The 57,671-nt window shown below is 44.8% G+C and carries 48 protein-coding genes, 9 tRNA genes, 1 rRNA gene, 1 pseudogene and 1 riboswitch (1 of these 60 running past the window's edge); of the genes and pseudogenes, 48 read left to right on the forward strand and 11 right to left on the reverse strand.

The features are described 5' to 3' along the window. A 23S ribosomal RNA gene (locus ACTQWB_RS13705) occupies positions 1–111 on the forward strand; the annotation flags it as partial. Between the two features lie 382 nt (positions 112–493). Next, positions 494–1,906, forward strand: coding sequence for an MATE family efflux transporter (locus ACTQWB_RS13710; RefSeq protein WP_441502867.1), 1,413 nt, complete (start codon positions 494–496; stop codon positions 1,904–1,906). Between the two features lie 282 nt (positions 1,907–2,188). Here ACTQWB_RS13710 and ACTQWB_RS13715 read toward each other — a convergent pair whose 3' ends face one another. Together ACTQWB_RS13715 and ACTQWB_RS13720 are read right to left on the reverse strand one after the other, a co-directional pair. Then, a complete protein-coding gene (locus tag ACTQWB_RS13715) occupies positions 2,189–3,151 on the reverse strand; it encodes a substrate-binding domain-containing protein (protein ID WP_441502868.1) in 963 nt (320 codons plus the stop codon). Next, positions 3,144–3,356, reverse strand: a complete 213-nt coding sequence (locus tag ACTQWB_RS13720; protein WP_118579240.1) for a TOBE domain-containing protein — start codon at positions 3,354–3,356, stop codon at positions 3,144–3,146. Before ACTQWB_RS13720 ends, ACTQWB_RS13715 begins: the two co-directional genes overlap by 8 nt. A 159-nt stretch (positions 3,357–3,515) precedes the next feature. Here ACTQWB_RS13720 and ACTQWB_RS13725 point away from each other — a divergent pair, with 159 nt between their 5' ends. The 4 genes from ACTQWB_RS13725 (at position 3,516) to ACTQWB_RS13740 (ending at position 6,505) form a co-directional block, all read left to right on the forward strand. Continuing rightward, positions 3,516–3,635: a DUF6783 domain-containing protein gene (locus ACTQWB_RS13725; RefSeq protein WP_441502869.1), complete on the forward strand. Its 120-nt coding sequence runs from the start codon at positions 3,516–3,518 to the stop codon at positions 3,633–3,635. A 93-nt stretch (positions 3,636–3,728) separates the two neighbouring features. Beyond that, positions 3,729–4,619 carry a molybdate ABC transporter substrate-binding protein gene (modA, locus tag ACTQWB_RS13730; protein WP_441502870.1) on the forward strand — a complete coding sequence of 297 codons (891 nt, stop codon included), beginning with the start codon at positions 3,729–3,731 and terminating at the stop codon, positions 4,617–4,619. A gap of 138 nt (positions 4,620–4,757) precedes the next feature. Further along, the gene (modB, locus tag ACTQWB_RS13735) at positions 4,758–5,453 is read left to right on the forward strand and encodes a molybdate ABC transporter permease subunit (RefSeq protein ID WP_441502871.1); all 696 of its coding nucleotides are present in this window, start codon (positions 4,758–4,760) and stop codon (positions 5,451–5,453) included. Beyond that, complete coding sequence (locus ACTQWB_RS13740) at positions 5,453–6,505, forward strand: sulfate/molybdate ABC transporter ATP-binding protein (protein ID WP_441502872.1); 1,053 nt, start codon at positions 5,453–5,455, stop codon at positions 6,503–6,505. The genes modB and ACTQWB_RS13740 overlap by 1 nt, the downstream gene beginning before the upstream one ends. Before the next feature lie 154 nt (positions 6,506–6,659). On the opposite strand, the gene ACTQWB_RS13745 is transcribed toward ACTQWB_RS13740, so the two are convergent. Together ACTQWB_RS13745 and ACTQWB_RS13750 are read right to left on the reverse strand one after the other, a co-directional pair. Then, a tRNA-Trp gene (locus ACTQWB_RS13745) sits at positions 6,660–6,730 on the reverse strand. A 90-nt stretch (positions 6,731–6,820) separates the two neighbouring features. Then, positions 6,821–6,908 (reverse strand) — tRNA-Ser (locus tag ACTQWB_RS13750). Positions 6,909–7,048: 140 nt separating this feature from the next. Here ACTQWB_RS13750 and epsC point away from each other — a divergent pair. After that, positions 7,049–7,975, forward strand: a complete 927-nt coding sequence (gene epsC / locus ACTQWB_RS13755; protein ID WP_441502873.1) for a serine O-acetyltransferase EpsC — start codon at positions 7,049–7,051, stop codon at positions 7,973–7,975. On the opposite strand, the gene ACTQWB_RS13760 is transcribed toward epsC, so the two are convergent. Continuing rightward, entirely contained in the window at positions 7,950–8,207 is a 258-nt protein-coding gene (locus tag ACTQWB_RS13760; protein ID WP_441502874.1) for a DUF6783 domain-containing protein, read from the reverse strand. The genes epsC and ACTQWB_RS13760 overlap by 26 nt on opposite strands. A 127-nt stretch (positions 8,208–8,334) precedes the next feature. Here ACTQWB_RS13760 and ACTQWB_RS13765 point away from each other — a divergent pair. From ACTQWB_RS13765 to ACTQWB_RS13790, 6 genes are all read left to right on the forward strand, one after another. After that, positions 8,335–8,405: transfer RNA gene (locus ACTQWB_RS13765), tRNA-Gly, on the forward strand. Positions 8,406–8,408: 3 nt separating this feature from the next. Beyond that, positions 8,409–8,481 (forward strand) — tRNA-Gly (locus ACTQWB_RS13770). Between the two features lie 41 nt (positions 8,482–8,522). Next, a tRNA-Gly gene (locus tag ACTQWB_RS13775) sits at positions 8,523–8,593 on the forward strand. A 3-nt stretch (positions 8,594–8,596) separates the two neighbouring features. After that, positions 8,597–8,669 (forward strand) — tRNA-Gly (locus ACTQWB_RS13780). Between the two features lie 42 nt (positions 8,670–8,711). Further along, positions 8,712–8,782, forward strand: a tRNA-Gly gene (locus ACTQWB_RS13785). 3 nt (positions 8,783–8,785) lie between these two features. After that, a tRNA-Gly gene (locus tag ACTQWB_RS13790) sits at positions 8,786–8,858 on the forward strand. A gap of 204 nt (positions 8,859–9,062) precedes the next feature. Here ACTQWB_RS13790 and ACTQWB_RS13795 read toward each other — a convergent pair. Together ACTQWB_RS13795 and ACTQWB_RS13800 are read right to left on the reverse strand one after the other, a co-directional pair. Then, positions 9,063–9,278: a DUF378 domain-containing protein gene (locus ACTQWB_RS13795; protein ID WP_441502739.1), complete on the reverse strand. Its 216-nt coding sequence runs from the start codon at positions 9,276–9,278 to the stop codon at positions 9,063–9,065. Positions 9,279–9,451: 173 nt separating this feature from the next. After that, positions 9,452–10,549, reverse strand: coding sequence for a DUF5067 domain-containing protein (locus ACTQWB_RS13800; RefSeq protein ID WP_441502740.1), 1,098 nt, complete (start codon positions 10,547–10,549; stop codon positions 9,452–9,454). A gap of 125 nt (positions 10,550–10,674) precedes the next feature. Here ACTQWB_RS13800 and ACTQWB_RS13805 point away from each other — a divergent pair, with 125 nt between their 5' ends. The 11 genes and pseudogenes from ACTQWB_RS13805 (at position 10,675) to ACTQWB_RS13855 (ending at position 24,093) form a co-directional block, all read left to right on the forward strand. Beyond that, complete coding sequence (locus tag ACTQWB_RS13805; protein WP_441502741.1) at positions 10,675–11,604, forward strand: alpha/beta fold hydrolase; 930 nt, start codon at positions 10,675–10,677, stop codon at positions 11,602–11,604. Positions 11,605–11,741: 137 nt separating this feature from the next. Further along, a complete protein-coding gene (locus ACTQWB_RS13810; RefSeq protein ID WP_441502742.1) occupies positions 11,742–11,897 on the forward strand; it encodes a hypothetical protein in 156 nt (51 codons plus the stop codon). A gap of 369 nt (positions 11,898–12,266) precedes the next feature. Further along, positions 12,267–13,211 (forward strand): ABC transporter permease, encoded by a 945-nt coding sequence (locus tag ACTQWB_RS13815; RefSeq protein WP_441502743.1) that lies wholly within the window; start codon positions 12,267–12,269, stop codon positions 13,209–13,211. Continuing rightward, complete coding sequence (locus ACTQWB_RS13820; RefSeq protein WP_441502744.1) at positions 13,208–14,572, forward strand: ABC transporter permease; 1,365 nt, start codon at positions 13,208–13,210, stop codon at positions 14,570–14,572. The genes ACTQWB_RS13815 and ACTQWB_RS13820 overlap by 4 nt, the downstream gene beginning before the upstream one ends. Positions 14,573–14,587: 15 nt before the next feature. Continuing rightward, positions 14,588–15,595, forward strand: a complete 1,008-nt coding sequence (locus ACTQWB_RS13825; RefSeq protein ID WP_441502745.1) for an ABC transporter ATP-binding protein — start codon at positions 14,588–14,590, stop codon at positions 15,593–15,595. Further along, positions 15,596–16,606 carry an ABC transporter ATP-binding protein gene (locus ACTQWB_RS13830; RefSeq protein ID WP_441502746.1) on the forward strand — a complete coding sequence of 337 codons (1,011 nt, stop codon included), beginning with the start codon at positions 15,596–15,598 and terminating at the stop codon, positions 16,604–16,606. 158 nt (positions 16,607–16,764) lie between these two features. Beyond that, a complete protein-coding gene (locus ACTQWB_RS13835; RefSeq protein ID WP_441502747.1) occupies positions 16,765–18,429 on the forward strand; it encodes a peptide ABC transporter substrate-binding protein in 1,665 nt (554 codons plus the stop codon). 174 nt (positions 18,430–18,603) lie between these two features. Then, positions 18,604–20,148, forward strand: a pseudogene (gene malQ / locus ACTQWB_RS13840) (4-alpha-glucanotransferase); the annotation flags it as partial. Next, positions 20,145–21,878 carry an ABC transporter ATP-binding protein gene (locus ACTQWB_RS13845; protein WP_441502748.1) on the forward strand — a complete coding sequence of 578 codons (1,734 nt, stop codon included), beginning with the start codon at positions 20,145–20,147 and terminating at the stop codon, positions 21,876–21,878. The pseudogene malQ and the gene ACTQWB_RS13845, both read left to right, overlap by 4 nt. Then, the gene (locus tag ACTQWB_RS13850; protein WP_441502749.1) at positions 21,878–23,620 is read left to right on the forward strand and encodes an ABC transporter ATP-binding protein; all 1,743 of its coding nucleotides are present in this window, start codon (positions 21,878–21,880) and stop codon (positions 23,618–23,620) included. The genes ACTQWB_RS13845 and ACTQWB_RS13850 overlap by 1 nt, the downstream gene beginning before the upstream one ends. 29 nt (positions 23,621–23,649) lie before the next feature. Further along, on the forward strand, positions 23,650–24,093 hold the full coding sequence (locus tag ACTQWB_RS13855; protein ID WP_441502750.1) for a hypothetical protein: 444 nt from the start codon (positions 23,650–23,652) through the stop codon (positions 24,091–24,093). Positions 24,094–24,255: 162 nt separating this feature from the next. Here ACTQWB_RS13855 and ACTQWB_RS13860 read toward each other — a convergent pair whose 3' ends face one another. Continuing rightward, positions 24,256–24,771: a VanZ family protein gene (locus tag ACTQWB_RS13860; protein ID WP_441502751.1), complete on the reverse strand. Its 516-nt coding sequence runs from the start codon at positions 24,769–24,771 to the stop codon at positions 24,256–24,258. A 15-nt stretch (positions 24,772–24,786) separates the two neighbouring features. Here ACTQWB_RS13860 and ACTQWB_RS13865 point away from each other — a divergent pair, with 15 nt between their 5' ends. The 3 genes from ACTQWB_RS13865 to ACTQWB_RS13875 all read left to right on the forward strand — a co-directional run bounded on the left by ACTQWB_RS13865 (position 24,787) and on the right by ACTQWB_RS13875 (position 26,335). Further along, complete coding sequence (locus ACTQWB_RS13865) at positions 24,787–24,918, forward strand: hypothetical protein (RefSeq protein ID WP_441502752.1); 132 nt, start codon at positions 24,787–24,789, stop codon at positions 24,916–24,918. Next, a complete protein-coding gene (thyA, locus tag ACTQWB_RS13870; protein WP_441502753.1) occupies positions 24,902–25,750 on the forward strand; it encodes a thymidylate synthase in 849 nt (282 codons plus the stop codon). Before ACTQWB_RS13865 ends, thyA begins: the two co-directional genes overlap by 17 nt. A 93-nt stretch (positions 25,751–25,843) precedes the next feature. Continuing rightward, positions 25,844–26,335 (forward strand): dihydrofolate reductase, encoded by a 492-nt coding sequence (locus ACTQWB_RS13875; protein ID WP_441502754.1) that lies wholly within the window; start codon positions 25,844–25,846, stop codon positions 26,333–26,335. A gap of 173 nt (positions 26,336–26,508) precedes the next feature. On the opposite strand, the gene ACTQWB_RS13880 is transcribed toward ACTQWB_RS13875, so the two are convergent. Further along, positions 26,509–27,534, reverse strand: a complete 1,026-nt coding sequence (locus ACTQWB_RS13880) for a branched-chain amino acid aminotransferase (RefSeq protein WP_441502755.1) — start codon at positions 27,532–27,534, stop codon at positions 26,509–26,511. 254 nt (positions 27,535–27,788) lie between these two features. Between ACTQWB_RS13880 and ACTQWB_RS13885 the strand changes: the two genes are divergently transcribed. The 7 genes from ACTQWB_RS13885 (at position 27,789) to ACTQWB_RS13915 (ending at position 40,705) form a co-directional block, all read left to right on the forward strand. Then, on the forward strand, positions 27,789–29,156 hold the full coding sequence (locus ACTQWB_RS13885) for a 5-bromo-4-chloroindolyl phosphate hydrolysis family protein (RefSeq protein WP_441502756.1): 1,368 nt from the start codon (positions 27,789–27,791) through the stop codon (positions 29,154–29,156). A 45-nt stretch (positions 29,157–29,201) separates the two neighbouring features. Next, the gene (locus tag ACTQWB_RS13890; RefSeq protein ID WP_441502757.1) at positions 29,202–30,353 is read left to right on the forward strand and encodes a toxic anion resistance protein; all 1,152 of its coding nucleotides are present in this window, start codon (positions 29,202–29,204) and stop codon (positions 30,351–30,353) included. 190 nt (positions 30,354–30,543) lie between these two features. Next, positions 30,544–31,614, forward strand: a complete 1,071-nt coding sequence (gene ispG / locus ACTQWB_RS13895; RefSeq protein ID WP_441502758.1) for a flavodoxin-dependent (E)-4-hydroxy-3-methylbut-2-enyl-diphosphate synthase — start codon at positions 30,544–30,546, stop codon at positions 31,612–31,614. A 53-nt stretch (positions 31,615–31,667) separates the two neighbouring features. Continuing rightward, complete coding sequence (locus ACTQWB_RS13900; RefSeq protein ID WP_441502759.1) at positions 31,668–36,200, forward strand: PolC-type DNA polymerase III; 4,533 nt, start codon at positions 31,668–31,670, stop codon at positions 36,198–36,200. 103 nt (positions 36,201–36,303) lie between these two features. After that, a complete protein-coding gene (locus ACTQWB_RS13905; protein ID WP_441502760.1) occupies positions 36,304–38,262 on the forward strand; it encodes a fructose-1,6-bisphosphatase in 1,959 nt (652 codons plus the stop codon). Between the two features lie 15 nt (positions 38,263–38,277). Beyond that, positions 38,278–39,693, forward strand: a complete 1,416-nt coding sequence (locus tag ACTQWB_RS13910; protein WP_441502761.1) for an amidophosphoribosyltransferase — start codon at positions 38,278–38,280, stop codon at positions 39,691–39,693. 73 nt (positions 39,694–39,766) lie between these two features. Then, positions 39,767–40,705: a YARHG domain-containing protein gene (locus ACTQWB_RS13915; RefSeq protein WP_441514611.1), complete on the forward strand. Its 939-nt coding sequence runs from the start codon at positions 39,767–39,769 to the stop codon at positions 40,703–40,705. Between the two features lie 52 nt (positions 40,706–40,757). Here the strand turns inward: ACTQWB_RS13915 and ACTQWB_RS13920 are convergent, their stop codons facing one another. Then, a complete protein-coding gene (locus ACTQWB_RS13920) occupies positions 40,758–40,973 on the reverse strand; it encodes a helix-turn-helix domain-containing protein (RefSeq protein ID WP_441502648.1) in 216 nt (71 codons plus the stop codon). Between the two features lie 253 nt (positions 40,974–41,226). On the opposite strand from ACTQWB_RS13920, the gene ACTQWB_RS13925 reads away from it, so the two are divergent. The 10 genes from ACTQWB_RS13925 to ACTQWB_RS13970 all read left to right on the forward strand — a co-directional run bounded on the left by ACTQWB_RS13925 (position 41,227) and on the right by ACTQWB_RS13970 (position 53,773). Then, a complete protein-coding gene (locus ACTQWB_RS13925) occupies positions 41,227–42,822 on the forward strand; it encodes a YifB family Mg chelatase-like AAA ATPase (RefSeq protein ID WP_441502649.1) in 1,596 nt (531 codons plus the stop codon). A gap of 75 nt (positions 42,823–42,897) precedes the next feature. Then, a complete protein-coding gene (gene dprA / locus ACTQWB_RS13930) occupies positions 42,898–43,782 on the forward strand; it encodes a DNA-processing protein DprA (RefSeq protein WP_441502650.1) in 885 nt (294 codons plus the stop codon). A 72-nt stretch (positions 43,783–43,854) separates the two neighbouring features. Continuing rightward, positions 43,855–45,933 (forward strand): type I DNA topoisomerase, encoded by a 2,079-nt coding sequence (gene topA, locus ACTQWB_RS13935; RefSeq protein ID WP_441502651.1) that lies wholly within the window; start codon positions 43,855–43,857, stop codon positions 45,931–45,933. A 252-nt stretch (positions 45,934–46,185) separates the two neighbouring features. Continuing rightward, a complete protein-coding gene (gene codY, locus ACTQWB_RS13940; RefSeq protein ID WP_118579172.1) occupies positions 46,186–46,971 on the forward strand; it encodes a GTP-sensing pleiotropic transcriptional regulator CodY in 786 nt (261 codons plus the stop codon). Between the two features lie 436 nt (positions 46,972–47,407). Then, positions 47,408–47,692: a co-chaperone GroES gene (groES, locus tag ACTQWB_RS13945; protein WP_441502652.1), complete on the forward strand. Its 285-nt coding sequence runs from the start codon at positions 47,408–47,410 to the stop codon at positions 47,690–47,692. A 40-nt stretch (positions 47,693–47,732) separates the two neighbouring features. Then, entirely contained in the window at positions 47,733–49,358 is a 1,626-nt protein-coding gene (gene groL, locus ACTQWB_RS13950) for a chaperonin GroEL (protein WP_441502653.1), read from the forward strand. A 116-nt stretch (positions 49,359–49,474) separates the two neighbouring features. Beyond that, positions 49,475–49,981: a DUF6106 family protein gene (locus ACTQWB_RS13955; RefSeq protein WP_441502654.1), complete on the forward strand. Its 507-nt coding sequence runs from the start codon at positions 49,475–49,477 to the stop codon at positions 49,979–49,981. Between the two features lie 82 nt (positions 49,982–50,063). Then, positions 50,064–51,521, forward strand: coding sequence for an IMP dehydrogenase (guaB, locus tag ACTQWB_RS13960; protein ID WP_441502655.1), 1,458 nt, complete (start codon positions 50,064–50,066; stop codon positions 51,519–51,521). A 109-nt stretch (positions 51,522–51,630) separates the two neighbouring features. Next, positions 51,631–51,713: riboswitch (ZMP/ZTP riboswitch) on the forward strand. A gap of 102 nt (positions 51,714–51,815) precedes the next feature. Further along, positions 51,816–52,529, forward strand: coding sequence for an IMP cyclohydrolase (locus ACTQWB_RS13965; RefSeq protein ID WP_441502656.1), 714 nt, complete (start codon positions 51,816–51,818; stop codon positions 52,527–52,529). Positions 52,530–52,588: 59 nt separating this feature from the next. Next, on the forward strand, positions 52,589–53,773 hold the full coding sequence (locus ACTQWB_RS13970; protein ID WP_441502657.1) for a phosphoribosylaminoimidazolecarboxamide formyltransferase: 1,185 nt from the start codon (positions 52,589–52,591) through the stop codon (positions 53,771–53,773). Between the two features lie 199 nt (positions 53,774–53,972). Here ACTQWB_RS13970 and ACTQWB_RS13975 read toward each other — a convergent pair. After that, positions 53,973–54,045, reverse strand: a tRNA-Gly gene (locus ACTQWB_RS13975). A gap of 229 nt (positions 54,046–54,274) precedes the next feature. Here ACTQWB_RS13975 and ACTQWB_RS13980 point away from each other — a divergent pair. The 4 genes from ACTQWB_RS13980 to ACTQWB_RS13995 form a co-directional block, all read left to right on the forward strand. Beyond that, positions 54,275–55,189 carry a 3D domain-containing protein gene (locus ACTQWB_RS13980; RefSeq protein ID WP_441502658.1) on the forward strand — a complete coding sequence of 305 codons (915 nt, stop codon included), beginning with the start codon at positions 54,275–54,277 and terminating at the stop codon, positions 55,187–55,189. Positions 55,190–55,386: 197 nt separating this feature from the next. Then, positions 55,387–56,085, forward strand: coding sequence for a polysaccharide biosynthesis tyrosine autokinase (locus tag ACTQWB_RS13985; protein ID WP_441502659.1), 699 nt, complete (start codon positions 55,387–55,389; stop codon positions 56,083–56,085). A gap of 91 nt (positions 56,086–56,176) precedes the next feature. Next, complete coding sequence (locus ACTQWB_RS13990; RefSeq protein WP_441502660.1) at positions 56,177–56,908, forward strand: CpsB/CapC family capsule biosynthesis tyrosine phosphatase; 732 nt, start codon at positions 56,177–56,179, stop codon at positions 56,906–56,908. Positions 56,909–56,980: 72 nt separating this feature from the next. Continuing rightward, positions 56,981–57,671, forward strand: partial view of a YveK family protein gene (locus ACTQWB_RS13995; protein ID WP_441502661.1) — the 5' portion only. The gene runs 41 nt beyond the window's last position; 691 of the gene's 732 nt are visible here — the first part of the coding sequence; it begins with the start codon at positions 56,981–56,983; its stop codon lies beyond the right edge, outside the window.

Below are 57,671 nucleotides of genomic sequence, written 5' to 3' on the forward strand. Positions count from 1 at the left end.
CCCATTCGAAAGAAGTAAACCCCCTTGAAGACGACGAGGTAGATAGGGCAGGGGTGGAAGTGCAGTAATGCACGGAGCTGACTGTTACTAATAGGGTGAGGGCTTGACCAAAAAGCGAGGAAGCGGTCAAGACAGGAAAGAAGCGGACGGAAGCAAGCTTGCTTGTGGACGGAAGCGGATTGACTGGCTTGAATATTTGCGAAGCAAAAGGCACTGAGCGACGAAGTCGCGAAGTGACCGCTGGACTTCCAAGCGGACGCATGGTAAAATGATTCCATTAGGATGTAAGCATGTATGTAGTTTTGAAGGTACAGAGATTAAGACGGTAGCCGGTTGGTTATCGTTTTTTTTATAATTTTTTATAAAAAGTTCCACCTGTTTCCATTTTGCTATTGCATTATTTTAAAATATGTAGTAACTTAATATCTACCACGCTGCGATAACAGAACAAACATTCTGTTTTGGGGCATGGAAATGAAGGGGGAAATCGTTAATGGAAAAGACAGTGAGTAAGAGAGGCTTCCGGGAGAAATTCCTTGGTGATAAAGCCTTTTATAAGATGGTTCTTGCAATCGCGATACCGATTATGATACAGAATGGTATCACTAATTTTGTCAGTCTTCTGGATAATATTATGATCGGAAGAATTGGCACGGAACAGATGTCAGGTGCTGCCATTGTGAATCAGCTCTTATTTGTATACAATTTGTGCCTGTTTGGAGGTGTATCCGGAGCAGGTATCTTTACAGCGCAATATGCTGGGCAGAAGGATCATGAAGGAGTCCGTCAGACTTTTCGTTACAAATTATGGCTTGTGATCGTTCTCACTATCCTTACAGTGGCAATTCTGGTCTCATCAGGAGAAACATTGATCGGAATGTATCTGAAAGGGGAAGGAAGTGCCACAGCTCTGGAGGCAACAAGCAGATATGGAATGCAGTATCTTTGGATCATGCTGGCCGGTCTGCCGCCATTTATGATCAGTCAGGCATATTCCAGTACACTCCGGGAATGTGGAGAAACGGTTCAGCCTATGAAGGCAGGGGTAATTGCCGTACTTGTGAACCTTGTGTTTAATTATCTCCTTATTTATGGTAAATTTGGTTTCCCAGAACTGGGAGTGAGAGGAGCAGCAATTGCAACGGTTATTTCAAGGTATGTAGAAGTTGCAATAATAATCCTATGGACACATACACATACGGATAAGATGCCTTTTGCCAAGGGACTTTACCGTACCTTGAAGGTACCAGCGAATCTGACCAGGAAAATATTGATCAAAGGAACACCACTTTTGCTTAATGAGACACTTTGGGCCGCTGGTATGGCGATTCTCACACAGTGTTACTCTGTACGGGGGCTGAATGTGGTTGCTGCCCAGAATATTGCAAATACCATTAATAACGTATTTAATGTGGTATTTATTGCCCTCGGTGATTCAGTCGCAATCGTAGTGGGGCAGCTCCTTGGTGCTGGAGATATGGAAAAAGCAAGAGATACAGATAATAAGATGATCGTGTTTTCTGTAATGTGTTGTACTGGTGTTGCTATGGTCATGCTTATAGTTGCTCCGTTTTTTCCAAGATTATACAAGACAAATCAGGACGCAAAGGAGCTTGCGAAATATTTTATTATGATCATGGCTGTTTTTATGCCTCAGAATGCGTTTTTGCATGCAGCATATTTTACCCTGCGCTCAGGGGGAAAGACCATCATTACATTTCTGTTTGACAGCGTGTTCGTCTGGTGCGTCAGTGTACCGATCGCATATTGTCTCAGCCGATTTACCGGACTTCATGTACTGCTTGTATTTGCCATGGTGCAGGTAGGGGATATTCTGAAATGTATTGTAGGATTTATTCTGGTAAAGAAGGGCGTGTGGATGCAGAATATTGTTTCCAGCCGCTAAAGAGTGTTAAAAAATAGCAGATGCTTTCAATTTCCTTATAGCGTAATTATGAATTATGTTATGTAGAAATTGAAAGCATTTTTTACTATGAAAGTCCTGTGCGGCAGCTATGAATAAGTCATGCTTGCATGACTTATTTATAGATATCGCACAGGCTAGACCATATGAGTAAGTAGGGCGATAGCCCGGATTATGAATATGGTCGGCAGTTACGGGAGTGCCGCAGGCACGGAGTAACTGACTTTCATATATAAAAATGTCTGCGTAAGCAGACATGTCCGTTTAAATAGAAAGCAACTCTCCTGTTCTGGTGACATTATAACCAGTTTGCCCCTGAAGAATGGTACGGAAATCTTCTGAGCGTACGATCTCAAGAAGCGCAGAGAATCCTGGCTGGGAAAGGGCGGCAGTCTCCATGACCAGATACATGGGAAGAGACTGCAGCGGAATAAAATCCAACAAACCGGACTGGTGTGCTGCATATTCTTCGCCTAGAGCTACATCTGCTTTGCAGGTTGTAATAGCTGCGGCCGCAGAAAGATCAGATACAAGTTCTGTGGAATAGCCGTCTAATTGGGATGGGGCAATTTTGTTTGAAAAAAGAAACTGATCCAGATAAATTCTGGGAGTGCTTCCCTTCTCACGGTTAATAAATTTTATGCCTTTTCGGCTCAGGTCCCTTAGTTCCGTAATATTTCTGGGATTCCCTGAGCGGACATAGAATCCCAGATCATATTCATAAAGGCACAGAAGAGACAAAGGGGTTCCTGGAACCAGACTGCAGATCTGTTCCCGCTCCAGGCTGGCACAGGCAATATGGGCCTTTTGAAAATAAAGAGAATAAAGGCTGTTATAACTGTTCATAAAAGACTGGAGCACAGGAATTCCTGCAGGATGTATAGATATCTGGCTGATCAGAAGCTCTAGTGCGGGGGAAAATTGTCCGCAGAGAATCAATCCGCTGGAGTGAAGCAGGTAATCTCTTTTTAAAAGAGAGCTTTCCGGAGGCAGCTCTGGAATCTGTAAATTCCCACCTGGCGAGCCAAGAGTGGCAGATTGGGAACCGGTCAAAGTACTTCCGGAATCCGAACGCTCCAGGTATTGGTTTAGCTGCTGCTCGCTGATCCTAAGCTGTTTTCCCACTTTGGAGGAATAAAGCTCTCCACGTTTGATCAATTCGTAAACGGTATTCTTTTTTATCTGAAGCTTGTCCGCAACTTCCTGTGCGGTATAAAGCTTATTCATCAATTCCCACCATAACGTTTGTTGCTTTGATCACAGCATAAGCGTCAGAGCCTACTTCAAGTCCAAGCTCTTCCACTGCTGCGCAGGAAATGGTAGCTGTGATAATATTTCCCCCACCGATATCAATGGTGACGATGGAATTTACAGCTCCTTTATTAATGTTGATGACTTTTCCCTTTAACTGGTTACGTGCACTTAATTTCATGTTAAAATCCTCTCTTCGTTTTGAATAGTGTTGTAGAAGATTGCAGAAATAGTTTTTACAAACTTTAAAATATCATAGCATGCGGAAAATAAAATAACAAGCTGTAATCTGTGTAATCCTGAAGCTTGTTAAAAATGGTTACTGCATGATTTTTCAATTTTGACAGCTCTAGCTCTAGAGCGTACCCCCAAAAATCATTCCTGTAATCTGCACGCCCCACTTTGCGGTATATTTTGCAGAAAGCCTTTTGGGGGCACGCTCCAGGATGAATTGACATAAGAAAGTGAATCAAGTATAATGAACAAAACAAAAAGAAACATGATGAAACATAACAAAACAGGATAATACAAAACAGAAATGGAGGAATACGAAATGAAAAAAAGAGTATTTGCAGTGTTAATGGCAGGAATCATGGGAACGATGATGTTTGGAACAACCCTGGTATCTGCGGAAACAGAGGAAAAGCCAGAGTTGAAAGGTGAGGTTTACGCATTTATCGCGGCTAGTCTGAATAATGCCATGGAGGAGCTCCAGAAAGATTTTAATGAGACATATCCAGATGTTGAGATCTTTTATAATGCAGACAGCTCTGGCACATTACAGACCCAGATCGAGGAAGGAGCACGTTGTGACATTTTCTTCTCAGCAGCTACCAAGCAGATGGATGCACTTGTGGATGAAGGACTTGCAGATAAAGATTCTGTAGTGAATCTCCTTGAAAATAAGGTGGTCCTGATCAAACCTAAGGATGGAGAGACCAAGGTTACTGGTTTTGAGAATATTACAGATGCTGCAAACCTTGCACTTGCAGGGGAGGATGTACCTGTTGGACAGTATTCCCGTGAAATTTTTGAGAACCTTGGAAGTACAGATGAAGTAAACAAGATGGAGATCAACGAAGGCAAGAATGTTACAGAGGTACTTGCTTCTGTAAGTGAGGGAAGTAATGAAGTTGGTATCGTTTATGCAACAGACGCTGCATCGGTAGCGGATTCTGTTGATATTATTGCTGAGGCACCGGCGGGAAGTCTTCAGACACCTGTACTTTACCCGGTTGGAATGGTAGAGGATAAAGAAGCAAGCGAGGAGGATAAGGCAGCTGCAGCGGCGTTTCTTGAGTATCTTCAGTCTGATGAAGCACTTGAAGTATTTGAGAAATACGGATTCGCAGCTTATGTAACAGATGAAAAATCTGATGATACACAGGCTGGGGAAGAGAATGCAGAGCCCACTGAGGAAGCTGCTGAAGATACAGCAGAGTAATTTTTATCTAGAGCATGTTTGAAAAAGGAGTTCTGTAAGCTATGCGCCACATTTTGCAGGATGTTTTTTAATAAGCTTTAGGTTCTGCAGGACGATATGTGTGTGAGTAAAAATGTTAGATAAAAAAAGGATAATAATATGGGAGAATTTCTCAGTGAAATAAACTGGAGTCCTTTATGGATTTCCCTGAAAACTGGCGTGGTGGCCACGATTATCGCCTTTTTCCTTGGCGTGTTTTGTGCAAGAAAGATCATGAAGTTAAAACCAGGAGCCAGGGCAGTAATGGACGGTATTCTGACAATGCCCCTTGTTCTTCCTCCTACAGTAGCCGGATTCTGCCTGCTTCTGCTTTTCAGTCTGAAAAGACCTTTTGGAAGCTTTCTGTTGGATAATTTCGATATTAAGGTGGTCCAGACCTGGATAGGATGTGTGATCGCCGCTTCTGTGATTGCCTTTCCACTAATGTATCGGAATGCCAGGGCGGCTTTCGAGCAGGTGGATGTGAATCTGATCTATGCGGGGAGAACTCTGGGAATGAGTGAAGGCCGGATTTTCTGGAAAGTGATCATGCCGGCAGCGGGACCTGGAATTGCTTCGGGTACGGTACTTGCTTTTGCCCGTGCAATCGGAGAATACGGCGCTACATCTATGCTTGCCGGCAATATTCTTGGAAAGACAAGAACAGTTTCCGTAGCCATCGCTTCGGAGACTGCGGCGGGAAACTTTGATATGGCTGGTTTCTGGGTTGCGGTAATTATATTGATTTCGTTCCTGGTGGTTGCGGCAATTAATATTGTTTCAGGCAGGGGAATGCAGACCAGGAGGTGGATATAATGGTGATTGAGCTTGATATTCAGAAAAATTTTAAAGGCTTTTCCCTGAATGTGAAGCTAAAAGGACATGACGGGACTATGGGAATCCTGGGGGCTTCCGGAAGTGGGAAGAGTATGACACTTCGTTGTATCGCCGGAATTGAGACCCCGGATTCCGGGAAAATCATCATTAATGGGAAAACGGTTTTTGATTCCGAAGCAAAAATAAATCTGAGACCACAGGAGAGACGGGTAGGGTACCTGTTTCAGAATTATGCCCTTTTTCCAACTATGACTGTGGAGAAAAATATTGCCTGCGGCTATCGCGGGGATAAAGGCGGACTTTCACAGAAGGTGGCGGATTACATAAAGAGATACCATCTGGAAGGGTTGGAAAGGCATTTACCTTCACAGCTTTCCGGTGGACAGCAGCAGCGTGTGGCTCTTGCTCGTATGATGATCGGAGAGCCGGAGGTGATTCTTCTGGATGAGCCTTTTTCTGCGCTGGATGGTTACCTGAAGGATGTCCTGCAGAGAGATATGCAGAATTTTCTTAAAGATTACAAGGGCGATATGATTCTTGTTACACATAGCAGGGATGAAGCATATAAATTCTGCGACTGGCTGACGCTGCTAAATAACGGCAGAGAGATTCTTACCGGTGAGACCAAAACGGTTTTTGAAACTCCGGAATTTCTGGAAGCAGCAAAGCTTACAGGGTGTAAAAATTTTTCTGCAATGCAGAAGATGGGAGAGCGGGAAGTGTATGCACTGGACTGGGGAATCATGCTGCATACCAGTCAGCCGGTTACAGATGACATTACCCATGTGGGAATCCGGGGACACTGGATACGGCCTGCAGAGCATGATGGAGATAACTGTATGGCAGTTCAGGTGGTAGAATACATAGAAAGCACGTTTGAACACCAATATTTAATGAAAAATAAAAGAGAAGAGGACAGTATGCCGTTATGGTGGATGTGCCCCAAAAGAGATTTTGAGGAGAACGCGAAGAGCTGCCAGCCAGATTACCTGTATTTTCCACCGGAGCATTTGATGCTTTTAAGAAAATGAAGATATAAAAAAAGACCGGAAACGGTCTTTTTTTATAGTAACATCATTTCTATTCGATAAGATACCTGACCAGGTGGTTGACTAGGTTTCAAAATTCCCAAAAAACAAAACGCCGAAAGCCTAGTAAAATTAAGGCTTTCAGCGCTTCAAAGAGCAGGGGATGAGAGAATCGAACTCCCACCAAAGGTTTTGGAGACCCCTATCATACCATTTGACCAATCCCCTATATTTTGTTTCTGTTGCAATTATACATACAAAAGATACAGTTGTCAAGGCAAAAATAAGAAAAATCACGAAAACAAATAAAATAGAAAGCGGAGATGGAGGGATTTGAACCCTCGCACCGGTTGCCCGGCCTACCGCATTTCGAGTGCGGACCCTTCAGCCACTTGGGTACATCTCCACGACATGTTCCATTATATCTGCGCCTGGGAGAAAGGTCAATCCTTTTTTGCTGTTGGTGGAAAAATTATTGACGGAAAATCAATAGTGTAATATTATGAATAGAAAGTGTCTGTACAGAATGAAGTGAGGAGAATCATTATGAGCGATAAGAAAACATCCATAGAGAATGCAGTAGCCCGTCTGACTGCGAACTATCGGAATGAGGAGCTGTTTCTGACAAAAAGCGGGAGACATCTGCCTGTCCGTGCAGCTATTATTGATATTGTGAAAGAGATGAGATCTGTTATTTTCCCTGGATATTTTGATATTGACTCAGGGGCAGCGGTTTTTCCAGAACATTATACCGGATATCTGTTGAATGATCTGTTTGACCGTATGCAGAAGCAGATTGAAACTGCTTTTCTTTATGTGGGAGAGGAAACGACCAGCGCCTGTGGAAAGGCTGCACAGGTGACAGCTAAGTTCTTTGAGCAGCTTCCCAATGTACAGGAGATGCTTTTGAAGGACGTTCAGGCTGGCTTTGATGGTGACCCGGCTGCTAAGAGCAAGGAAGAGATTATTTTCTCTTATCCGGGTTTTCTGGCTATATATGTATATCGTTTGGCACATATTCTCTATTTGGAGAAGGTTCCGTTTATTCCCCGCATTATGACAGAATATGCCCATGATCATACCGGGATCGATATTAACCCGGGAGCAACCATTGGGGAGTATTTCTTCATTGACCATGGAACCGGAGTAGTAATCGGAGAAACAACGACGATTGGAAACAACGTGAAGCTTTATCAGGGCGTTACACTTGGTGCGCTTTCTACCAGGAAGGGACAGCAGTTATCTGGTGTGAAGCGTCATCCTACTATTGAAGACAATGTGACGATCTATTCCAATTCTTCCGTCCTTGGTGGAGAAACAGTGATCGGAGAAAATACCATTATTGGTGGTAATACTTTTATTACGGAATCTATTCCTGCCAATTCCAAGGTAAGCGCCAAGAGTCCGGAGCTTGTGATCAAGAAGCCGCGTACTCATGTGGAAGCTTCTAATGTGTGGGATTGGGAGAATTAAGGAAAAAATAATAGCAGAAGGAAGTGCTTTTCCTAAAATGTTCTGATGAAAAACAGAACATTACAGGAAATGGAGGAACTATTCCGGTGGTTGTACAACAGGAGGGATGTGTACAGTCACTGGAGCGTGCCAGCCAAATCATTTCTGCAGTCTGCACGCCCCACTTTGCGGTATATTTTGCAGAAAGCCTTTTGGGGGCACGTTCTAGGGATTCTGGAAAATACAGGCGCATTTGGACACGTATATTGCACCAATCTTATAAACAAAAGAAAAAACTTTAAAAAATTTCAAAAAGGTTGTTGACAAAATTGCAAACATCGGATATACTAAGCTTCGTTGTGACGGACAAGCACAAATGTGCGGGTGTAGTTCAATGGTAGAACACCAGCCTTCCAAGCTGGATACGTGGGTTCGATTCCCATCACCCGCTTATGCGATAGTGGCGTAGTTGGTAACGCGCGACCTTGCCAAGGTCGAGACCGCGGGTTCGAGCCCCGTCTATCGCTCTTCTGACGGAAGTCAGGTACTCACATTTGGATACAGATGTGCGGGTGTAGTTCAATGGTAGAACACCAGCCTTCCAAGCTGGATACGTGGGTTCGATTCCCATCACCCGCTTGTGCGATAGTGGCGTAGTTGGTAACGCGCGACCTTGCCAAGGTCGAGACCGCGGGTTCGAGCCCCGTCTATCGCTCTTTTAACAGAATATCAGATATGCACATTTGTTCACAAATGTGCAGGCGTAGGTTAATGGTAGACCCTCAGCTTCCCAAGCTGAATACGTGGGTTCGATTCCCATCGCCTGCTTATGCGATAGTGGCGTAGTTGGTAACGCGCGACCTTGCCAAGGTCGAGACCGCGGGTTCGAGCCCCGTCTATCGCTCTTCTAAACCAGGAAGTAAGCTTCCTGGTTTTTTTGTGTCAATAATGCGCATTGTGGTGAAGAAACAGATGGTACCGGAGGCGGCCAGCCACAGGTAGAGGATCCTGCAGAGCAGGATTCGCTTCTTGCATAAAAAACCGGCAAATGTAGTTATAGCAGTTACATTTGCCGGGCAAAAAAGAGTATGGGCAATCCAGAAAGTTCTTATGCGTTATCTTTGCTGGAGCATATAGTTCCATAGAAGCTGAGCAGATACAGACCGCTAAGGCCGACCAGAGCATAGATGATCCTGGAAATCCAGCTCATGCTTCCAAAGATAAGAGCAACCAGATTGAAATTGAAGAAGCCGATCAGTCCCCAGTTGATCGCGCCGATTATGGTAAGAGTAAGACAGAAACAATTTAAAAATTTATTTCCCATAAGTCACCATCCTTTCGTACCTATATTGTTCCTGTTCAGCAGAAATTTATACAAAAAAAATACGCGAAATTCGGAATGCTGAATTTTCGCGTATTTTTGAATCTGGTTATAAAATATTTTTATCTGCCATGACTGTGCTTTTGGGCAAAGTTTAGAGTATGCCTGAAAAATCCCTACTGGAGATTTAAGGTCTGGGAGGCTGTACTTCCGGTATCAAGGCCAAACGCGTCGGTTGCCTGTAAAGTTACAGGGCTCATATCCTGAAGGGAAAATGCCTGACATACATTCACGGTTTCTCCTGGCTGGATTTCCTTCATGAAAGCATCAATGGCGTCATCGCTGCTGGCTGGAATGGCTGCCTCAAGAGAAATGCCATTCTGGTAAGCGGTAAGGTTTACATCTACCATAGCACTGGAAGCACTTTCGCCATTATTGGTGTAATCATAATAAACCAGAAGACAAGGTTCCCCGCCAAAGTCGGTGGAAACGACGTTACGTGTATAATGGATGGAAAAGCGCTCATTGGAAAGATCGATGGTGCCGGTTGCAGCGGAGGAATCTGGTGAAGAAGAATCCGCTGCATCAGAAGCCGGGGCGGCAGAAGAATCAGAGGCTGCCAGTGTCTGGCTAATCTCATCTTCTACACTTTTGAAATTGGCGGACATGATCTTTACTGTTTCCTCGTCAAGAGAGGTAACTTTCCACTGTCCATTTACCTTGATCATTGGATAAAGGATATCTGTTTCACTGAATTTATCTTCCAGGTTTGCGGCTTTTTCATTTAAAATAGAAGCAAGTTTGTTCTGGGTTTCCTGCTCTGTAAGGCTTTCACCGGAAAATGCACTGGAAACGATCTGACGGAGAAATTCCGTTACGGTTTCGCGGTAGATATCAGAGCCGTCCACATAGCGGATGCGTGCTGTGACTTCTGCTGTGCCATCTTGAAAACTGAAACGGGTTCTGGTAATTTTCCAGGTCATCTTGGCATTGATGGATTTGAAGAAACTTTCATAGGTGGCGTTTCTGACATCGGCATTATCAAGGGCTGAGAGATCAGCACTTTGTAACATGTTCTCCATGGTGCCAAAGTCCAGGTTCTGGATACCGGTAAGATATTTTTCCAGTTCTTTAGCTGGCTGGCTGCGCTCATAGAAATAGTAGCCCACACCTGCAGCGATGGCAAGAATGAGAATAAGCAGGAGCAGGATGCGCCCGGCTTTTCCCTTCTTTTTCTTTGGAACTGGTGGTGTATTTAATTGTTTTTCTTCCATGTTTCCTCCTTTGGTTTAGACTGATGTGTATGATATTATAATATACTCCATAGAGTGTGTCAAAGTATTTACGGATGATCGCAATTTATGGTAAAATAGGAAAAAAGAAGAAAGGCGGAAAAACTATGAGTGCAAAATACGAAGCTTATATAGAATCAGAGGCAGATGGCCTTGATATTTCCGTTCTGGCAGTGGTTCCGGATGAGAAACCATATAGGGGAATCCTGCAGCTTGTTCATGGAATGAGTGAATATAAGGAACGCTATCTTCCGTTTATGGAGTACATGGCCCAAAAAGGATATGTATGTGTGATCCATGACCACAGAGGTCATGGAAAAAGCGTCCGGGCCATGGATGATCTTGGATATATGTATGGCGGCGGGGCAGATGCGATTTTGAAGGACATTGGAGCTGTAAACCGGGAAATGCACCAGCAGCTTCCTGATCTGCCGCTGATTTTGTTCGGGCACAGCATGGGTTCTCTGGCAGTACGTGCTTTTGCAAGAGACCATGATGACTGTATGGACATGCTGATCATTTGCGGTTCCCCCAGTAAAAATACGGCAAGACCTCTTGGCGAGGCAATTGCCCACGCAGAAAGTGCCATTTTTGGTCCCACGCACAGAAGTAAGGTGATAGAAACCTTGTCTTTCGGCGGCAATGTAATGCGTTTCAGGAAAGATAAAAACTGTACATCCTGGATCTGTGCCAACAAGGCAGCTGCACAGGAGTATTCAGATTCCGAATTGTGTGGATTTACTTTTACCGATGATGGTTATCTGGCACTTTTTGAACTGATGAAGCGTGCTTACGATGTAAAACACTGGCATTGTACCAGACCGAAAATGCCGGTTCTTTTTGTAAGTGGGGCAGATGATCCTTGTATGATCAATGTGCGCCATTTTGCAAAAGCAGTGCAGGATATGCGTCATGCAGGGTATGTGGATGTAAGGGGGAAGTTGTATCCGGGAATGCGCCACGAGATCCTGAATGAGACAGACCGGAAGAGGGTTTACCATGACATTGCTTTCTATATTAAGAAGAAGGGATTTTGAAATCAGATCCAATCTTCTGTAAATTGTAAGGTACATCTTGTAGAAGGTTTTTGGGAAGTACGCTTTGGCTGCCATGAATAAAAAGCTTCATTTGGCACATACTGATATTATCATTATTGTGCGAAATGGAGATTTGTATGAGAAAAAGAGGCTGGATTTTGCTGCTGGTTCTTTTGTGTGTGGCTTTTCTCATGAGCTGCGGCAAAGCTGCGGAGCCGGACGAAGCAAAAGGAGAATTGGTAAGAATGGAAAGAGAGGGATGCCCGTGCGGTGTCCTTCTTTTTTTAGTATGAAAGTCCTGTGCAGCAGCCATGAATCCAGCATGTTTGCATGATGGATTTATGGATATTGCACAGGCTAGACTTTCATTCATGGTGATGTCTGCGTAAGCAGACATGTCCGTTTAGTGACGGGAAGCATTTCTAATACAGACAAATGTCTTTGTACAAAATACACAAAAACTTACAACAATATCGCGTAAAAATGATGTAAGGTTAAAAAATCACACTGTCACTGTTCTAAAGTTTAAAATGTTACTTGAATAAAGTGTCTCGAAATGCTATAATTCAACTCACGTATTATAAAAATGAATTCTGGTCAGAAATCAGCCTGACAAGGAAATGGAAATAAATGTTTTCGACCAGATATAACAAGGAGGAAAAATGGGAAAGTACTTTGCAAAAAGACTTGGAATGGCAATTCTGACTATCTTTCTGGTAGCCTGTCTGACATTCCTGCTGATGAATGCTGTACCGGGAAGCCCATGGCTCAGTGAGAAAACACCTTCCGAGACGACACTTGCAGCGCTGAATGCCAAATATGGACTGGATAAGCCTGTTTATGTACAGCTTTTTATGTATCTGAAAAATATTCTTCACGGTGACTTTGGAGTGTCTCTTAAGATGCAGAAGAACCGTGCCGTTCTGGACATTATCGTGGATATGTTCCCGGTATCTGCCAAGGTGGGTGCACTTGCACTTGCGTGGGCGATCCTGGGGGGCGTCCCTCTTGGATGTCTTGCAGCGTTTAAGCGTGGTAAATTTACAGACAGCCTTCTTCGTGTGATCTGTACACTTGGAATTTCCATGCCAAGCTTTGTTGTGGCATCTGTTCTTTTGGTAACCCTGACTGGAAACAATGCACTGAACCTGTTTCCGTCTATTTTTGACCCGTCACAGGGATGGCGTGCATATGTGCTGCCATGTTTTGCACTGGGCTTTTATCCAATGTGCTATACAGCCCGTCAGACACGTTCTGCCATGCTGGATTCCTTAAGCCAGGAGTACATTAAGACAGCCCGTGCCAAAGGTCTGAAAAACAAGAAGATCATTTTCAAGCATGCTCTTAGAAATGCGTTGATTCCTGTTATTACATATTTAGGACCGCAGGTGGCATTTACTCTTTGCGGTGGTTTCGTTGTAGAGAGTGTTTTCTCTATTCCGGGACTTGGACGTTATTTTGTACAGTCCATCCAGAACCGTGACTATCCGGTTATTATGGGAACTACTATTTTCCTTGCAGCATTTATTATTCTGATGAACCTGGTTGTAGACCTCCTGTATAAGGTTGCTGACCCGAGAATCAGCCTTACGAAAGGAGGAGAATGATCGTGGCAGAAGATAAGAAAATCAAGAAGTGTCCGGTTAGTCTTCAGCCGGATATTGAAAATCTCCTTCAGGATTTAAGCCCGGATGATTTCACATCTGCGTCCAGACAGGAGAAGGATGATTTCATTCAGGACCGCCAGAGCGTTTCCTACTGGAAAGATGCCTGGAGAAGACTGAAAAAGAATGTTGTGGCTATGGTTGCCCTTGGCGTGATCGTATTCCTGTTTCTGTTTGCCTTTGTGGGACCGCTTTTGATTCCATATGGTTATGATGAGTTTAATAAAGGTGCAGAGAACCTTTATCCATATCACTACACACTGGAGGATACCCAGCGTGTCAATGACGAGATTGCGGCGAGAACCCAGTCTGAGGCAGTGGATGTAGATGAGATGATTGCCCAGGCGAAAGCTGAGGCTGAGGCGAAAGGTGAGAAATTCACCAAGAAAGATGAGGCAGTTCTTCGTGCAAAAGCAAAAGTTGCTGCAAAACCTGCAGAAGACGCTTCCGAAGAGCAGAATGTAGATGAAGATTCTGTGCGCAAAGAGCTTGGCGTAAAGAAACATCTTTTTGGCTATTCCCAGGATGAACTGGAGCGCAAGGCAAATGGGGAAAAGGTATTTCCTCATGTATTTGGTACTGACATGTATGGCCGTGATATTCTGGTCCGTGTTATGTATGGAGCACGTGTTTCTATGTCCGTCGGTGTATTTGCGGCTATCCTCGTGCTTGTGATCGGAGCCGTTTACGGTGCTATTTCCGGTTATTGCGGAGGTAAAGTAGATGCTGTGATGCAGCGTATTGTAGAGCTGATCTATGCGGTTCCGGAGATGCTGGTAGTACTTCTGATCGCAACTGCGCTGAAGCCCATCCTTACCGAATATGTCAACTCAGCAGGCGGCAGTCCTCTTAAGGCATTTGTCAATGTGTTAGGACCAAACCTGATTTCCATGTTTATTGCATTTGGTCTGTTATACTGGGTTACCATGAGCCGTATCATCCGTGGTCAGGTACTTCAGCTGAAACAGCAGGAATATGTAACTGCAGCCAGAGCGCTTGGCGCTTCCGGTGGACGTATCATCCGTCGTCATCTGCTTCCGAACTGTATCGGACAGATCGTTGTTACCACCTGTCTGCAGATTCCGTCTGCTATTTTCCTGGAGTCTTTCTTATCCTATCTTGGCGTTGGTGTATCGGCACCGCTTCCAAGTCTTGGCTCCATGGCTACCGATGCATTAAGCGGTATGTACACTTATACTTACAGACTGATCGTACCTTCTGTGATCCTGAGTATTATGATTCTTGCCTTTAACCTGTTTGGCGATGGCCTTCGTGATGCCCTTGATCCGAAGCTGAAGAAATAAGAGAGGAGGAGAAAAATGTCTGAACAGAAAAATAAATTACTGGAAGTAAAAGACCTGAAAGTCTCCTTCTTTACACCTGCCGGTGAGGTAAAAGCCGTTGGAGGTATCTCCTATGACCTTGATTATGGCGAAGTTATGGGAGTTGTTGGAGAATCTGGTTCTGGAAAGAGCCAGGAAGCATATTCTATTATGGGGCTGTTACAGTCCCCAGGTAAAGTAATCGGAGGCTCGATCACCTTTGAGGGAAAAGATGTTCTTTCTTTTTCCAAGGAGGAGATGACAGCATTCCGTGGCAACAAAGTCGCCATGATCTTCCAGAACCCTATGACCTGCCTGAATCCGGTTTATACTATCGGAAATCAGCTGGTGGAGGCTCTATGTGCCCATGATAAAAAGATCAGCAAGGAAGAAGCTGAAAAGCGGGCTATGGAAATGATGGAAATGGTTGGAATCAACAATGTGGAGAAGCGTATGAAACAGTATCCACATGAGTTTTCCGGCGGTATGAGACAGAGAGTTATGATCGCTATGGGACTGATCTGCCATCCGCAGCTGCTGATCGCAGATGAGCCGACCACAGCACTTGACGTTACCATTCAGGCCCAGATTCTGGATCTGATGAAGGATCTTCAGAAGAAGACCGGGATGGGAATCATTTTTATCACACATAACCTTGGTGTTGTGGCAGATATCTGTGATAAGGTATCCGTTATGTACGCAGGTAAAATCGTAGAGCAGGGACCTGTAGATGATATTTTCTATGAGCCTGCACATCCATATACAAAGGGACTTCTTCGTTCCATGCCCCGTGTGGATGCAGAGAGCTATGAGAGACTGATCCCGATCGAGGGAACTCCGGTGGATATGCTGAATCCGCCAGAAGGCTGTCCATTTGCGCCGCGCTGCGAGCATTGTATGAAGATCTGTCTGAAGAAAATGCCTCCTTACGTGGAAGTGGGCGAGAAACACCGTTCTGCCTGCTGGCTTCGTGTTCAGGAGCTGATGGACAAGGAGGAGAAATAAATGGCAGAAGAAAAGAAACTTCTGGAAATCGAGAATTTACGGAAATATTTTCCAATAAATGGTGTAAAAGGTCCAGGTGTCCAGGCTGTACAGGATGTTTCCCTTTATATTAAAAAGGGTGAGACTCTTGGTCTGGTAGGAGAGTCCGGATGTGGAAAGACCACACTTGGAAGAACTATTCTCCGTCTGTATGAGCCTACTGGTGGAAAGATCATTTACGATGGTGAAACCATCTATGACAACCCTCTTGATAAAGATGGAAAACCTCTTGGAAAGCCTAAGGCTGTGAAAATGCTTCCATACAGAAGAAAAATGCAGATCATTTTCCAGGATCCGTCAGCTTCTCTTGATCCACGTATGACAGTTGGTGAGATCATCGGAGAGGCAATTGACATTCATAAGCTTGCGGCAAACAAAAAAGACCGTGCAGATATGATCAAAGAATTGCTTGCGAAGGTTGGACTGAATACCGAGCATGCGAACCGTTATCCGCATGAGTTTTCCGGCGGACAGCAGCAGCGTGTTGGTATTGCCCGTGCCCTTGCGGTAAAACCGGAATTTATCGTCTGTGATGAACCGATTTCTGCTCTGGATGTTTCCATTCAGTCACAGGTTGTAAACATGCTGGAGGATATGCAGGAACAGATGGGGCTGACCTACCTGTTTATTGCACATGACCTGTCTGTTGTACGTCATATTTCAAATAGAATCGGTGTTATGTATCTGGGGTCTCTTGTGGAGCTTGGAGAGAGCTATGAGCTGAACAGACATCCGATCCATCCATATACGAAAACATTGCTTTCTGCGGTTCCGGTTCCGGATCCGAAGCTTAGCCGTACCAGGAAGCGTATCATTCTGGAGGGAGATGTGCCAAGTCCTATGAATCCGCCAAGCGGATGCCGCTTCCACACCAGATGTCCATATGCTACCGAAAAGTGCAGCCAGGTGGCACCTGTATTTAGGGAGCATGAGCCAGGCCACTGGGCAGCCTGTCATTTGCTGGATAAATGATAAATATGCAGATTCAATCGTTTTAGTGTGTAAGCACGAATTGCTTTTGATTCTGGTATTATATATGGTATTACGTTCTTCCAAGAGAAGAACTGCTTAATACACGCGTCGGTTCTCATTTCTCATGCGGCGCAAAAAAGCAAAAAGGAGGAAAAGTAATGAGAAAGACAAGAAAATTAATGTCTATGGCACTGTCTGCAGCTATGGTAGTAAGCATGGCAGCCACCCCTGTATTCGCTGAGGATACAGCAGCTTCCGATGAAGGTTTCAACCTGAATCTTTGTATCGCATCTGAGCCACAGACCATCGACCCTGCACTGAACTCTGCAGTTGACGGAGCTATTATGTGCAACCATATGTTTGAGGGTCTGGTTAAATGGGTAAATGACGGCGAAGGAAATGCAGTTACAGCTCCTGGACAGGCTGAGTCCTGGGAGAAGACTGAGAACGAGGATGGCACTGTTACTTATACCATCAAACTTCGTGACGGAATCAAATGGTCTGACGGACAGGCTGTAACAGCTGGTGACTTCGTTTATGCATGGCAGCGTCTTGCAAATCCTGAGACAGCAGCAGATTACTGCTACATGATCGATATGGTAAAAGGCTATGATGCAGTTGCTGATGGAAGTGCAGATCCAAGTACTCTTGGAATTTCAGCTGTAGACGATCAGACTCTTCAGATCGACCTTACCTATGATTGCCCATATTTCGAAGAGATCATGGCTTTCCCGGCAACTTTCCCGGTTCGTCAGGACATGGTAGAAGGCAGCGATAACTGGACATTTGATCCAAGCACTTACATTGGAAACGGACCATACAAAATGACAGAGTGGTCTCATAATGCTTATATCTCCATGGAGAAAAATGAGAACTATTATGATTATGAGAACCTTGGACCAGATACCATCAAGTTCACACTTCTTGATGATAACAACGCTATGCTCAAAGGCTTTAACAACGGAGAGCTTGATTTCATCGAGAATCTTCCTGTAGATGAGATCCCGACTTACCTTGCTTCCGGACAGCTGGAAATCGGTGACTATCTTGGAACCTACTATGTATGCTTCAATACAGAGGATGAGGTATTCTCTGATCCTAACATCCGTAAAGCATTCTCTCTTGTAATCGACCGTAACTACATTGTAGAGAACGTTTCCCAGGCTGGAGAGGTTCCGGCTGACGGATATGTTCCGAATGGTGTAAATGATGCAGCTGGCGCTGGAAGCGATGACTTCCGTACAGTAGGTGGTTCTTACTACAGCATCTCTGAGGAGGATTACGAGAAGAACTGTGAAGAGGCTCGTCAGCTTCTTGCAGATGCAGGTTATCCGAACGGCGAAGGCTTCCCAACTGTAGAGTACTTATACAACACAGCTGATAACCACAAAAAGATCGGTGAAGCTCTTCAGAACATGTGGCAGACAGAGCTTGGTGTTACTGTTAACCTGAACAACCAGGATTGGAATGTATTCCTTCAGAACAGAAAAGATGGTAACTTCCAGATCGCACGTAACGGATGGATCGCAGATTACAATGATCCTTGCTCCTTCCTTGATATGTGGTACACAGATGGTGGAAACAACGATGCTCAGTACTCCAACCCGGATTATGATGCAGCAATCGATGCAGCAAAAGCTACTTCCGATCCGGAAGAGCGTATGAAAGCGTTCCATGAGGCTGAGGATATCCTGATCGGACAGGACAGCGTACTTGCTCCTATCTACTTCTATACACAGCCATACATGCTCAATGAGAACATTGATGGTATGTACTACACACCACTTGGATACTTCTTCTTCGGTTATACAACCAAGAAATAATCCAGAGGAAAATAAAAAATAAGCGTTCGGCGATTCTACAGGAATCGTGATAAAAAGAACGGCAGCAGGCACTCGGGGAAATTCCCGGGTGTCTGTTTTTATGTAACAGGATTCTTTCTTGACCTGCCATGTATGAAAGCGGTATAATAAACGGATAATGGTTATTATAGCAACAGACAGGAGGAACACACGATGAGAGCAAGCGGTATTTTGTTACCGATATCCAGCATCCCTTCCAATTACGGAATTGGATGTTTTTCGAAAGAAGCATACGCTTTTGTGGACAAGCTTGCAGGGGCAGGGCAGAAATACTGGCAGATTCTGCCTCTTGGTCCAACTGGTTATGGGGATTCCCCGTATCAGTCTTTTTCCACATTTGCAGGAAATCCCTATTTTATTGATCTGGAAGAGTTTATCCAGAGAGAGCTTCTCACTGCTGCGGAATGTGCCCAGTGTGACTGGGGAGGAAGCGAGAGCTATGTGGACTATGAGAAAATATATAAATCCAGATTTACCCTTCTTCGTACGGCGTATTACCGCTTCTATCAGATGGACAGGGAAGATAAGGAGTTGCAGCTGATCCGGGAAGAGATGGAAGAATTTGAAAAAGAGCAGGGCTTCTGGCTTTCTGACTATTGTCTTTACATGGCTGTGAAGGACAGTCTGAAAGGAATTGCCTGGAATAAATGGCCGGAAGAGTTGAAAACGCGGAAACCGGAGGCACTTGCCAAGGCAAGGGAAGAGCTGAAAGAGGACATCAGCTTCTATGCCTTCCAGCAGTTCTGGTTCTATCGTCAGTGGAGTCAGCTGAAAAAATATGCAAATGACAGGGAAATCAGGATCATCGGTGACCTTCCTATTTATGTTGCATTTGATGGCGCAGATGCCTGGGCGAACCCGGATCTGTTCCAGTTCGACGAGGAGGCAGCGCCTGTAGCAGTAGCTGGCTGTCCGCCAGATGCTTTTTCCGCAACCGGCCAGCTGTGGGGAAATCCTCTCTACAATTGGGAATACCATAAGAAAACAGGTTACAGCTGGTGGATCCTTCGCATGTCCCATTGTATGAAATTGTATGATAAGGTACGTATCGACCACTTCCGTGGTTTTGATGAGTATTGGGCGGTTCCTTATGGGGATGAGACTGCAGAGAATGGACAGTGGGAAAAGGGTCCAGGAATTGAATTGTTTAAGGTATTGGAGCAAAATATTCAGAACCTGGATGTGATCGCGGAAGACCTGGGATTTCTCACAGACAGTGTACGGGAACTGCTTGCCCAGTCCGGATATCCGGGAATGAAGGTGCTTCAATTTGCTTTTGATGAAAGCGGCGAGAGCGTTTACCTTCCATTCCGTTATGATAAGAACTGCATTGTGTACACCGGAACCCATGATAATGAGACGACCAAAGGGTGGCTGGAAGGTCTGTCACAGTCAAATCAGGACTACGTGAACCAGTATACAGCATGTGAGGGGAAAGGCGTAGAAGAGTGTGTCTGGGGGCTGATAAGAGCAGCCCAGTCCAGTGTGGCAGATGTCTGTGTCATTCCTCTGCAGGACTACCTGACACTTGGAAATGAGGCGAGAATGAATATGCCCTCCACTTTGGGAGATAACTGGAAATGGCGTCTTACAAAAGACCAGTTCCATGAGGAAACGGTACAGCGTATTTACGCCATGACCAGATTATATGGACGAATTCAGGAGCAGAAAAAGAAATGAAAAAGTTAATCAGATTTTTGAAGGGGTACGAGAAAGAAAGCTTTCTGGCACCTTTGTTTAAAATGCTGGAGGCCACCTTTGAGCTGATCGTGCCTTTGGTTGTTGCAAGAATCATGGATATCGGCATTAAGAATCAGGATACTGCATTTATCTGGCATCAGTGTGTGATCATGGTGCTGCTTGGCGTAATCGGACTCGCATGTTCCCTGACAGCCCAGTATTTTTCAGCAAAAGCAGCTATGGGATTTAGTACGGCTCTTCGTAAGGAACTGTTTGCCCATATCAGCAAGCTTTCTTACAGGGAGCTGGATCAGCTTGGTACGCCTACCCTTGTGACAAGGATCACCAATGATGTAAATCAGGCACAGACCGGAGTGAATATGGTGCTTCGTCTGTTCCTTCGTTCTCCGTTTATTGTGGTAGGGGCTGTGATCATGTCCTTTACCATTGATGTGAAAATCGGTCTGATCTTCCTGATCGCGGTGCCGGTGATTTCTGTTGTTATTTACGGAATTATGCGCACAACTGTGCCAATTTACAAAAAGGCCCAGGCATCTCTGGACCGGATTTCTCTGATCACCAGAGAGAATCATGTGGGAGCCAGAGTGGTAAGGGCTTTTGGAAGGCAGCAGGAAGAATTTAAGGAATTTTCAGAAGTAAATGACGATTACACCAAGGTTCAGGTACGTGCCGGAAAGATTTCTGCACTTCTGAATCCTGCCACTACAGTTATTATGAACTTTGCCATTATCGGAATCCTCTGGTATGGAAGCAAGGAAGTGTCTGTTGGGATTCTTACACAGGGTGAAGTGGTAGCTCTTGTAAATTATATGAATCAGATCCTGATCGCGCTGATCGCGCTTGCCAACCTGATCGTAGCGGTAACCAAGGCGCTGGCTTCCGGTGTCCGGCTGAATGAGGTACTGGATACCCAGCCTTCCCTTACGGACGAGGGCAGCAGTGTACAGAAGGAGAATGACGGTGCAGCCAGAGTGGTATTTGAGGATGTAAGCTTTACTTATGCGGGAAGCAAGGAGCCGGCGCTGGAGCATATTTCCTTTACTGCACAGCCAGGAGAGACCATTGGCATCATAGGTGGTACCGGATGTGGAAAATCCACCCTGGTTAATTTAATTCCACGTTTTTATGATGTGTCTTCCGGAAATGTGAAAATTGACGGAAATGTGGTAAAAGAATATCCATTTTCACAGCTTCGTAAAAAAGTAGGAATGGTCCCTCAGCAGGCAGTTCTGTTTAAGGGAACCATCCGTGACAATATGAAATGGGGCAAAGAAGATGCTACCGAGGAAGAAATCCAGCGTGCACTTTCCATTGCCCAGGCAAGTGACTTTGTAAACAGTAAGCCTGAAGGGCTGAATACCATGGTAAGCCAGGGAGGCTCCAACCTTTCTGGTGGACAGCGCCAGCGCCTTACCATTGCGAGAGCGCTGGTTGGAGATCCTGAGATCCTGATCATGGATGACAGTGCTTCTGCTCTTGACTTTGCTACAGATGCTGCTCTTCGTCATGCCATTCATGAGCAGACCAAGGGAATGACCGTGTTTATTGTTTCCCAGAGAGCCACATCCATTAAACAGGCAGATAAGATCCTGGTTCTGGACGATGGACAGCTGGTTGGTGTGGGTACCCACAAAGAGCTTATGGAATCCTGTGAGGTTTACAGGGAAATCTGTCTGTCACAGCTTTCTGAACAGGAGGTGAACCGCTGATGGGAAAAAATAAAGATACGATGAAAAGAGTGCTGAAATTTATCAGCCCTTACAAAGCAAAAATCATCATTATGCTTCTGACAGCGCTTGTTACCGTTGGATTTACGTTATATACACCGATTCTTATCGGTAATGGTGTAGATAATATTGTAGGTCCGGGAAATGTAAATGTGGCAGGGCTTTTGAAAGTGATTGGAACGCTTGCCGTGATTGTTGTGGGAAATGCCATTTCCCAGTGGGTGATGAACCTGCTTACTAATCAGGTTACCTACAGTGTGGTACAGGATGTGCGGAGCCAGGCTTTTGCCCATCTGCAGGAGGTGCCGGTCTCTTATATTGATGCCAATCAGCCAGGCGATATCTTAAGCCGTATTGTTTCCGATGTGAGCCAGTTCTCTGATGGACTTCTCATGGGATTTACCCAGCTGTTTACCGGTGTGCTGACAATTTTTGGAACCATCGGATTTATGCTGTCCATCAGTGTGAAGATTGCAGTGATCGTTATTTTACTTACCCCGATTTCCCTGTTTGTGGCAAGCTTTATTGCCAGCAGGACTTTCCGCATGTTCCAGGAACAGTCTGAGAAAAGAGCGGAAATGACTTCCATTGTGGAGGAGCTTGTGGGAAATCAGAAGATCGTGCAGGCTTTTTCCTATGAGGAGAGGGCAAACGAGCGTTTCGGGAAGGTAAACGAAGAGCTTCGTGTATGTGGAATCAAGGCAATATTCTTTTCTTCTATTACCAATCCTTCTACACGTTTTGTAAATGGTCTTGTTTACACGGCTGTTGGAATTTTTGGTGCATTTACGGTAATTAAAGGTGGTATGACAGTGGGACAGCTTACCAGCTTCCTGAACTATGCCAATCAGTATACGAAACCATTTAATGAGATTTCCGGCGTTATCACAGAGCTGGAAAACGCGCTGGCTTGTGCGAAGCGTCTGTTTGATTTTATTGATACTCCGGTGCAGGAGCCGGATGTGCCAGGCGCGGTAGAGCTTAAGAAAGCAGATGGCCGTGTAAGTGTGGAGAATGTTTCTTTCTCCTACCGGAAAGAGGTTCCCCTTCTTACGGATATTTCTATTGATGTAAAACCAGGACAGAGGATCGCCATTGTAGGCCCTACCGGATGCGGTAAGACTACCATGATCAACCTGCTTATGCGTTTTTATGATGTGGATAAGGGTCAGATTAAGGTTAGCGGTTATCCGGTAAGAGAGCTGACGCGAGACAGCCTGCGTCGGAATTTTGGTATGGTGCTTCAGGAGACCTGGCTGAAGGCTGGAACCATACGCGAGAATATTGCTTATGGTAAACCGGATGCCAGTCTGGAAGAGGTTATGGAGGCTGCCAAGCATGCACATGCCCACAGCTTTATCAAGCGTATGCCAAATGGATACGATACCGTGATCTCGGAAGGTGGTGGAAATATTTCCCAGGGACAGAAGCAGCTGCTGTGTATTGCAAGAGTTATGCTGATGCATCCTGCAATGCTGATTCTTGATGAGGCTACTTCTTCCATTGATACCCGTACAGAGGTCAAAGTCCAGAAAGCCTTTGCTGAGCTGATGGAGGGAAGAACCAGCTTTATTGTAGCCCATCGTCTTTCTACGATTCAGGAAGCTGACCTGATCCTGGTCATGAAGGATGGAAATATTATCGAACAGGGGAAACATGAGGAGCTGCTGGCGAAGAAGGGATTTTATGCAAATCTGTATGAGAGCCAGTTTGCAGCGTCGTAGAAGATGGAAAGCGCAGGAGGATATGGGCTATGAGTGAACAGGAAAATAAAAATCCGGAAGAGAAAAGCACCAAAACAGGAGTTCCGATGAGAACGTATCTGATCATGATACTGGCTGGTGTTTATGTGGCGTATCTTGGCGTATCCCTTTGCCAGAATGTGATAAAGGGAGCTGATGGAAGTAATCCGGGATTTATGGTTGTTGGTGTTATCTTTATTGTGCTTGGCGTGGTTTTTGTGATCAACGGGATCAGAGGAAGCCTGAGAGTGAGCAAAGCGCAAAAAGAGCAGGAAAACATTGAGAAGGAACCGGCAGATTCCATAAGTGCATCCGAAAATGTGGAAGAAGCTTCAGAAGCATCAGAGGGGGAGGATGAGAGCAGTCCGGCTCCAGCCAAAAAGATGTCTCTTGCAGACCGGGCGAACCTGGTAAGCAGGATGGGGGATGTAAATGAGGAAGATGAGGAGTTATAGCAACTGATGAATGCCTTTACAATATTTTATACCCCATCAATATATTTTTTTCGCTAAATCAATTTGATTAGTTGCCAAATTGAGCATAAGGCTGATAATAAAAAAGGAAGAACTACAATGTCTGTTCAGTAGTTCTTCCTTTTTATTATAGTGAAAAGTTATTCAATGACGTCTCCTACGTCGCCGTTTCCCACTTGGATTATGTAAGCTGGCCCAGCAAAAAGCCTGAACAAGCAGGATTCCGACTGTAACGCCGATGCTGTCGATTCCTACGTCTCTTACAGAAGGACTGCGGTCTGCAACAAAGGACTGGTGGTATTCATCAAGTCCGGCAAATCCTACGCAGATCACACCTGCCAGAAGAATCAGCCAGATCCCTCTTACCCCGTAAACATACAGTGGGAAAGAAATCGCGATCGCCAGCAGACAGTACTCTGTCATGTGGGCTGCTTTGCGCACATAAAATTCAATGGAACTTGCAGAGTAGGCAAGCTCGTCATAGGTTTTGTTTTCATTGAGAACTTCATTCTTGGTTTCTACAATCTGGTAGCTGACTTCGTAACTTAAGGCCCCGGACACCTCCCCTGTCTGGGCTGAAAATGAGTAGATCAGATACATCATCAGAATTGCAGGAAGAAAAGAAAGAGGTTTCAGTAAATGGATTAAAATTTTCTTCATGGGGTCTACTATAACATGGGAAAATTGGATTGTAAAGGGAAAAGGTGGTTTGCCTTGTTATTTACAGGAATCTATGCTAAAATTGTTGAAGCATTAATATCGGTGGGAAAACAGGAGGAGAAGGCGAGCTATGAGTTTGGCAGATAATATATTTATAGATATGTGCAAAGACGTAATTGAGAACGGAACCAGTACAGAAGGTGAGAAAGTCCGCCCGGTTTGGGAGGATGGAACTTCAGCTTACACCATTAAGCGGTTTGGTGTTGTGAACCGGTATGATCTGAGAAAGGAATTTCCAGCTCTTACTCTCCGTAAGACCGCACTGAAGAGCGCAATGGATGAAATCCTGTGGATCTGGCAGAAGAAATCCAATAACATTCATGATCTTCACAGCCATATCTGGGACAGCTGGGCAGATGAGAATGGTTCCATTGGGAAAGCATACGGCTATCAGCTGGGCGTGAAGCACCAGTACAAAGAGGGAATGATGGATCAGGTAGACCGTGTTCTTTATGACCTGAAAAACAATCCATACAGCCGCAGGATCATGACCAATATTTACGTACACGAAGATCTCCACGAGATGAATCTTTATCCATGTGCCTATTCCATGACCTTTAATGTGACCAAAGAGCCGGGCAAAGACAAGCTGACCTTAAATGCAATCCTAAACCAGCGCTCCCAGGATATTCTGGCAGCAAATAACTGGAATGTATGCCAGTATTCCCTGCTTCTGATGATGATCGCACAGTGTTGTGATATGGAGGCTGGTGAGCTTGTACATGTGATCGCAGACTGCCATATTTATGACAGGCATGTTCCGGTTATCAAGGAGCTGATTTCCAGGACTCCGTATCCAGCGCCGACTGTGAAGCTGAATCCGGAAGTGAAGAATTTCTATGATTTTACGACCGATGATCTGATCGTGGAAAATTACCAGACCTGGCCCCAGATCAAGAATATCCCGATCGCGATCTGAGCGAAAATCCAGAATGATAAATTAGAGCCTGTTTGAAAAATTATCTTGCAGAAAGCCTTTTTCAAACACGCTCTAGGAAAGAGAAGGTGCAAAATGAAAATAATTGTAGCAGCAGATAAAAACTGGGGAATCGGAAAAGACAATAAGCTTCTGGTAAGCATACCGGCAGATATGAAGATGTTCCGCCAGGAAACAACGGGAAAGGTTTGCGTCATGGGAAGAAAAACGCTGGAGAGCTTTCCAGGAGGACTACCCCTTAAGAACCGCACGAATATTGTGCTTACCCGGAATGAGAATTATAAAGTGAAAGATGCCATCATTGTTCATTCTATTGATGAGCTTCTGGAAGAACTGAAGATGTATCCGGCAGAAGATGTTTACTGTATCGGTGGCGATACGATTTACAAACAGCTGCTTCCGTATTGTGATGCAGCACAGGTGACGAAGATCGATTTTACATACATTGCAGACAGTTATTTTCCGAACCTGGATGAAGATCCACAGTGGCATGTGGCTGCTGAGAGTGAAGAGCAGACTTATTTCGACCTGGAATATAAGTTTGTGCGGTATGAGAGGAATAAATAATTTATTTCGATTATCTGCGATGAGAAAAGGATGAGGTTCTGAAACTGCTAGAAAGCCTGCAAATAAAAAGTCAAGGCTAAATTTATGAAAATTGAAAATTTTATGCAGGTTGTAAAATGGTATAAGAATGAAAAATAAGAGGCTGTGGTTCAGTGAACCGCAGCCTCTAAAAATTACTCGATAACTTTCAGCCATCCCTCAGGAGCCTGGATACGGCCCATTTGGATTCCGGTAAGTGTCTCATACAGCTTCTTGGTAATCGGTCCCATTTCGTTCATGCCGCTTGGGAAGCAGATCTCTTTACCGTGGTCAACGATCTTGCCAACAGGAGAGATAACAGCAGCAGTACCACAAAGACCACACTCTGCGAAATCTTTTACTTCGTCGAAGTATACTTCTCTTTCCTCTGCTTCCAGTCCAAGATATTCCTTGGCAACATAGATCAGGGAACGACGTGTGATAGAAGGAAGAATACTGTCAGACTTCGGTGTTACGACCTTGCCATCCTTTGTTACGAACAGGAAGTTTGCACCGCCAGTTTCTTCAACCTTGGTACGTGTCTTGGAATCAAGATACATGTTCTCATCAAATCCATTCTTATGGGCATCAACGATTGCGTGAAGGCTCATCGCATAGTTCAGACCAGCTTTGATATGACCGGTACCATTCGGTGCAGCACGGTCGAAATCACTGACACGGATTGTGATCGGCTTAGCGCCGCCCTTGAAATATGGTCCAACTGGTGTGGTGAATACACGGAACTGATACTCATTAGCTGGCTTTACGCCGATAACAGCATCACTTCCGAACATGTATGGACGTACATATAAAGTAGCACCAGAACCATATGGTGGTACATATGCAGCATTTGCTTTAATTGTCTGAACAACTGCATCAACAAAACGGTCTTTCGGGAATACAGGCATTTCCAGTCTTGCTGCGGAATGCTCCATACGCTCTCCGTTCAGGTCAGGACGGAAAGTAACAATACGTCCGTCTTCTGTGGTGTATGCTTTCATACCTTCGAAAACAGTCTGTGCATACTGAAGGACACCTGCGCACTCGCTGATGGTAACGGTATCATCTGTGGTAAGTCCTCCCTCATCCCATGCACCGTTTTTATAATTAGATACATAACGGTAATCGGTTTTTACATAACCAAAGCCCAGGTTGCCCCAGTCAATGTTCTTTTTCTCCATAACAATTTCCTCCTAGAGTAATTTCTTCGGGTGGATTCTTTACTTGTAGTAACAATTGAATTCACGACGCTTTTTACTATTGTAAAACTTTTACGTGTGAAATTCAATGGGAAAAGTAGAAATTTAGATGATTTTCCCGTGAAAATCCCGTCAAAAGGGAGAAATGGTTTATATTTTTCTGTTGTCTTGTTTTTTGCAGGGGATTTTTGTATAATAAAAACAAGCATTACGGAATAAAATATCCGGAGGAAAATATGGGATATAATGAATTTGATGAGCTGGGAGATAAGATCCAGGACATCATTGACAGTGCTATAAATGAGAAAAATTACCAGAAACTGAGTCAGACCATCAACCAGGCGCTGAACAAAGCGATTGATAATGGAAGTGATGCGCTTAAGGATGCACTGAACAATACGGTAGGAAGTGGGAAATATACCAATTACCGTACTGGAAGCTCGTATGATTACAGGCAGAACCGTTCCTGGGAATTCCAGAAAGAAGGAAATAATCAGGAAAATGAGAGAAATCGAAGAAATGGAGAAGCGTCTGGAAATACAGACGCAAATTCTTCTGTCTTTGGTCAGACAGATCTGACATTGTATTCATCTGCCAATGGGATCAGGGTGAAAGGTCTTTTAAAGACTGTGTTTGGCGGGATTCTTACCGGAACTTTTGGAATAGCTGCTATACTTTGTGGAGCGCTTGGGATTGGATTTGGAAAAGGTGCTGTGTTAGGTGTTTCGGCTGGTTTAACCGTCCTTACCGCCGCCAGCGGTCTCCTTCTCGGCCAGGGCTGCACGACCCTTGCAGGACTGAAACGCCGCAGCAAATATATTGACGCATTGGGAAGCCACACCTACGGAAATTTCCAGCAGCTTGCACTTGCAGTTGATAAGCCGGTGAAATTTGTAAAAAAAGACATCAAACGAATGATAAAAAAAGGCTGGTTTCTTCAGGGACATGTAGACAAGCAGGAGACCTGTCTGATCACCAGTAATGAAACCTATGAGCAATATGTAAGTACCCAGAAGCAGTTAGAAGAGCGTCAGCAGAAGGAAACACTGCTCCGGCAGCAGGCCGATGAGAGCGCGCGCCGGGCGGACGAAAGCCGTCAGCAGGCAGAGGAAAGAAAGCGTCAGGAAGAGAAAGAGAACCTTTCCCCGGAAGTTCGACAGGTTCTTGATAAAGGAAATGATTTCCTTGAAAAGATCCGCAGGAGCAACAATGCCATACCAGGCGAGGAAATCTCCAGGAAAATTTCCCGCATGGAGCTGATCGTGGCGAAAATCTTTGAGAGGGCGAAGGCACATCCGGAGATCATCACGGACCTGAACCGCCTGATGGACTATTATCTTCCCATGACTGTGAAGCTTCTGAATGCCTATGAGGACATGGACAGCCAGCCTGTGCAGGGAGAGAACATCACTTCCTCTAAGAAAGAGATCGAGGAAACCATCGATACTTTGAACATCGCTTTTGAGAAGCTTCTGGATTCTGTATTTGCAGATGTGGCCATGGATGTTTCCAGCGACATTTCGGTTCTGAATACAGTGCTTGCCCAGGAGGGGCTGACAGAGGACGAGCTTACCCGCATGAGGAAGAAGGCAGGAAAAGAATAAAAGGATTATGTGAAGAATGTAAACAGCAACCATAAGGAGGAAGCTATGGGAAACGAATTTACAGGTTTTGAAGATAACGCACCCACACTGACACTGGAACCAGATTTGGGAGAGCCTAGGGCAGAGATGGCAGTACAGCCAGAAGTAGAAGCTGTAAAAAAAGAAATGGAACAGACCGTTCTTTCCCATGAGGAACAGCAGATGGTGGATAGCTTTGCCCAGAAAATCGACATCGAGAATACCAACCAGATTTTACAATATGGCGCGGGAACACAGAAGAAGATGGCGGATTTTTCCGATGCGGCTCTTGAGAATGTGCGCACCCAGGATCTTGGAGAAGTGGGAGACCTGATCAGCCAGGTTGTGGGAGAACTACGTGATTTTGACGTGGCGGAGGAAGAGAAGGGGTTCCTTGGCTTTTTCAAAAAACAGGGAAATAAAATCGAAAATCTGAAAAACCGCTATGCAAAAGCAGAAGTAACCGTTCAGAAGATCGTGACCTCACTGGAGGAACACCAGATGCGTCTGATGAAAGATTCTGCGGTTCTGGAGAAGATGTATTCCCAGAATCTGAATTATTATAAAGAACTGACCATGTACATTCTTGCCGGGAAGCAGAAGCTTCAGGATGTGCGTGATGGGAAACTGAGAGAGCTGGAGGCAAAGGCTGCAGCCAGCGGCCTGCCAGAGGATGCACAGGAAGCTAAGGATCTGGACAGTAAATGCAACCGCTTCGAGAAGAAGCTTCATGACCTGGAACTGACCAGAACCGTTTCCCTTCAGACGGCACCACAGATCCGCCTTGTGCAGAACAATGATACCCTTATGGTGGAAAAAATCCAGACCACCATTGTCAATACCATTCCTCTTTGGAAAAGCCAGATGGTATTGGCACTTGGAATTGCCCACTCCACAGAGGCTGCTCAGGCACAAAGAGAAGTGACGAATCTGACTAATGAACTTTTGAAGAAAAATGCCCAGGCACTTCATCTTGCATCCACTGCGACTGTGAAGGAATCAGAGCGTGGAATTGTGGATATTGAGACTTTGAAGCAGACTAACCAGGAGCTGATCGCCACTCTGGATGACGTAATGAATATCCAGAAGGAAGGACGGGCGAAACGGGCGCAAGCAGAGATGGAAATGCGCAAAATGGAAGAGGATTTGAAGAAAAAATTGTTGGAAATCCAGCATTAGAGTGTGTTTGAAAAAGCTTTTTTCGCAGGAATGGTTTTTCAGATAGCTCCAGTATGCCATGCAGCAGGGGTGTCACAATAAGACATCCCTTTTGTGCTCTATACATCTGCTGCTGTACAGGAGTTTAAAAGGAAAAAAACAGGCTCATATGCAGATGTTATCATAAATGCAAAAATTGGAGGAATAAACTATGTATAGAGATCATACCAAGGTCATTCAGATAGGAAATAAAAAGATTGGAGGGGGAAACCCGATCCTGATCCAGTCAATGACCAATACAAAGACAGAAGATGTGCAGGCTACGGTTGAGCAGATTCTTGCCCTTGAGGCAGCTGGCTGTGATATCATCCGCTGTGCAGTACCTACTATGGAAGCTGCGAAAGCGCTGGGAGAGATCAAGAAACAGATTCACATTCCCCTGGTGGCGGATATCCATTTTGACTATCGCCTTGCCATTGCAGCCATGGAAAATGGGGCAGATAAGATTCGGATCAATCCGGGAAATATTGGAAGTAAAGAGCGCATCAAGGCTGTTGTGGATGTGGCGAAGGAGCGGAATATTCCTATCCGTGTCGGGGTAAACAGTGGCTCCCTTGAGAAAGAGCTGGTGGAAAAATACCATGGAGTGACTGCAGAAGGTCTGGTAGAGAGTGCTCTTGACAAAGTGCATATGATCGAAGAACTTGGCTATGACAATCTGGTGATCAGTATCAAATCTTCGGATGTGATGATGTGCGCAAGGGCTCATGAATTGATCGCGAAGCAGACCAGTTATCCGCTTCATGTAGGAATTACAGAAGCCGGAACCTTATATTCTGGAAATATTAAATCCGCTATTGGACTTGGTATCATCCTGTACCAGGGAATCGGCGATACCATCCGTGTTTCCCTGACAGGCGCTCCGTTAGAAGAGGTGAAATCCGCTAAACGTATTCTGAAGACATTAGGACTTCGCAAGGGCGGGGTGGAAGTAGTGTCCTGCCCGACCTGCGGACGTACCCAGATCGATCTGATTGGTCTGGCAAATAAAGTAGAAACTATGGTACAGGATATCCCACTTGACATCAAGGTCGCAGTAATGGGGTGTGTGGTAAATGGACCAGGAGAAGCGAAGGAAGCTGATATCGGAATCGCCGGTGGCGCAGGCGTTGGGCTTCTGATCAAAGGCGGCGAGATCATAAAGAAGGTGCCAGAGGATCAGCTCCTGGAAACGTTACGTGATGAGTTGATGAACTGGAAGACCAGTGAGGCGGGTCAGTAAAACGTAGAGTGAACAGTCGTATTTGGATAAAACAGAAGGTGTATATTCTATAAATGGAAAAAGAATTTTTTGACGTATTTCCAAATTTAAAATTAAAGCAGGAATTAAGTGAACTTCTGGAGGACGTGATCGTCACAAAGGTGGCGTGTAATTCTGCGAAAACCTGCGTGCGGGTATACCTGAAAAGTGACAGATGGATTCATAAGAAGCATATTTTCAGCCTGGAGGAACAGATCAAAAGACAATGTTTTCCTGGAATTGAAGTAAGTGTGAAGGTAATCGAGAAATTCCACCTGTCCAGACAGTACACGCCGAAGAATTTTCTGGATACTTACCGTTCCAGTATGGAGCTGGAGCTTCGAAATTACAATATGCTGGAATACAACCTGTTCAAACAGGCGCAGATCACGTTCCCGGAGGATGACTGCCTGAACATGGTGCTTCCGGATTCTGTAATTTCCAGACAGAAGAGTGAGATCCTTGTGGAGTATCTTCACAAGGTTTTCTGTGAACGCTGCGGAATGAATCTGAAGGTTTCCCTGGATTATGTACAGACAGAAGAGAGCAAATACCGTAAGAATGCGGCCATCCAGATCCGTCAGGAAGTGGCAAATGTGCTGAAGCATGCCAAGCTTTCCACAGAAGAGGAAAGTGCGAAAGCCATTGAGGCAGCAAAGGAGAAAGCAAGCCAGGATGCCGGGAAAAAGGCAGCAGGGGAAACAGAAAAGAAAGCGGAGAAAGAACCAAAAGCACAGGAAAAGAAATCCTTCGAGAAAAAGCCTTTTGAGAAGAAGGGAAAATGGGGCGGCGATTTCCGTGGTGGCTTCCGCAAGGATCCAAACCCGGATGTTATATATGGAAGAGATTTTGAAGCAGATCCCATTCCTCTGGAAAATATCGTGCAGGAAATGGGCGAGGTTGTCATCCGCTGCCAGGTTATGGATGTGGAGGCAAGGGAAATCCGGAACGAGAAGACCATTTTGATCTTCCCGGTCACTGATTTTACCGATTCCATTACAGTAAAAATGTTCCTGCGCAACGAGCAGGTCCCAGAAATAAAAGATCATGTGAAAAAGGGCGCTTTCCTGAAAATTAAAGGTGTTACTTCCATTGACCGTTTCGATGGCGAACTTACCATAGGTTCTATTTCCGGAATCAAGAAAATCGCTGATTTCAGAAGTGCAAGAGTGGATACCAGCCCTCAGAAACGAGTGGAACTGCACTGCCATACCAAGATGAGCGACATGGATGGTGTAACAGAGGCGAAAGCTCTGGTAAAACGTGCCTATGAATGGGGACATCCGGCAATCGCTATCACTGACCATGGTGTGGTACAGGCTTTCCCGGAGGCGAATCACTGTTTTGATGCCTGGGGAGGCTGCGTGCCAAAGGATTCTGACTTTAAGGTCCTTTATGGTATGGAGGCGTATCTGGTAGACGATCTGAAAGGTATGGTTACAGGGCCCAAAGGACAGTCCCTGGACGGAAGATTTGTTGTTTTTGATATTGAGACCACCGGATTTTCTCCTCTGACCTGTAAGATCATCGAGATCGGTGCGGTGCTGGTAGAAAATGGCAAAATTACCGACCGTTTTTCTACATTTGTCAATCCACAGGTGCCGATTCCGTTTCGAATCGAGCAGCTGACCAGCATCAATGACAGCATGGTGATGGATGCCCGTCCGATTGAAGAAATTTTACCGGAATTTCTGAAATTCTGCGAAGGAGCTACCATGGTAGCCCACAATGCAGATTTCGATATGAGCTTTATCATAGAGAACTGTAACCGCATGGGTATTCCCAATGATTTTACCTATGTAGATACAGTTGGTATGGCCAGATTCCTTCTGCCTGCCCTGAACCGTTTTAAGCTGGATACAGTGGCAAAAGCAGTTGGTGTTTCCCTGGATCATCACCATCGGGCTGTGGATGATGCAGAGTGTACTGCAAGGATTTTTGAGAAATTTGTGGAAATGTGCGCCCAGAGAGATATTACAGATGTAGACCAGCTGAATGAGCAGGGAAAAATTTCCCCGGATACCATCAAGAAGCTGCCCACCTATCATGCCGTAATTTTTATGCGCAATGAAACTGGCCGTATTAATCTGTATAAGCTGGTAAGCCAGTCCCATATTAAATATTTTAACCACAGGCCACGTGTGCCAAAAAGCGTGTTCGAGGCTCACAGGGACGGGCTTCTTATTGGAAGTGCCTGTGAGGCAGGAGAGCTTTACCAGGCGCTGCTTCGCAATGCACCGGAGCAGGAGATTGCAAGACTGGTAACCTTCTATGATTATCTGGAAATCCAGCCGCTTGGGAACAATATGTTCATGGTGGAGGATGAAAAGAATGACACGATCCACTCCAAGGAAGACCTGATCGAGATCAATAAGAAGATCGTGAAGCTGGGAGAGCAGTTCAACAAACCGGTAGTTGCCACCTGCGACGTGCATTTTATGGATCCACAGGACGAGATTTACCGTCGTATTATCATGGCAGGAAGCGGTTTCAAGGATGCCGATAACCAGGCGCCGTTGTACCTTCGTACTACAGAGGAAATGATGGAGGAGTTTTCTTATCTTGGAAGTGAGAAGGCGGAGGAAGTAGTAATTACAAATACGGTAAAGATAGCGGATATGATAGAGAAAATGTCTCCGATCCATCCGGATAAATACCCGCCGGTCATTGAAAACTCTGACCAGGACCTGAAGGACATGTGTTTCCAGAAAGCACACGAAATGTACGGAGAGGTGCTTCCGAAGATCGTGGAAGAACGTCTGGACAAAGAGCTGCATTCTATTATTTCCAATGGATATGCGGTGATGTACATTATCGCCCAGAAACTGGTGTGGAAGTCCAATGCAGACGGTTATCTGGTGGGATCGCGAGGATCGGTAGGATCTTCCCTTGCTGCGACCATGTCTGGTATCACAGAGGTAAATCCTCTTCCACCTCATTATCTCTGCCCGAATCCGGAGTGCAAATACAGCGACTTTGATTCTCCGGAGATCAAGGCATTTTCCGGTATGGCAGGGTGTGATATGCCAGACCGTATCTGTCCGAAATGCGGCACTAAAATGACCAAACAGGGCTTTGATATTCCTTTTGAGACGTTCCTTGGATTTAAGGGAGACAAGGAGCCGGATATTGACCTGAATTTCTCAGGAGAATACCAGTCCAATGCCCATCATTATACAGAAGTTATTTTCGGAAAAGGCCAGACCTTTAAGGCCGGTACCATTGGTACCCTGGCAGATAAGACTGCATTTGGTTATGTAAAGAATTACTTTGAAGAGCGGGGACAGCACAAGCGTTCCTGTGAGATCAACCGTATTGTACAGGGATGTACCGGTATCCGGCGAAGTACCGGACAGCATCCTGGAGGTATTATCGTACTCCCCATGGGAGAAGAGATTGAGAAATTTACTCCGGTCCAGTATCCGGCAAACGATTCCAGCAGTGGGTTTATCACCACCCATTTTGATTACCACTCCATTGATGGAAACCTGCTGAAGCTGGATATCCTTGGACACGATGATCCTACCATGATCCGTACCCTTGAGGATATGACAGACTTAAATGCAAGGGAAGTCCCTCTTGATGATAAGGCGGTTATGTCCTTGTTTGCCAGCACCGAAGCCCTTGGAATCGAGCCGAAGGATATTGGTGGGTGTAAGCTTGGCTGTCTTGGCATTCCGGAGTTCGGTACGGACTTTGCCATGCAGATGCTTATGGATACCAAGCCGAAATATTTTTCTGACCTGATCCGTATCGCCGGGCTTTCCCATGGTACAGACGTATGGCTGGGAAATGCCCAGAAGCTTATCGAGGAAGGAAAGGCTACTATTTCCACCGCAATCTGTACCCGAGATGATATTATGATCTATCTCATTGGACAGGGCGTGGAAAGTGGTCTTGCTTTTACCATTATGGAGAGTGTCCGTAAGGGAAAAGGCCTTCGTGATGAATGGATCACCACTATGAAGGAACATGGGGTTCCGGACTGGTATATCTGGTCCTGTAAAAAAATCAAATATATGTTCCCGAAAGCCCATGCAGCGGCTTATGTTATGATGGCTTACAGGATTGCCTGGTTCAAGGTATTCCAGCCATTGGCTTATTATGGGGCATATTTCAGTATCCGTGCCACCGCTTTTTCCTATGAGCTTATGTGTATGGGAAAAGAAAAGCTGGAGTTTTATATGGCAGAGATCCGTAAGAAGGGAGATTCGGCGTCCAAGAAGGAGCAGGATACCCTGAAGGATATGCGTATTGTACAGGAGATGTACGCAAGAGGCTATGAATTTATGCCGATCGATATTTATCGGGCGAAGGCTCACCGTTTCCAGATCATAGAAGGGAAACTAATGCCCTCTATTGACTCCATAGAAGGTCTTGGGGACAAAGCGGCAGATGCCGTGGTGGATGCTGCCGTGCAGGGAAGATTTCTTTCCAAGGATGATTTCCGCGACCGCACCAAGGTCAGCAAGACCGTTATTGAGCTTATGGATAAGCTTGGGCTGTTTGGGGATATCCCACAGTCCAATCAGATTTCGTTGTTTGATTTTTCAACGAATGCTGGATAATGTTACCTGCGAATAGCAGCGGATACGCCACACCGACGAAATGGGTCGCATTTTGGAAGTTGGCTCTGAACCGCTATGGAAAAATATTGCAACAGGAGGCTTCATGAAGACAGAAGAACTGCGTTACCTACAACGTCTGGCGGAACTTTATCCCACCATTGGGAAAGCTTCCACAGAGATTATCAATCTCCAGTCTATTCTCAATCTTCCCAAAGGCACAGAGCATTTTTTGTCTGATATCCACGGAGAGTACGAGGCTTTTTCCCACGTGCTCCGAAATGGTTCAGGTGCAGTGCGGAAGAAAATAGACGATGTATTCGGACACACCTTAAGCAACAGTGACAAGCGTTCCCTGGCAACCCTTGTGTATTATCCCAAGGAGAAAATTGCCTATGTAAAGAAAAAAGAACCGGATATGCTAAACTGGTACAAGATTACCCTGTACCGTCTGATCGAGGTGTGCAAGACCACTGCCTCCAAGTATACCAGATCCAAGGTACGCAAGGCTTTGCCTGCGGATTATGCATATGTTATAGAAGAACTGATCACGGAAAAAGCGGAGGTTCTTGACAAAGAAGCTTACTACGATTCTATTGTAGATACCATCATTGATATCGGCAGGGCAGAGAATTTTATCATTGCCCTTGCAGAGCTGATCCAGAGGCTGGTTGTAGACCATCTTCATGTGCTTGGAGATATCTATGACAGAGGTCCGGGTCCCCATTTTATCATGGACAGACTGATGGATTACCATTCCCTGGATATTCAGTGGGGCAATCATGACGTAGTCTGGATGGGAGCTGCTGTGGGCCAGGCCGCATGTATGGCGACAGTGATCCGAAACAGCATCCGTTACGGCAATCTTGATATTCTGGAAGATGGTTACGGGATCAATATGATGCCCCTTGCTGCTTTTGCGATGGAAGTATATGGGGATGATCCCTGTGATGTTTTCGAAATTCATGGAAATCCTTCTAATTATAATGCCCTGGAGAAAGAATTAAGCCGGAAAATGCACAAGGCAATTTCCATTATCCAGTTTAAGCTGGAAGGAGCCCTTGCCAAAGAACATCCGGATTTTCACATGGAGAACCGGTGTGTGCTGGAAGGCATTGATCCGGAGCATGGAACTGTCCGCCTGCCAGATGGAACAGAGCATAAGCTTCTGGATAATCATTTCCCAACCATTGACTGGGAACATCCCTATGAACTGACTGACGGGGAAAAAGATGTGATAGAGCGTCTGACTTCAGCATTCCGGAATTGTGAAAAGCTGCAGAACCATATGCAGCTGCTTCTGGACAAAGGAGGCCTTTACAAGACCTATAATGGGAATCTTCTGTTTCACGGAAGCATTCCGCTTAATGAAGACGGGACTCTGAAAGAAGTCCGGATTTATGGCGAGACTTGTAAAGGCAAGGCACTTTATGATAAACTGGAAGCCTATGTAAGAAAAGCATTTTTTACCGTAGACGAGAAGGAGAAGAAGGAAAGCCAGGATATTTTGTGGTATATCTGGGCAGGTCCCAATTCCCCGCTTTATGGAAAAGATAAAATGACCACGTTCGAGCGTTATTTTATCGCAGATAAAGAGACACACAAAGAGAAAAAGAATGCCTACTACCATCTCTGGGAAAAAGAAGAGGTGGTAAACCGTATGCTTCAGGAATTCGGACTGGATCCGGAGAAAGGGCATATTATCAACGGTCACGTGCCGGTACACCAGCTTGAGGGAGAGAATCCTGTGAAATGTGACGGCAAAGTGATCGTAATTGATGGTGGTTTCTGCGAGGCATACCGGAATGTGACCGGTATTGCCGGATATACTCTGATATACAGTTCCTATGGTTTGAGTCTGACTGCACATGAGCCTTTTACTTCGGCAGAAGATGCAGTGGCAACTGAGAGGGACATTGTGTCCAACCGTGTGGCTGTCCGGTATAACCCAAGGCGTGCACTTGTAGGAGATACGGATAACGGTAAGGCACTGAAAGAACGAATTCAGGAGCTGAAACAGCTTTTGGATGCCTATCGAAAAGGCGTTATAAAGGAGAAAAAATAAGGAGACTAAGAGAAAATGGGTGGAATTTTTGGTGTTGCTTCAAAGTCTGATTGTGTAATGGATCTTTTTTTTGGAATTGATTATCATTCCCATCTGGGAACAAGAAGAGGTGGAATGGCTGTTTTTGACAGGATAGGCGGTTTTAACCGTGTGATCCATAATATTGAGAACTCTCCCTTCCGTACCAAGTTTGACAAAGATGTAGCAGAGATGGAGGGAAATATTGGAATCGGCTGTATTTCCGATAATGAACCCCAGCCTCTTCTAGTGCGTTCCCATCTGGGAAATTTTGCCATCACCACAGTAGGTAAGATCAACAATATAGAAGCATTGGTGGAGAAATGTTTTCAGGATGGACATACCCATTTTCTGGAGATGAGTGGCGGCAGTGTGAATCCAACAGAAGTGACAGCGGCCCTGATCAATCAGAAGGACAGTATTGTGGAAGGAATTCGTTATGCCCAGGAGATGATCGAGGGTTCCATGACTCTTCTTCTTATGACAGGAGAGGGAATATATGCAGCACGTGACCGCTATGGCCGTACACCGCTTGTCATCGGCAGGAAAGAGGATGCCTGCTGCGCTTCCTTTGAAAGCCATGCTTATATTAATCTTGGATATGAGGACCTGAAGGAATTAGGCCCTGGTGAAATTGACTTCATTACGCCGGAGGGTGCCCAGGTGCTGCAGCAGCCAGGAGAGAAAATGCGGATCTGTTCTTTCCTGTGGGTATATTATGGCTATCCTACCTCTACTTATGAAGGAGTAAATGTAGAGGAGATGCGCTATAAATGCGGGGATATTCTGGCTGGAAGAGATGCTGGGGAAGTAAATCCGGACCTGGTAGCTGGTGTACCGGATTCTGGTATCGCACATGCCATTGGTTATGCAAACCGCTCCGGAGTTCCATTTGCCCGCCCGTTTATCAAATACACTCCTACCTGGCCCAGATCTTTTATGCCCACCCAGCAGAGCCAGCGTAATCTGATCGCCAGAATGAAGCTGATCCCGGTACATAAACTGATCAAGGATAAGAGTCTTCTGATGATCGATGACTCTATTGTAAGAGGCACCCAGCTTAGGGAGACAACGGAATTTCTGTATAATAACGGGGCGAAGGAAGTGCATATCCGCCCGGCATGCCCGCCTCTTTTATACGGATGTAAGTATCTGAATTTTTCCCGTTCCAAGTCAGAAATGGATCTGATCACAAGACGTATCATCGCAAAACGTGAGGGAGAAAATGTATCCGATAAGATCCTGCAGGATTATGCAAACCCGGATTCCACCAATTATAAAGAAATGCTGGAGGAAATCCGTAAAGAGCTGAACTTTACATCACTGAAATACCATCGTCTGGATGACCTGAAGAAATCCATTGACATCGAACCATGCAAGCTTTGTACCTATTGCTGGAATGGACAGGAATAAAGGAAGCGACAGCAATCGTTTTTATTCCAGGTCAGGGACATGGAAGTCATTTTGGTACAGGAGGTAAGCGCATATGAAAAAACAGAATAAAGATGTACTAAAAGCAACTTTGTTTGCACTGATCGCCATATTCATCATGATTGGCATTGCAGGTCTGCTATTTGCCAATCACAAAAAGAATCTTCAGAAGGAACAGCAGAAAAAGGCGGCTATTGAAGCACTGGAAAAGGTGCCTACTGTGACACCTACACCTGCTGCGACTGCTACGCCTACACCGGAGCCTACTGCTACCGTGACGCCTACGCCGGTAATCAGCCGTGCGCCTGCATTTATGGCAAATGACTATTATGGAACCTGGTACAGCAAGGATGGCCTGGTAACATTGACAATTGATGATCTTACTCTTAAGTCTGTTACTTTTTCATTTTCCCAGGCAAAGGACAGTGAGGGCACCAAAGTTTCAGAGGCTTCTGATACGGCAAAGGTATCCGGAAATGCGGCGAAACTGTCTTTTTCGGATTCCTGGGGAAACAAGGTAAGTGGAAATATGACCTTCGACCAGGGCAAGCTTTACCTGCGTCTTGACACTGTAGAGACAGCGGATGGTGCTGGAATGGCTCCATCTGTAGATGAAGTGCTGACCAGGGAGAAGGCGGCTTTGGTTAATGCAGAGCCAACTGTGACGAAGGCTGCCGGAGAGAAGAATACGGATATTTCTGACAGGGATTACATTTTCCCGGAAAGTGACAGCCGTTATCTTACAGATGAGGATCTTTCCGGCTATTCCTCCGATCAGCTGGAGCTGGCCAAAAATGAGATTTATGCCCGTCATGGAAGGAAGTTTGTGACACAGAGAATTGCAGATTATTTTAACGGCAAATCCTGGTATAAAGGAACGGAAGATCCGGATACCTTTGATAATAATCAGGGGGAGATCTTTAACGAATATGAAGTCGCGAATATAACGAAAATTGCAGAACAGGAAGCGAAGCTTCGAAGTGAAGGCAAATAATGAAATACGAAGCAAAAGAAAATGCCAAAATGAGGGGAGGATTGTTCCCCCCTCATTTTGGCATTTTCTTGTTATCAGTACGTCCGACCAGATAGTCAATACTGGTCTCATAGTAATTTGCAAGCCGGATCAGCATTTCAATAGGAATATTCCTGGAGCCGGTTTCATAATGGGAATAGGAGCGCTGGCTGATGTGAAGAATTTCACTGATCTGCTTCTGGGAAAGATCGGCGTCTGTCCGAAGATCCTGGATTCTCTGAAATTTCATAGGTTCACCTCTTTTTCTTCTGTAGAATCGTTCAGAGCTGGCAGTTAAAAGTAGAAGGAAACATGCGCTGGCTCTGAAAGGGTTCAAATTCTTTCAGAAAGTATAAATCAGAACGAAATGCACTATTGCAATCCAGAGCAAAATGGGCTATAATAAATTTTGTATATCTTTTAATCACATCTTTGGGTCAGAATATTTATATGTGACCAGTACTATTTTTTGATCTTTTCATCTTTTTTATTCCAGAGACATATTGAAGCGGCAGAATAGTTTCGGATACGGGGAAGAACTATATCTGCAGAAAGGAATAAGAGTGTTTGCAAGTGTTTTATCAGCGGCAATTTCCGGAATGGAAGTCTGTTCGGTCCAGGTGGAAGCAGATGTAAGCAACGGGCTTCCCTGCTTTACTATGGTTGGCTTTCCCAGCACACAGGTTAAGGAAGCACAGGACAGAGTGCGTACCGCCTTGAAAAATAACGGAATCAGTCTGCCGCCCAAGAAGGTGACTGTGAATCTGGCACCAGCAGATTTAAGAAAAGAGGGGGCTGGATTTGATCTGCCGGTTGCAGCTGCAATTCTGGCAGCAGCAGGTTTTCTGGAACCAGGACTGCTTAAGGACGTTATGGTGATGGGCGAGCTTAGCCTGAATGGCGAAGTGAGAAGCATTTCCGGTGTACTGCCAAGAGTGATCCGGGCCAGAGAGCTGGGATGCCGGTACTGCATTATCCCTTTTGGAAATCTGAAAGAAGGAATTCTGGTGCAGGATATGCAGGTGATTGGTGTCCGGCATATAAAGGAGGTGCTGGACGTCGTATCAGACCCGGATGGATTCCAGAAAGGATGGGTCCCTTTTGAAGAGCATAAAGAGAGAGAAAAAGAAGCGGTTCCAGCTGTGGATTTTATGGAAATCTGCGGACAGGAAAGTGCCAGAAGAGCAGCAGAGATCGCAGTCAGCGGTTTTCACAATATTCTGTTCATAGGTCCACCTGGTACCGGGAAAACCATGCTGGCTAAAAGGATTCCTACGATCATGCCTTCTCTTACCTTTGAGGAAAGCCTGGAGCTTACAAAAATTTACAGCATTGCAGGCCTTTTAAGCCAGGAAAGACCACTGATCCAGGTAAGGCCTTTTCGAAGTCCCCACCATACCAGTTCGGCAGCAGCTCTGGCCGGAGGTGGCAGGATACCAGGGCCAGGGGAAGTGACGCTTGCCCACAGAGGAGTGCTGTTTCTGGATGAATTGCCGGAATTTACACGAAGAAGCCTGGAAGTGCTCCGGCAGCCTTTGGAGGATAAACAGATCCAGCTGTCAAGAGCAAGCGGAACTTATGTATTTCCAGCCGGATTTATTTTGGTGGCTGCCATGAATCCCTGCCCATGTGGTTATTATCCTGACATGAACAAGTGCAGATGCACAGCAGGGGAAGTGAGCCATTATCTTCATAAACTGAGTCAGCCTCTTCTGGAAAGAATTGATCTTTGCGCTGATGTGCCTCCAGTTAGTTTTTCCCAGATTTCAGGTGCAAAGAAAGGAGAGAGCTCGGCTGTTATCCGGAAAAGAGTGGAAAAAGCCAGGAAAATACAGCAGAAACGTTATCAAGGGGAAAAAATCTGTTTTAATGGGGAACTATCTGGCAAACAAATCCAGAAATACTGCGTTCTCACAGAGCATGCCCTTCAGGTGGCAAAGGATGCTTTTGAACTTATGGAACTCAGTGCCAGATCCTACCACAGGATTTTGAAAGTCTCCAGAACGATTGCTGATATGGAGGGAGAGGAGCTCATACACACCAGGCATGTTGCAGAAGCTATTACTTATAAGGCTTTTGATAAAAAGTACAAAAGTTAAGGGCAAAAATGGAGTGCTTATGAAATTGTTTCAAATATAAGATTCATAAAACCGTGCATTTGGAGGTAATCTAGTATGGAAGAAATACAAAAAATTAAGTGTGTGACCAGAGAAGAGCCGGAATTTCCAGAACGCCTCAGAAAGCTTTCCGGAATGCCGAAAAAATTGTATTATATTGGAAATCTGCCGGATCCGAAGAAGCCCTCCGCAGCTGTGATCGGTGCCCGTATGTGCAGTCCCTATGGCAGATGCCAGGCATTTAAATATGCAAGAACCATGGCAAAGCATGGCGTGCAGATCATCAGTGGCCTGGCAAGAGGCATAGATGCAGAGGGACATAAAGGCGCACTGGATACGGACACTCCTACTTTTGCTGTATTGGGAAGTGGCGTGGATGTGTGTTATCCAGCTTCAAATAAAAGGCTTTACCAGAGAATCCTGGAGAAAGGCGGCGGGATCATAAGTGAGCTTCCACCAGGCTCGCCTCCGGTGAACTGGGCGTTTCCAGCCAGGAACAGGATCATCAGCGGACTTTCTGATGCAGTTCTTGTGGTAGAGGCGAAAGAACAAAGCGGCTCTTTGATCACAGCTAATTTTGCCCTGGAGCATGGACACAGCGTTTATGCCCTTCCGGGAGCTGTGACAGAGGAACTGAGCAGAGGCTGCAACAAGCTGATTTTTGATGGTGCAGGAATTGCCTACAGCCCGGAAATCATGCTTATGGAATGGGGGATTGAAGAAAAAAACAGCCTTCAAAATTTGGAAAAAAAGAAGTTGGGGCTTGCACCAGATTTGGATTTGGTGTATAGTGGTCTCGATTTACGACCTGAAAACCTGGATAATTTGATCAGAAAAACCGGGCTTTCAGCGGCAAAAGTCTGTACCTGTCTCACCGAACTTACGCTTATGGGGCTTGTGGGAGAGAACGGCAGACAATACTACAGAATATCAGGGGGCTGATTCTGCAGTGATCTGAAGTGACTGTGAAAGGATTTTACAGTTGCAATCTGAATACAAATTAGGAGAGGTAGTATGGCTAAATATCTGGTGATAGTGGAGTCACCTGCAAAAGTAAAGACAATAAAGAAATTTCTTGGGTCAAATTATGAAGTAGAGGCATCGAATGGACATGTGCGTGATTTCCCCAAGAGTCAGTTTGGAATAGATGTAGAAAATGATTTCGAGCCGAAATACATTACCATCCGCGGAAAAGGGGAGTTGCTTGCCAAGCTTCGCAAGGCAGCCAAGAAAGCGGATAAGATTTATCTTGCAACTGACCCCGACCGTGAGGGAGAGGCGATTTCCTGGCATTTGATGCAGGCTCTGAAAGAAGATCCAAAGAAAATGCACCGAATCACATTTAATGAGATCACAAAGACTGCTGTCAAGGATTCTCTGAAGCATGCAAGAGGACTGAACATGAACCTTGTGGATGCCCAGCAGGCAAGAAGAATGCTGGACCGTATGGTTGGTTATACCATCAGTCCTTTATTGTGGGCAAAGGTAAAACGCGGTTTAAGTGCAGGCCGTGTGCAGTCTGTTGCGCTTCGCATCATCTGTGACCGGGAGGAAGAAATCAATTCTTTCATTCCGGAAGAATACTGGAGTCTGTCTGGTGAGTTCCTGGTTGCCGGGGAGAAGAAGCCTCTGGAGGCAAAGTTCTATGGAACAGACAAGAAGATGGATATCCACAATAAGGCTGAGATGGATCAGATTCTTGCAAAGCTTCAGGATGAGGAATTTGAGATCTCCGAAGTGAAAAAAGGTGAGCGGACCAAGAATGCACCTCTTCCGTTTACCACCAGTACTTTACAGCAGGAAGCTTCCAAGACACTGAATTTTTCTACTCAGAAGACTATGCGTCTTGCACAGCAGCTCTATGAGGGCGTTGATATCAAGGGCAGTGGTACTGTGGGTGTGATCACATATCTTCGTACCGATTCCGTCCGTATTTCCGATGAGGCAGATGCAGCTGCGAGAAGCTACATTGGAAGCCAGTACGGAGAAGAATATGTGTCTGAATCGGTTAAGGCAGTAAAGAAAGGGCAGAAGATCCAGGATGCCCACGAGGCAATCCGTCCTACCGATATCAGCCGTACACCTGTACAGATAAAAGAATCCCTTACAAGAGACCAGTTCCGGCTGTATCAGCTGATCTGGAAGCGGTTTGCGGCAAGCCGTATGGCACCAGCCAGATATGAGACTACATCTGTAAAAGTAGCTGGCGGGGATTATACATTTACCGTATCTGCTTCAAAAGTGGCATTTGACGGTTTCCTTTCTGTGTACATGCAGGAAGAGGATATGAAGAAGAGCAATGTTTTAAGCCAGAGCCTGACCAAAGGCATGAAGCTGAAACTGAAAGAATTAAAGCCGGAACAGCATTTTACCCAGCCGCCGGCGCATTATACAGAGGCTTCCCTGGTAAAGACCATGGAAGAACTGGGAATCGGCCGTCCAAGTACTTATGCACCGACGATCACTACCATCATCAGCCGCCGTTATGTTTCCAAGGAGCAGCGTAATCTTTATGTGACAGAGCTTGGGGAAGTTGTAAACAGTATTATGAAACAGGCATTCCCAAGTATTGTGGATGTGAATTTCACTGCTACTATGGAGGGACTGCTTGACTGCGTCGAGAATGGTACTGTCCAGTGGAAGACCGTTGTGCGTAACTTCTATCCAGACCTGAAGCATGATGTGGATGCAGCTCAGGAAGAACTGGAGAAAGTGGATATCCATGATGAAGAGACAGACGTGGTCTGCGACAATTGTGGCCGTCATATGGTGATCAAATATGGTCCCCACGGAAGATTTCTTGCATGCCCTGGATTCCCGGAGTGCCGCAATACCAAGCCTTACTATGAAAAAATCGGTGTAGCGTGCCCGAAGTGTGGTAAGGAGGTTGTTCTGAAGAAGACCAAGAAGGGCCGTAAGTATTATGGCTGTGAGGACAATCCGGAATGTGATTTTATGTCCTGGCAGAAGCCATCTGACAAGAAGTGCCCGGTATGCGGAAGTTATATGGTGGAAAAAGGCAATAAACTGGTGTGCAGCCAGGAGACCTGTGGCTATGTAGAAGCCAGACCAAAAGAGGAAAAAGACAATTAAGGGATTTTAAAAGAAAAGTTCTCCTGCGTGGCGAGAGTATAACCACGCAAGGGGGACTTTTTTGCGCTATAAAAAGGTACTTGGAATTTCAGATACTGCTGTTGTTTAACGAATAGTTTCAAAAACGTTATATTTTCAGAAAAGCTAAACAAAATTGAAAAATAGTAAAAAATAGCTTGTAAATAGTTCGAAAAACGTGTAGTATTAAGCTAACAAGTGAAAATAACGGAACAAAAGCGAAGGGAGGACAAAATGAGCGTTCAGTTACTTGATAAAACAAGAAAAATCAATAAGCTTCTGCATAACAGCAGTTCCAGTAAGGTGGTTTTTAATGATATCTGCCAGGTCCTGATGGACACCTTAAGCTCCAATATCCTTGTCTTAAGCAAGAAGGGCAAGGTGCTCGGCGTAAGCTTCTGCCCGGGCGTTGAGGAAATCCAGGAGCTGATAGCTGATGAAGTGGGCGGCCATGTTGACCCTCTTCTCAATGAAAGATTCTTAGGTGTTTTATCAACCAAGGAGAATGTGAATCTTCAGACACTGGGCTTCGAGCACGTTTCCAGCAGCTATCAGGGAATCATCAATCCCATTGATATCGCAGGGGAGCGTCTTGGAACTGTATTCATGTACCGCAAGGACCGTCCATATGATATTGAGGATATTATTGTCAGCGAGTATGGAACGACAGTAGTAGGGCTTGAGATGATGAGAGCTGTACATGAGGAGAATGCTGAGGAAGACCGTAAGAAACAGGTTGTGAAATCTGCGTTTAATACCCTTTCTTTCTCTGAACTGGAAGCAATCATCCACATTTTTGATGAGCTTGACGGAGATGAGGGAATTCTGGTTGCCAGCAAGATCGCAGACAGGGTGGGAATCACCAGGTCTGTTATCGTAAATGCGCTCCGCAAATTTGAAAGCGCAGGAGTTATCGAATCCCGTTCGTCAGGTATGAAAGGAACCTATATCAAGGTCCTGAATGAAGTGATTTTTGATGAACTGGAAGAAATTAAGGCACAGAGAAATAAAAAAGCCTGAGATATACTAGAGGCTTTTTCAAACACAGAACTGTTTTTCGAGAAATTGGGAAACAGTTCTTTTTTATGCTATAGGAAATTCCGTTGGAATTCCCTATAGCATAAAAAGCCCTGCCGGGCAGGATCGCACTGCGGCGGAAAGGTAGATGTCGCTTATAGCGACCCGCCGCAGGCGGAGAATCCTGCAAAGCAGGATTCTTTCTTGTGTAATAGATGCAGCATGAAGCAAGATAAAAAGTTTTAGAAAATTATTAAAGTGAGAAAAAAGAAGAAAATAAGAGAATATAAGAGCATATAAAAGAGTATACTTAAAAATACAACAATGAAAAGAGTTGCACAAAAGCCAATAATTCAATAATATAATGAACAGTGATTAGCACTCGGCAATAATGAGTGCTAGTAAAATAGAAAAGCAATTCTAAAGGAGGACATAGATCATGAAATTAGTTCCATTAGGTGACAGAGTTGTATTAAAACAGTTAGAAGCAGAAGAGACAACAAAATCCGGTATCGTTCTTCCGGGACAGGCACAGGAGAAACCACAGCAGGCAGAAGTAATCGCTGTAGGACCTGGCGGAGTAGTAGATGGCAAAGAAATAAAAATGGAAGTTGCTGTAGGCGACAAGGTTATCTATTCCAAATATTCAGGAACAGAAGTGAAGCTTGACGGCGAGGAATATATCATTGTAAAACAGAGTGACATTCTTGCAATTGTAAAATAAGTTTTTGAAAACAGATTTAAAATCAGGAGGATGATTGATCATGGCTAAAGAGATTAAATATGGCGCAGAAGCCAGAACCGCATTAGAGGCTGGTGTAAATAAACTTGCAGATACAGTCAGAGTAACACTTGGACCGAAAGGAAGAAATGTTGTACTTGACAAACAGTTCGGTGCTCCGCTTATCACAAACGATGGTGTTACTATCGCAAAAGAGATCGAGCTTGAGGATGCTTTTGAGAACATGGGTGCCCAGCTGATCAAAGAAGTTGCTTCCAAGACAAATGATGTAGCTGGTGATGGTACCACAACTGCTACCGTACTTGCACAGGCAATGGTTCACGAGGGAATGAAGAACCTGGCAGCAGGTGCTAACCCGATCGTTATGAGACGTGGTATGAAGAAAGCTACAGACGCTGCTGTAGAGGCTATCAAGAACATGAGCCAGAAAGTAAGCGGAAAGAAACAGATAGCAAACGTTGCATCTATTTCTGCTGGTGACAAAGAGGTTGGAGAGCTGGTTGCAAATGCAATGGAGAAAGTTTCCAACGATGGTGTTATCACTGTAGAAGAGTCCAAGACCATGCACACAGAGCTTGATCTTGTAGAAGGTATGCAGTTTGACCGTGGATATATTTCCGCATATATGTCAACTGATATGGAAAAGATGGAAGCAACTCTGGAAGATCCATATATCCTGATCACAGACAAGAAGATTTCCAACATTCAGGAAGTTCTTCCATTACTGGAGCAGATCGTGCAGGCTGGTGCGAAACTTCTTATCATCGCTGAGGATGTTGAGGGCGAGGCTCTTACCACTCTGATCGTTAACAAGTTAAGAGGAACCTTCCAGGTAGTAGCTGTAAAAGCTCCTGGTTATGGTGACAGAAGAAAAGAAATGCTTCAGGATATCGCAATCCTGACAGGTGGTACTGTAATCTCTGATGAGGTTGGTCTGGAACTGAAAGATGCTACAATGGCTCAGTTAGGACGTGCAAAATCTGTTAAAGTTGCAAAAGAGACAACCGTTATCGTTGACGGTATGGGAGACAAAGAGGCAATTGCCAACCGTGTTGCCCAGATCCGTGCACAGATCGAAGAGACAAAATCTGATTTCGACAGAGAAAAACTTCAGGAAAGACTTGCAAAACTGGCTGGCGGCGTAGCAGTTGTACGTGTTGGTGCAGCTACTGAGACAGAGATGAAAGAAGCAAAACTCCGTATGGAAGATGCTCTTGCAGCTACCAGAGCAGCAGTTGAAGAAGGAATCATCGCAGGTGGCGGATCTGCTTATATTCACGCTTCCAAAGAAGTTGCAAAACTTGCAGCAAACCTTGAGGGAGACGAGAAGACTGGTGCAAACATCATTCTGAAAGCACTGGAAGCTCCACTGTTCCGTATCGCAGCAAATGCTGGTCTTGAAGGAGCAGTTATCATTAATAAAGTAAGAGAGTCTGATCCGGGTGTTGGATTCGATGCTCTGAACGAGAAATATGTAAACATGGTAGACGAGGGAATCCTTGATCCTGCAAAGGTTACAAGAAGTGCTCTTCAGAATGCAACAAGTGTTGCTTCTACTCTGCTTACAACAGAATCTGTTGTTGCAAACATCAAAGAGGATGCTCCGGCAATGCCAGCAGGCGGCCAGGGCGGCATGGGAATGATGTAATTCCTGTAACAGTCTGTTACAGAATGTTTAGATTTTATAAGGGTCGGTGTCATAGACGCTGGCCCTTTTCTGTGCTATACTAAATAAAAATCTGAGAAACAAAGGAGAAAAGTAATATGAGCGATTTGTATTCAGAACTGCTTGTGAAGAAAGAGCGGACGATGAAAGACAGACTGGTAAAGGGCGGAATCATTGCGCTGATCGCACTTCTGGTGCTGGCCGGCCTTTTTATCATGCCGCTGCTTCTGATCGTAGCCCTTGTACTTGGTGTCTGTGCGTATCTGTTCATTTTTCCGGGAACAGATCTGGAGTTTGAGTATCTGTTTGTAAACGGAGAGCTTGACATTGATAAGATCATGGCGAAATCCAAGAGAAAGAGAGTAAAAAGCCTGAATATCTCCGAATGTGATATTATGGCACCTCTTAATTCCCACAGAATGGACTATTACAACAGCAACCAGAAGCTGAAGGTACAGGATTTTTCTTCCGGAAACCCAGAGCACAAGCGCTATGCGCTTATCTGCCGTGATGGTGCTGATACCTGTAAAGTGATTATTGAGCCAGATGAAACATTGGCAAAAACAATGAGAAATACTGCTCCTAGCAAAGTATTTTTAGACTAATTTACTAGATTGACACACTTTTACTTTTTTGTTACACTAATCTACAAACCAAAAGTTACTATAAGACAAGGGAGGAAAAGCAATGGGTACTATCATTGGTGAAGGTATTACTTTTGATGACGTCCTTTTAGTTCCGGCGTACTCTAAAGTGATCCCGAATCAGGTCGACGTTTCAACTTACCTTACAAAGAAGATTAAACTGAACATTCCCATGATGAGTGCAGGAATGGACACCGTTACTGAATACAATATGGCGATCGCCATGGCGAGACAGGGCGGTATCGGTATCATTCACAAGAACATGTCTATCGAAGCACAGGCTGACGAGGTGGACAAGGTTAAGCGTTCTGAGAATGGTGTTATTACAGATCCGTTTTTCTTATCTCCGGAGCATACACTTAAGGATGCCAATGATCTGATGGCGAAATTCCGTATTTCCGGTGTCCCGATCACAGAAGGCAAGAAGCTGGTAGGCATTATTACCAACCGTGATCTGAAGTTTGAGACAGATTTCAGTAAGAAGATCAAGGAGTCCATGACATCCGAGGGACTTATCACTGCCAAGGAAGGGATTACCCTTGAAGAAGCGAAAGAGATTCTTGCGAAATCACGTAAAGAGAAATTACCCATTGTAGATGATGACTTCAACTTAAAAGGTCTTATCACCATCAAGGATATTGAGAAACAGATCAAATATCCGCTGGCTGCAAAGGATGAGCAGGGACGTCTTCTCTGTGGTGCTGCTGTTGGTATTACTGCTAACGTGCTGGCCCGTGTAGACGCACTTGTGAAGGCCAATGTAGACGCTATCGTCGTAGACTCCGCTCATGGCCATTCTGAGAATATTCTCCGTACTGTACGTGAGATTAAGGCTGCATATCCGGAACTGCAGGTTATTGCAGGTAATGTTGCTACCGGAGCTGCTACCAAGGCACTTATTGATGCTGGTGTAGATGCAGTTAAGGTTGGTATCGGACCTGGTTCTATCTGTACGACCCGTGTAGTTGCCGGTATTGGTGTACCGCAGATCACAGCTGTTATGGATTGCTATGAAGTAGCGAAGCGCTATGGCATTCCGATCATTGCAGACGGCGGTATCAAGTATTCTGGAGATATCACCAAGGCAATCGCAGCCGGAGCTAATGTTTGTATGATGGGAAGCATGTTCGCAGGATGCGATGAGAGCCCGGGAACCTTCGAGTTATACCAGGGAAGAAAATACAAAGTTTACCGTGGAATGGGATCCATTGCAGCTATGGAGAATGGAAGCAAGGACCGTTATTTCCAGGAGAATGCTAAGAAGCTTGTACCAGAAGGCGTAGAAGGCCGTGTTGCATACAAGGGACACCTTGAGGATACTGTATTCCAGCTGATCGGAGGTCTTCGTTCCGGTATGGGTTACTGTGGAGCAGAGAATATCGAAGCTCTGAAGCAGAATGGTAAATTCGTTAAGATTTCTGCTGCATCCCTGAAAGAGTCTCATCCTCACGATATCCATATTACAAAAGAAGCACCAAACTACAGTGTGGATGACAAATAAGAATGAGATCAGAAAGGCCGTCTTTTTAGATGGCCTTTTTACAAAAAAATTTTATAAAGAATAAAAAAATTTCCATCTTGAAATACAAAAAGAAATAATGTAGTATAAAAAAGAACTGCATGACTGGCGGATCGTGGGACTACCCACAGGGAGTGCAGGGATTCATTTGTGCCGACCGCCTGGGCAGCCTGGAAGAAGGGCTTCCCAGGCGTTTTTTTATGTAATAGGAAATTCCGTTGGAATCTCCTATTATATAAAAATTATTCTAAGGAAATCTGAAAGGAGAACATCTGCATGGAAATGATAGCACTGGACAAAGAACTGAGGGGAAATTCATACCCTGGAAGAGGAATCATTATTGGACGCAGCGCTGACGGAACCAAAGCCGTTACCGCATATTTCATTATGGGAAGAAGTGAGAACAGCCGTAACCGTGTGTTTGTAGAAGACGGCGAGGGAATCCGTACACAGGCATTTGATCCTTCCAAGCTGGTAGATCCAAGCCTGATCATTTATGCACCTGTCCGTGTGCTTGGAAATAAAACAATCGTGACGAATGGTGACCAGACAGATACCATTTATGAAGGAATGGATCAGCAGCTTACTTTTGAGCAGTCCTTACGCTCCAGGGAATTTGAGCCGGATGGTCCTAACTATACACCACGTATTTCCGGAATCATGCATGTGGAAAACGGATCTTATAGCTATGCAATGTCAATTTTAAAGAGTAATAACGGAGATCCATCTTCCTGTAACCGTTATACATTTGCATATCAGAACGCAAAAGCAGGAGAAGGACATTTCATTCACACTTACAAATGTGATGGAAATCCCCTTCCAAGTTTCGAGGGCGAGCCAAAGCTGGTTCAGATCCCGGACAACATGGATGAATTTGCAGCGATGCTTTGGGAAAATCTGAACGAAGATAATAAGGTTTCTCTTTTTGTTAGATATATTGATATTGAGACAGGAAAATATGAATCAAAGATCATAAATAAAAATCATTGATAAAAGCTGATACGATCTGGTAAGAGACAGATTCTACGTGAGAAATGGAGGAAAAGTAGATGAAAGAATTAGAATTAAAATATGGCTGCAATCCAAATCAGAAACCATCTAAGATCTATATGGAGGATGGAAGCGAACTGCCGATCAAAGTACTTTCTGGAAGACCTGGATATATCAATTTCCTGGATGCTCTTAATGGCTGGCAGCTGGTACGGGATCTGAAAAAAGCAACCGGGCTTCCGGCGGCAACTTCTTTCAAGCATGTTTCACCAGCCGGGGCGTCTATCGGACTTCCGCTGAATGAGACACTTGCAAAAATCTACTGGGTAGATGACATGGATTGGAAAAATTTTTCTCCGTTAGCCTGTGCATATGCACGTGCCAGAGGTGCAGACCGTATGTCATCTTTTGGAGATTTTATTTCTCTTTCGGATGTATGTGACAAAGATACTGCACTTCTGATCAAGAGAGAGGTTTCCGATGGTGTGATCGCACCAGGATATACAGATGAGGCACTTGAAATCCTGAAACAGAAGAAAAAAGGAAATTACAATGTAATTGAAATCGATTCGGAATATGTGCCTGCTCCATTAGAACATAAGCAGGTCTTTGGCGTCACTTTTGAACAGGGAAGACAGGCGCTTGCAATTGATGACGAACTGATTTCCAATCTTGTAACTGAGAATAAAGAATTATCCGAGGAAGCAAAAAGGGATATGAAGGTTTCCCTGATCGTGTTAAAGTATACACAGTCCAATTCTGTATGCTATGTAAAAGATGGACAGGCAATCGGTGTTGGTGCAGGACAGCAGTCAAGAGTACATTGTACCCGCCTTGCCGGACAGAAGGCTGACAACTGGTTCCTCCGCCAGAGCCCGAAGGTGCTGAATCTTCCATTTAAAGATACTATTTCCAGAGCAGAACGTGATAATGCCATTGATGTTTATATCGGCGAGGAATATATGGATGTCCTGGCAGATGGAAACTGGGAGAAAACCTTTACAGAGAAGCCGGAAATCTTTACAAAGGAAGAAAAGAGAGCATGGCTGGATCAGATGACAGATGTAACGTTAGGCTCCGATGCATTTTTCCCATTCAGTGATAACATTGAAAGAGCACATAAGAGCGGTGTTAAATATATCGCACAGCCAGGCGGTTCTGTAAGAGATGCAGATGTGATCGATACCTGTAACAAATACAATATGGTAATGGCATTTACAGGAATCAGACTGTTCCATCACTAAAGCGTGTCTGAGACAGATTTTTGGAGTGATTGACTATAACTGCCAGTAGAATAGAGAAGGCTATTTATAAAGAAAATAAGCTCTGTGCAAAACCAGAAAAGATGAGAGACGTTTTGCACAGGGCTATTTTTGTTTGTGGTAAGAATCAAATTTTATACACTGGACAGAAAAAAGCTCCGATCAGATCGGAGCCATCAAGAGCGATAGACGGGGCTCGAACCCGCGGTCTCGACCTTGGCAAGGTCGCGCGTTACCAACTACGCCACTATCGCATTTCCCTATTTCATCTGGTTGTTTCAGATGTATAATAAATTTTACAGTATAATTGTCCGTTTGTCAAATGTTTTTTTGAAATAAATCTGTTTGGCTGTAAACAGTAATAAATGTGAAAAATTTATAAAAGCGTGGACAGGGTTTGAAATAACAAAGGTGCTGTGCTATGATAACAAAGAGTAGGGGATTTATTGCAAATAGAACAAACCAGTTAGGAGATATAGATCTATGAAGAAAAAAATAATGATAATGGTTTTGTGTGTTTCCACACTGATGACTGTTCCTGTATTTGGAGAAGAAAATGTCTCTTCACAGACGACAGATACAATACAGATTGACGAATCTGAAGTAACTGCAGTTCAGGATACAGTAACCATTGCTGTGGATACAGATGTATTGGATTATCCGGGAAGAAAAGAGGGGAATGTGATCGGTGAGGTATTAGCGGAGGATGAAGTCACCCGTACAGGAACTATTTCGGATATCTGGAGCAGGATCCTTTTTGAGGATGAAAATGGAGAACAGCAGACTGGCTATATTCCTACCTCCGTGCTGGAGGGCTATGAAGAGGAAGATACAGAAGAAAATGTGGAAGCCGGAATCATACATAAAAGCAGCGGAAAGGGGATTTTTGCAGATGCCGTAGATGGTGTGACTCTTACAGGCGGAGATGAGGGAATTCTGGTGGGAGATGTTGTTACAGCATCAGCAGACAGCGCCCTTCGTCCTCTTGGTACATTTAGGATCACCCACTACTGTCCTTGCAGCATCTGCTGCGGGCCATGGGCAAACGGCGTGACATCTACAGGTTCTACAGCAGTTACCAATAGAACCATAGCAGTAGACCCCACAGTTATCCCGTATGGTTCCAAGGTCGTTATTGACGGACAGGTGTATATTGCAGAGGACTGTGGAGGCGCGATCAAAAATAACCGTATTGATATCTATGTGGGAAGTCATGCCGAGGCAGAAGAAAAGGGAGTGTACGAAACAGAAGTTTATCTTCTTGAAGAAGGCAAGTCCTCCGAAGAAACACAGTCTTCAGCGGAAGCACAGACTTCCAGGGAAGTCCAGTCCTCCGGAGAACCCCAGGAACTTCAGGAAGAAAACACAGATGTCCAGGCAGAGAATCAGGGAGAGTAAGCAAAAAGTGTAAAAAGCTGTGAAAAGTTTGTGAAAATTTGTATAGAATAAGTAGCAAATTCTACTAGCCAATAGTTTCTATCTAGTGTATAATAACTAAACGGATATTGCCCGAAAGGGCAGTATCCGCTAAAAAAGCCCGGAAACAGACCGGCAGATACTACAGTATATCAAATAGATAAGGTGAAAACAAAATTATGGTAAAAGTTAAAATTAGCGATTGGAAAGCTGATTCTTCTATGGACGAGGCCTATAAGGCACTTCGTACGAACATCCAGTTTTGCGGAGCTGACAAAAAGGTCATTGCATTTACAAGCTGTACCCCCAATGAGGGAAAGAGTAATGTAACTTTCCATCTTGCAGCATCCCTTGCAGAAAGCGGTAAATCCGTGCTGTTAATTGATGCAGACCTTCGTAAATCCGTACTTATGGGTAGAGTTCAGGTGGAGGAAGAGGTGAAGGGACTTACCCATTATCTTTCCAAACAGGCGAAGCTTTCTGATGTGATTTGTGCAACAAATCTTCCGAAGTTTCATATTATTTTCTCTGGTGTTATTCCGCCTAACCCGGCAGAGCTTCTTGGAAGCCGTTTATTTAAGGATATGATACGCCTTGTAAGGGATGTATATGATTATATCATCATTGATACGCCTCCTCTTGGCCGTGTGATCGACTGTGCTGTTGTGGCAGATTCCTGTGATGGTACTGTGATCGTAATTGAGTCAGGAAGCATCAGCTACCATTTCGTCCAGGAGATCAAAGGCCAGCTTGAGAAGACGAACTGTCCGATCATTGGGGCAATCCTGAATAAGGTTGATACCAAGGAATACGGAAAGTACGGTAAGTACGGCAAATATGGTAAGTATGGCAAATATGGAGAATACGGCAAGTACTGATTTTTTTGTAACAGAAAATTACGTTGGAATCTCTTATTACTTAAGCCGGTTTGAAATAATTGGAATACAAAGATAGAAATGGACGAAGAGAATGAAAGGTATTTATGATATTCACTGTCACATTGTTCCAGGAGTGGATGACGGAGCGGAGAATCTGAAAATGTCGGTCCGTATGCTTCAGAAGGAATATGAGGATGGTGTGCGTAACATAATTGCTACCCCTCATTTTCGATACGATATGTTTGAACCCTCCCTGGAGCAGGTTAAGAAGCAGTTTCTTCGTGTAAGGAAAGCAGCAGGGGAAATAGGAGAAGAGGGAATTCAGATGTACCTGGGCTGCGAGCTTCATTCCAGTATGGATATGACAGATTGTCTGAAAAAGGGAGAAAGACTGACGATGGCAGGCTCCCGCTATGTACTGACAGAGTTTCGCACTTCTGATGAGAAATCCTATATCCGAGAGAGAGTGCAGGCACTCATCCGCAGAGGCTATTATCCGATCATCGCTCATGTAGAACGTTATCACTCTGTAGTGAAGGCAGGTCTGGATTTCATAGACGAAATGAGAGATATGGGAGCTTATATCCAGATGAATGCAGACAGCATTATAGGAGAAGACGGATTTACAGTTAAGCGATTCTGCAAGAAGGTTATTAAAGAAGAGCTTCTGGATTTTGTAGGCTCAGATGGTCATGATATGGCGAAACGTACACCGCATATTGGCAAATGTTACGCCAAAATTGAAAAAATGAAGGGGACGGATTATGCAGATATGATTTTTATCAGCAATCCGGAATGCATTATAAATAATGAAAGATTTTAATGAACATATATTAATAAATCTGGGAAATTTATAGTTTAGTCAATGAAAATTACAGGGTAACGGAGAAGAAGAATGGAAAATCAGGTTACAAATAACGATGAAATTGAAATCGATCTGGGTGAGATTTTTCACCTGATCCTTAGCAGACTGGGAGTCATTATTCTTTCTGGTATTATTCTGGGAGTAGTGTCCATTATCGGAACGATGCTTTTTATCACTCCACAGTATGAATCAACCACGAAGATCATGGTATTGAACAAGCAGGACAGCAATACACTGACCAGCGCAGATATGCAGACCAGTACACAGCTGACCAAGGACTATGCAGAGTTAATTAAGAGCCGTACTGTTCTGGAAGGCGTGATCGCACAGCTGAATCTTGATATTACTTATCAGCAGCTGCTTAGCAAGCTGACGGTAGAGACTTCTACAGACAGCCGTATTGTGACAATTATCGTATCTGATGAGGATCCTTATACTGCAAGTGAAATGGCAAATGCGATCCGTGATATGGCAGCAGAGCATATTCAGGCAGTTATGGATATTGAAGCTGTTAATGTAGTAGACAGCGCGAATATTCCAAGTGAAAAAGCAAGTCCAAGTCTTGCAAAGAATGGTGTGATCGGTGGACTTTTAGGCGTGATCATTGCGATGGCTGTTGTGATCATTATTTATCTTACAAATGACACTATTAAAGTGGAAGAAGATGTAGAACGCTATCTGGGACTTTCTGTTCTGGGAAGTATTCCATATTCTGAGAAGG

Source organism: Blautia sp. HCP3S3_H10_2 (genome assembly GCF_052122375.1).
GTDB lineage: Bacteria > Bacillota > Clostridia > Lachnospirales > Lachnospiraceae > Blautia_A.

Excerpts from the sequence above, each read along its gene's own strand:
- ACTQWB_RS13815 (WP_441502743.1), top strand. The coding sequence starts at position 12,267 with ATGGGAAAGTACTTTGCAAAAAGACTTGGAATGGCAATTCTGACTATC.
- ACTQWB_RS13900 (WP_441502759.1), top strand. The coding sequence starts at position 31,668 with ATGGAAAAAGAATTTTTTGACGTATTTCCAAATTTAAAATTAAAGCAG.
- ACTQWB_RS13760 (WP_441502874.1), bottom strand. The coding sequence starts at position 8,207 with ATGCGCCTGTATTTTCCAGAATCCCTAGAACGTGCCCCCAAAAGGCTT.
- modA (WP_441502870.1), top strand. The coding sequence starts at position 3,729 with ATGAAAAAAAGAGTATTTGCAGTGTTAATGGCAGGAATCATGGGAACG.
- ACTQWB_RS13920 (WP_441502648.1), bottom strand. The coding sequence starts at position 40,973 with ATGAAATTTCAGAGAATCCAGGATCTTCGGACAGACGCCGATCTTTCC.
- ACTQWB_RS13990 (WP_441502660.1), top strand. The coding sequence starts at position 56,177 with ATGAAAGGTATTTATGATATTCACTGTCACATTGTTCCAGGAGTGGAT.
- ACTQWB_RS13715 (WP_441502868.1), bottom strand. The coding sequence starts at position 3,151 with ATGAATAAGCTTTATACCGCACAGGAAGTTGCGGACAAGCTTCAGATA.
- codY (WP_118579172.1), top strand. The coding sequence starts at position 46,186 with ATGAGCGTTCAGTTACTTGATAAAACAAGAAAAATCAATAAGCTTCTG.
- ACTQWB_RS13880 (WP_441502755.1), bottom strand. The coding sequence starts at position 27,534 with ATGGAGAAAAAGAACATTGACTGGGGCAACCTGGGCTTTGGTTATGTA.
- ACTQWB_RS13890 (WP_441502757.1), top strand. The coding sequence starts at position 29,202 with ATGGGAAACGAATTTACAGGTTTTGAAGATAACGCACCCACACTGACA.
- topA (WP_441502651.1), top strand. The coding sequence starts at position 43,855 with ATGGCTAAATATCTGGTGATAGTGGAGTCACCTGCAAAAGTAAAGACA.
- ACTQWB_RS13850 (WP_441502749.1), top strand. The coding sequence starts at position 21,878 with ATGGGAAAAAATAAAGATACGATGAAAAGAGTGCTGAAATTTATCAGC.
- ACTQWB_RS13800 (WP_441502740.1), bottom strand. The coding sequence starts at position 10,549 with ATGGAAGAAAAACAATTAAATACACCACCAGTTCCAAAGAAAAAGAAG.
- ACTQWB_RS13855 (WP_441502750.1), top strand. The coding sequence starts at position 23,650 with ATGAGTGAACAGGAAAATAAAAATCCGGAAGAGAAAAGCACCAAAACA.
- ACTQWB_RS13845 (WP_441502748.1), top strand. The coding sequence starts at position 20,145 with ATGAAAAAGTTAATCAGATTTTTGAAGGGGTACGAGAAAGAAAGCTTT.
- ACTQWB_RS13970 (WP_441502657.1), top strand. The coding sequence starts at position 52,589 with ATGAAAGAATTAGAATTAAAATATGGCTGCAATCCAAATCAGAAACCA.
- ACTQWB_RS13820 (WP_441502744.1), top strand. The coding sequence starts at position 13,208 with ATGATCGTGGCAGAAGATAAGAAAATCAAGAAGTGTCCGGTTAGTCTT.
- ACTQWB_RS13875 (WP_441502754.1), top strand. The coding sequence starts at position 25,844 with ATGAAAATAATTGTAGCAGCAGATAAAAACTGGGGAATCGGAAAAGAC.
- ACTQWB_RS13830 (WP_441502746.1), top strand. The coding sequence starts at position 15,596 with ATGGCAGAAGAAAAGAAACTTCTGGAAATCGAGAATTTACGGAAATAT.
- ACTQWB_RS13825 (WP_441502745.1), top strand. The coding sequence starts at position 14,588 with ATGTCTGAACAGAAAAATAAATTACTGGAAGTAAAAGACCTGAAAGTC.
- epsC (WP_441502873.1), top strand. The coding sequence starts at position 7,049 with ATGAGCGATAAGAAAACATCCATAGAGAATGCAGTAGCCCGTCTGACT.
- guaB (WP_441502655.1), top strand. The coding sequence starts at position 50,064 with ATGGGTACTATCATTGGTGAAGGTATTACTTTTGATGACGTCCTTTTA.
- ACTQWB_RS13980 (WP_441502658.1), top strand. The coding sequence starts at position 54,275 with ATGAAGAAAAAAATAATGATAATGGTTTTGTGTGTTTCCACACTGATG.
- ACTQWB_RS13955 (WP_441502654.1), top strand. The coding sequence starts at position 49,475 with ATGAGCGATTTGTATTCAGAACTGCTTGTGAAGAAAGAGCGGACGATG.
- ACTQWB_RS13910 (WP_441502761.1), top strand. The coding sequence starts at position 38,278 with ATGGGTGGAATTTTTGGTGTTGCTTCAAAGTCTGATTGTGTAATGGAT.
- ACTQWB_RS13835 (WP_441502747.1), top strand. The coding sequence starts at position 16,765 with ATGAGAAAGACAAGAAAATTAATGTCTATGGCACTGTCTGCAGCTATG.
- ACTQWB_RS13710 (WP_441502867.1), top strand. The coding sequence starts at position 494 with ATGGAAAAGACAGTGAGTAAGAGAGGCTTCCGGGAGAAATTCCTTGGT.
- ACTQWB_RS13810 (WP_441502742.1), top strand. The coding sequence starts at position 11,742 with ATGAGAAAAAGAGGCTGGATTTTGCTGCTGGTTCTTTTGTGTGTGGCT.
- ACTQWB_RS13865 (WP_441502752.1), top strand. The coding sequence starts at position 24,787 with ATGGGAAAATTGGATTGTAAAGGGAAAAGGTGGTTTGCCTTGTTATTT.
- ACTQWB_RS13915 (WP_441514611.1), top strand. The coding sequence starts at position 39,767 with ATGAAAAAACAGAATAAAGATGTACTAAAAGCAACTTTGTTTGCACTG.
- groL (WP_441502653.1), top strand. The coding sequence starts at position 47,733 with ATGGCTAAAGAGATTAAATATGGCGCAGAAGCCAGAACCGCATTAGAG.
- ACTQWB_RS13860 (WP_441502751.1), bottom strand. The coding sequence starts at position 24,771 with ATGAAGAAAATTTTAATCCATTTACTGAAACCTCTTTCTTTTCTTCCT.
- thyA (WP_441502753.1), top strand. The coding sequence starts at position 24,902 with ATGAGTTTGGCAGATAATATATTTATAGATATGTGCAAAGACGTAATT.
- ispG (WP_441502758.1), top strand. The coding sequence starts at position 30,544 with ATGTATAGAGATCATACCAAGGTCATTCAGATAGGAAATAAAAAGATT.
- ACTQWB_RS13805 (WP_441502741.1), top strand. The coding sequence starts at position 10,675 with ATGAGTGCAAAATACGAAGCTTATATAGAATCAGAGGCAGATGGCCTT.
- ACTQWB_RS13905 (WP_441502760.1), top strand. The coding sequence starts at position 36,304 with ATGAAGACAGAAGAACTGCGTTACCTACAACGTCTGGCGGAACTTTAT.
- modB (WP_441502871.1), top strand. The coding sequence starts at position 4,758 with ATGGGAGAATTTCTCAGTGAAATAAACTGGAGTCCTTTATGGATTTCC.
- ACTQWB_RS13965 (WP_441502656.1), top strand. The coding sequence starts at position 51,816 with ATGGAAATGATAGCACTGGACAAAGAACTGAGGGGAAATTCATACCCT.
- dprA (WP_441502650.1), top strand. The coding sequence starts at position 42,898 with ATGGAAGAAATACAAAAAATTAAGTGTGTGACCAGAGAAGAGCCGGAA.
- groES (WP_441502652.1), top strand. The coding sequence starts at position 47,408 with ATGAAATTAGTTCCATTAGGTGACAGAGTTGTATTAAAACAGTTAGAA.
- ACTQWB_RS13720 (WP_118579240.1), bottom strand. The coding sequence starts at position 3,356 with ATGAAATTAAGTGCACGTAACCAGTTAAAGGGAAAAGTCATCAACATT.
- ACTQWB_RS13885 (WP_441502756.1), top strand. The coding sequence starts at position 27,789 with ATGGGATATAATGAATTTGATGAGCTGGGAGATAAGATCCAGGACATC.
- ACTQWB_RS13740 (WP_441502872.1), top strand. The coding sequence starts at position 5,453 with ATGGTGATTGAGCTTGATATTCAGAAAAATTTTAAAGGCTTTTCCCTG.
- ACTQWB_RS13795 (WP_441502739.1), bottom strand. The coding sequence starts at position 9,278 with ATGGGAAATAAATTTTTAAATTGTTTCTGTCTTACTCTTACCATAATC.
- ACTQWB_RS13985 (WP_441502659.1), top strand. The coding sequence starts at position 55,387 with ATGGTAAAAGTTAAAATTAGCGATTGGAAAGCTGATTCTTCTATGGAC.